Here is a 56,423-nt window from a genome sequence, read left to right as displayed (position 1 = left end):
GATCTCGCTGCCTAGTGTTTTCAACCCATACAGCGACATATGTCCCCACCGTGATCTGCCTGGCGCGGCCAAGCTGCGGCGCCAGAACCTGCAAGCGATGCTGCAGTCACTGCTGGACGTCGGCGCCGATACGGTCTGGATGGGTCGAGATCTAGGCTACCGCGGTGGTCGACGAACCGGTTTGGCCCTCACTGACGAGTCGCATCTGCCATGGGTTGCACGCGTGTATCGCGGCGCCAACGCAGTCCGTACGACCAGGGGAGACGAGGTTTCAGAACGTACTGCGACAGAAATTTGGGGCGCACTGCCACAGCTGGACATTCCACCGCTCCTTTGGAACGTATTTCCCTTCCATCCGCACGAAGAGGGTGATGCGATGAGTAACCGGAAATTCAAAGCCAGTGAACTTGCACAGGTAGAAGGCATCAACGCACTGTTATTCAAGGAATTGAATATTCGGCGTGCCGTTTCGATCGGGCAAGATGCGGCTCAATATGCCAAACGCTTCGGTCTAAAAGTGTCCATTGTTCGCCACCCGAGCTACGGGGGAACGAAAGAGTTCAGACAAGGCATCGCCGCTGTGTACGGGCTGCGATCCGTCAGACCGGGCGCAGCAAGTACACAGGTGGCTCTTTTCTAAAGAGCAGCTACGACCGCATCTCCATTCTTCACCGAGGACCAACTCTTGACATCAAGACAAGCCAATGTGGAGATGCACGTCAAGGTGCCGACCTCGATTTTTGCTTCGGTGGCCACGAAGTTCAGCAGCTGCGACAACCCCTTAAGATTTCCAAGAGCCCGCTGGCAGTAAAAATGCGTGCGGTAGATCGCTGTCAGATGAACTTGTCCATCGAGCAATTTGAATGTGAGATGACTTAGACAAGGAATGCCGCGGTCCCTGGTGTCCTTGAAGGGATCTGTAATGGGCACCTCGGCCGCACCATCATCAAAGTCGGCATCGGCATAGCACTCGTGCATGCCCACCTCGTAGTTCGATTTCACCGCCTTGCCACCATTTGCGGCTTTGTGCAGCTTCGCGACGACATCCTGCAAGGGGTTCAGAATGTGGCCTCCAGGGCTCACTCGATACATCAGGCGTAACGCATAAGTCCCCCACGTGTGAGGTTTCTTGCCCCTTTTCATGAGGTCCTGGAATTTGCCGTAGAACGCAGGGGCGCCATGCCGCGAGTACACACCCTGTGGAAAGATCGTTCCTGCAACAGTGTTGATCGACAAATCTGGGTCCTTGGGATTTGCCTCCAGGTTGTTTCTAAGCTCCTGGTCAACCCTTGCCAGGATGACTTGGTCAGCAGCCGTGACTATCGTCGGCTTGTTTATCTCCAGTACCAGGTTCTTCACCTGCCGGCCATTGGCCTGCAGGTGCTTAACCGCTGCGACCCATGTCGGGACAAAACGCTCTTTGTCATCGATTAAATAAGCCATCACGTCACCTCGAACATTGATAGTCCGTGCTGTTGCACGTATGTCATCGGAACCCAGGCATTGCCATTAACGCCCCAGGTATCTCCCCAGCTATTGCGGATTAACACGCACGGCCCAAGTGACTTTTCGGTGCCAAGTCCAGCGGCTATCACAGCGTGGACCGCGTTTGTGGGCGCAAGCGGTGAAGGGAAAGCAACCACGCCGTTCACGGGACTGAAGAAGGCGGTGCTCAGCTGGAGAACCAAACCCACTGGCGTTCCCGCTTGCAGCAATGCAACCAACTTTGGCACCGACACCAGGGTTTGCGACCCGGGTGCCGTATACAGAGGATAGGTAGCCGGCGGGACCCGCGGCGGCAGTTCTGCCGGCTCGTTGGGCTGGTAAGGGCAATGCTTTTCCTCAGGCTGTCCTGGACTGCTCACTGCCGCCAATCCGGATGCGACTGGCAGCCCACGCATCGGCTGCCAGCCTGCAGTCAGCGCCGCTGCCGCCCTGTAGAGATACTCTGGACTCAATATCTCCACTTTCTTATGTTTATGGCGATGCAGATCCGAAAGAGCAAAGGCCAAGCATGTCGAACGCGCACCTTGATCGCGCACAGGCCCTAACGCCCCAGTCAGATCTGTCGTTATGGTCGTCGTCATCCCCGGAAGCCCTCAAGCAAGCGCTTCCTGCTTTCTGGCGCAAGCCCTTCGTCGATGGTTTCGAACTGCGCAACCAGCTTGACCTCTGTGGTCGCCGGCGTAGCTGTCTGCCAAGGTTTTCTCTCTTGCAGATCCAGCTGGATTTTGGACGGGTGTTCTCCCACCTCGACTTCAAAGAGTACCTGCCGCTCACCACCGACCCATACCTGGTCGTCTTGAATGGGCTCTACGGGCATCGGGCTTAAGGTGTATCCAGCCGCTTGGGCATCCTGCGCCTCCCACAGGAGTCCCGCGCTTCCACGATCGGGCAAAGACATCATGAATCGATCGCCGACACGAGGCTGCAGAACACAATTGCGATCCTCCGGATTGAGGATCCAAACATCTTGGTTGACCGTGATCGACTGGTCTGGACGGAGGAGGGCGCGCTTGATCGCAATGGGTTTGTGCGCTTTAAGCTGTTTTGCCGTGGGCGAATCGATCTTCTTCTGACGCATCAGAGTCCAAACAGTCGCCTCGTAGCTCAGGCCCAATCGCAAAGACAGCTGGTAGACCACATGCGGGTCCCTTAACCTGAGCGCCCAATCCCGCGCCCGTACAACATGAGCAAGAAGCCAGGATGGCGCAACCAGGGCATATGCAAATTGGTCCGCTTCAAGCTCGTGTTTGCCAGCATCTTTGCCGTAATCCAGCCGCTCATCTGCCGTCGTAGCGTGGTTAAGGAAGAAGTGCCCCAATTCGTGGGCACACGTCATGTGAATCATGCCGGCTGAGCGCTGCGTGTTCAGCAGAATCCCGGGCTGATCTTCACGAATAAACGCGCCCAGTAGTTGATTCAGCGGTCGACACATGACATGCAGACCTGCGCGCTCGGCCAATCTGATCGGATCCACACGCGTAAATCCGTCAGTAAGTACCATGTCTCGAATTCCGAAGTCGTCGAGTACCCGCGCTGCGGATTTTGCGACCTTCAAAATTTCGGAACGAGAAAGCATGGCTCACCTCCGCCCTGGTGTTTTCTTGGTAGAGGAGGTGCGCAAGAACTCGGCGAACCTGGCGACCTCCTCAAGGTCCTTGTCACTCAAGCCTTTGAGGGTACGTGCCGCAAAGGCGATTTTGCTGTCTGGCACGACCTCTTCGTTTCCCAGGAAGTACTGCACTGAGCGACCGAATAGCTGAGCGAGCTGCTCCAGCTCCAAGGCATCGACCTTGCGCGTGCCAGACTCCATGTTCGTCACAGCGGGGCGAGACAACTGCAGGGCAGACGCCACATCGTCTTGTGACAACCCCAGGTATTCGCGTGCCTCACGAAGCCGCGCCGCTACCAGTAATCGCTTATCGTCGGCGGAGCTCACGGCTATTCCTTCTTAGCCAAAAAGCGGTCTAGCCGCGCGAGGAAATCCTCGAGGAACTGCTGCTTGCTGTTGTATCCACCCGGGCGTATCACTTTTTCCTCGGGTATTTCCATGCCGGCCAGTATCTTCTCGATACGGAGAACAACATCAATGGCCGATTGAGAGTCAAGCTCATCAATGAGTCCTTCGACTTTCTCGGTCTCTTCGACGGCTATACGAGTTTCTTCCCAGAATTTCTCAAGTGCTTCTCGCACTTGCTCTTTTTGTTTGGCATTCATGGCAACCTCTTTTCCATTAAGTACGAAAATCATACATGACGTGGTAAGATTGTCAAGAGCCCCCAACGCCCCAGGCTAAAGCCCGAAACCGAATGCAGCGTTTTCATCGACTCCCCCTGGACGGTCAGTTGTACCGCCTAATCTGGGCCGGAAGAATTAGTCAACCTCGAACCGAGCAGGCCACCCCACGCATTCACCTTTGGCTGGCCAGGATCGATGAATCTTCACCAGAAAACCTTCGGTGCGTGCTACGCCCCTCCGGCTTGCCAGAAGTCATGTGGCTTGAAGAGTCTGCGGGATCCGTAGCCATGTTCCCGATTGGCTCATTCTGGAGGGACGGTGTACGACAGGAAAGACTGCATGCACTGCCTGAAGATCAGAAGTTTCAGCGTGAAGTACTCTCTGCGCAATCTTGGGGCATCGTTTCATCCAACGACCCAATTGGCAATGGCTTCGCCAAGCATGTAAATCGATCTGACTATCCTCTTTCTGGTGAGAACGACAGAGGAGAGAAGGAGTTTTTCTACGATGGATTCTTGATCCGCTGCACTACAGACAGTGGACTGACCTTGTTGATTCCCTGCTACGAAATCTTTCGGCGCTTCTTTGCTGTGTCCAGCGAGATTTCCAACGCCTTGCTATCCGGTCACTGGTCTACCGAACTCAAGAAGCTTGTACTGGCTGATCGCACTGGAGTCTCACCAGACGGCAAAAGCTACACCATCTGGCCTCGGGGCCAGATGTCTGACATCGCTGGTTTGGCTTTAGCAAGATTCGGGCTGATCGACGTAGCCAAAGCTGCGGCAGCATCTGTCTATCTAGAGTTAGAGAATGCAAGGAATCGAGAACGTCGCAACAGTCACTGGATTGTTGCTCGCCCTCCTTGGGCCGATGACTCAATACGCATCAGCTTCTTGGGTCAAAGACTTTCAAATGACACGGTGCTCGTGCTGCGTATTGCGCAAGCGTCTTTCCCGTCGGTCCCGATGCCGGTCAGCATCGCTCAAGAGCACCTTGTAATTCCCAAGCTGAAGTTGACCGAGGATACGACCAATCCCAAAGCAATTAACCGGATCAGGGAAGATGACGAAGATGAACAAACACACATTGGCGGGCCAGAGGATGCCCGCTATGGCCAACGGGTAACACAGATCCCCATGGATGATCCATGGGATGACGTACCTCGTGTCAAGCGCACCTATGTTCGCGAGACAGAAATTGAAAGAGAAATCTCCAGCGTCGAGAACCAACAACCTCGAAACCGCTTTGTGTCGACAGGAAAACGCGGTTCGCATGGGTCTCTATCACGGGGATCATTTAATCCAGACGAGCACACCGCAATTCAAAGTCGCTTCCACGCTCTCAGCACCTGCTTCCAAGAAATGATCGAGCATGGCGATCTTCAATCTAGACGTGACTACGACCTGGTTGATCCGCGCACAACCGAGCTGGCATCATATTGCCAGTTCCCAATTGAAATCGGTGGCGCCCCCCAGAGTTGGGCACTTGTGCCCGGAACGCAGTCTCGACCACGACTATGCTGGGTCAGCGAACTGGTAAGCGCGGACGGATTCGTCAGCTACTGGCTAGAGATTGAGCCTGTCCGCAGAATTACCCAGAAATACCTACTTCTCAAGCCCAGGACCCCTGGCAACAGCCTCTCGGCCTCCACTCTTCGCAGCATTCTGAAGGCTGCTGTCGTTAGGTCGGGTGTGTGGAGCGCAGACACGCTGCGCACAGTCCACGATGAAGTGATTTGGATTGCGAAGCGCCACTCTTACCAGGGTGCTTCTCTGCGGCGCTTGGGCGCGTTGGCCGCGCTGAAGGAGCTTCGACGCAAGCATGACTAAGTCCACCCGCCACTTGATGAGTTAGGTTGGAATCAAGCGCTGAATGATGGACGTCACAGCCGCAGAACTGAGATGATCGTTTACGGATCTTCCAGGGAAAAGCCATGGGTCATGAACCAGCCGCAACCCTTCGGCCTGAGCCAATAGCGGCCCTATGCTGGAAGTGAGGTCCGGCTCAATATCGCACCAATCATCTCCGAAACGCAGCTGATAGCCTTTTGCGTATTCGCGCACGTCAGAGGTCCGTAACTTCACGATATCTTGCACTGGCCGTGCATAAAGCAAGGCAAGCATTCGGGCAAAGCATCCACGACGAGCTGGCCAGGACGTCTCTTCAGAGGTGACGAGCCTCAGTAGTTCAGCTATCTCTCTGATCTTCGCTCGCTTGGTGCTTGAAGATTTCTTCTTGGAAACCACCTTGACGCTAACGCCCGTAACCATCTCAACATAGCGCAAGAATGGGGAAAGCGATGCGCGCGCACCTGGCGTGTGCCGAAGGTACCTGTCTACATCCGCCTGCACTAGCGAACGGACTGTCGTCTTCTTAGTGAATTTCATCAGCGAGATTGCCGCGTTCAGATAAAACCGTACGCTGCGATCCAAAAGCTTTCTTTCTCTGCCATCCCTCATGTAGGCATGGTATTTCACAACATCGCCGCCCCAGGATTGACGCCTTGCTTCTTCTAGCTTCTGCTCAATCAACCGGATTTCTGAATTGGTTCTCCGTTGATCCCCATCCGCTGTGAGCAATCCCGTCTCGGCCAGGTGCTGGGCCAACATCCCCATGCGGCGCAACTCCTCCGTAGAGAACGTCTTGATGAGCACACCATTGCCAAGTTCATCGCTTCCCGCCGCCAATGCGGAATCCAGCTTTGCCAGATATGTCACATAGCGGCTCGCGCCGGCAGCAAACTTACTTGCATCTCCACGGGAATCCATCCAACTGTAAAACTCTCTGGTCAGTCGACGCACAGCCTCCGTCTGAAGTAGCTCTTCCGCTGCTTGGACCTTCCGAATATTTGAGCGCTTGATACTGCAGGTGAAGCAAGGCGCCTCACCAAGCCCACCCACCTCGACACCACAATCCGGGCAGTGGTGCCGCGCAGCTGGATCGGCCGCACATATTCGACAATATGGTGAACTGTCTATTCCCTGGAAATAGACAGTTCTATGCTTGCCGCAGCAAGCGCATGTAGCTGCGACATGATCACGTCGGCACTTCTCACATACACGTCCAATTTCTGGGGCTCTGGATAGTGCACTAAGGCGTAGGCTGGGTCGTTCGCAAAAGTTGCAGCTCCCTGATGGCTTGAAATACCTTGCGCAACTGCCACAAGCAATCCCATCACTAACTCGCAGCGCTCCTCTGGGGGTGGGCTTATGGCATCGGATGCAAGTTCTATCTGCCAGCCGGCAGACACGACAAATCGGCACAGCTTCTTCCTTGTGTGCGCGAGCAGTTCTCCCACAAACTGTGCACTGCCGTGCCGGGAAGATCCTTGGATAACAGATCGAGCAGTACGATCCACCCTGATGGATTCGATGTGCTTTGTCCATGTGCCGACCACACTGATCGCACTCACTAGCTCGTGCAGCACTTCCCAGGTAGCGACCGCTCATCGAATCACCTCAGCCTTTGCAGGCTTCTTCCTGGGCGGCTGATAGCGCTTGGCAGCTTGGAGCAACCGATGTGCTCGGTGGCTTCGACACTCAACCTTACTATCTGCCTGTCCACTGACTCGCGCAACCGATAAACGCTTGTTGCCTATCAAAGTAGTTTGATCAGCGAGTACTGTCAGTTCGTATATGGCTGCCTCAGCAGCTGCAAGTAGCGCTGTTCGCTCAGAGATTCGCCACCAGCTCCATGGTTCACCTGAACGCGAGAATCGCGCGTCTTTTGTTGCATGAGTTGTCAGTGTCCGATGCATCGCCTGCTGTCTTGCCAGCCCAGTTTCCGTGCAATCATTCAATATGTAGTCGACATGCCTCTGATAAGTCAGTTCACTGGCGCTGGGTCGATCTTTTGTAACGCCATCTGCCAAACGCCGCCAACACCACGCGCATCGCTTCACGATCATGGAGTCATGTCGGTAGGGAACAAACGGCATATCGCAATGCGGGCACGCATCTAGCAGATATTCTCCGTGCTCGACACACATCCATTGATGTGATAGACGCCAGTTGATACAGCAACACGCACTCGCATCAAGACATTGAGGGCAGTAAAGCTGCCCATAGCGCAAGCGAGCACGGTGATAAACCCCAACGGGTGTAATCCATGTCGCGTATCCATGGCGCTGGACATCAAGACGACGGGCGTGCATCCAACTCTCCAGCTGCATTCCTTGCACGACCGACAGTGGAAGTGAGATTGCGTCGGCTACAGCTTGACTTGCATCTGCATTGATTGCCCGATCAATGTCGCGCGTCATGAGGTCGCATTTTCTCCAGATTGAGCGTACAAACTGCGACACCGTTTCGCCGCGACCCCATGCGCAACGGACAAGCAGCGACCCCAGGGCCTCGCCACAGAACGGCTTTGCAGTCGAAGTTTTCGGTTGGATCAAGCGCCCCCCTCAGTGCAGACGACGCTTCCCCAACTTATCACATACGTCTTTCAGAAGCTTGTATGTGATCCGCTCTTCGCCCTCCTTGAGCGCGACTTCTGAACCCTCCGTCACGATATCTCTGACGCCACCGATCGTGTTCTGGCAGTTCTGAAAAATGAGATACGCGATCTCTTCGCCAGCCAGCTTTGAGGGTTTGGGGAAAGGAAGCGTGGACTCAAAGCTCGTCAATAGCTGGAGAAACTCTTGATTGGCAATCCAGCGGGGTAGTGCTATTTTCTGAAAGCGGGTCACGAACTGCATGTCCGTGGCCAAGGCGCGCGTGACATCGACGGTTCCCGCCACCACCAGGCTCAATTGGCGCACATTTACGAACCTCTTGACGCAGCTCATGTATTCCTTTTGCTGCCTTGATGTGCCGTTCAGCATGGTATGAAATTCGTCTATGACTAAAAGCTTGACTCGCCGGTTAATCAATTCTTCATCTGCCATAACCTGCAGGCGCTCACGCTTCGCATCAGCTCGATGAGTCACTGACAGCGAAGTGAGCATTGCGCTAAAAAATCGGCCCTCATCTGGCTCTGGAGGAGCTTCCATCCAAACCACAGGTGAGTGCGGATACCCGGCCGCGTCCAGCGTCGTCGGGTTGCGCCGCATGAACTCCCTAGTTAGAGTTGTTTTGCCATTGTTGCTGTCGGCGATCAAGGCTCGACATGGCGGCCGCGTTGTCAGTGGGTAGTTCGCCAGATCTTGCAACTCTCGAAGAGAGTTTTCGGCCGCGGGATATTCGATGTAATGAAGCTGTCTGACATGATTTAGCCGCTCATCAAGCGGCGCCTGCAGCAGCGCCTTTGCTTCATTGTTCAGATGGTCGTATGAGCTCATTTGCTTCGTACTGGGAAGCCAGTCAGAGTCTTCTTGGAAAGTGCAGCAAACGGGTTACCGGTGTCTCCTTCGGTGGGAGATTGCGGCCTCATTCTTGACTCGATTTCGCTGGCATCTATTGCCTGCGGCTTACCCGATTGGCCTGCCCTTTGGTGTGAACGACGGACCTTTTGCGTTGTCTTTACTGCTTGCTGCTCTCGCTCCTTGCTGCGGTTCCGATATCCTCGCTTTGCTTCTTTGTCTTCCATTGCAAGGCCGGCTTTATGTCTTAGCTTCTCTGCTTCGAGATACTCTTCGTATCCGACCTCATCGTTGTCAGTCTCGTCTGGTGGGTACTTGGGAATTTCGTAGTACTGTTTGGCTTCCGGATCCAGAAACCAAATCTTGTTACGAACCTGTGGGTGATGACGGATTTCAAACTGGCGTTTTTGCGTCGGATGCTCAGGATCAGTCGCATTGATCCAGCGATTCAAGACTTCGTGATAGAAGTCATTTCGCCCCCAACGGATACCGGTGTTCTGTACTACACGCGTATCGCCCGGCATGAAATCTAGTTTGAATCGCTCAGGATCACTCGGCAGCACAGGCAACCCGATACCTGGCTTGTCATCGCTCCCCATGACACCTCGTTCCCATGCTTTGATCGGAGGGATCCCAAGCGCTGAATGCTTGGTCTGGTGATAATGGTTGACGATCCAATCAGCGATCTCAATCTCCAACTCTCTCAGCGTATAGGCTGATTTCTTCTTGGAGTCGTAGCCCTCCCGCTGCTTGATGTTTGAGAATGTAGTCCCGGGCTTACGATGCAGCATATGGTTGACGTTACCCACCATCCGTTCGATATGCCCGCCGTACTCTGGCGTCTTCACCGGCCTCAATTGCAAGTCGATGCGGTACTCACGGCCTGCGTTCTCTAACGTCTTCCCCTTGAATTCGCGTGCGTTATCACAGTGAAGTCGACGCGGAATTCCACACACCGGCCAGTTTCCGGAAAGACCGAGCGACCCAAGATAGTCTTTTTTCGGCAAGATGCCCATGGCAATTGCCATGCCGGCGGCAACAGACGAAGGTCGGCTCATGCTCAAGTAGAAGCCAACAATCACTCGGGTTTCCACGTCGATGACCAGCGTCAACCAGGGCCGTCCCCAATACTGTCGCGTTTCGGAGAACACGACCAGAATATCAAGCGGCGTGTGATCCATCTGAACGACCGACAAAGGACCACTTGTCTTCGGGAATTCACCAGGCACTGGCAAGCTCTTGTCGGCCTCTTTTTTGTACCCTCGGCGCCGCAGGGCTACATTTCCGGGGATGGAGGTAATGCGATTTCGAATGGTGTTGTCGTGAGGCACTGGTAATCCTTCGACTTCACACCGCTCCCTGATGTCACCAATCACATCTACTTGTTTTTTCTTTTGAGAATTCAGGTAGACATCGTTGATGATTTCCTCAATGATTTCTTCGACCCTGGGGCCTAATCGATATCCCCCTTTGGGACCACGTTTACCAGGTATGAACCCAGCTAATCCCGCTCCATCGAAGTTACTGATCAGCTTGTAGACAGTTCCTGTACTCTTGCCCAGTTCTTTGGCAGCCTGCGCCACCAACTGTCGCGTCCTTCCGTGCGGCTCCAGGACTGGCTCAAGCACGCTGTAGATTTTCTGAGCGCGCTCTTGTTCTTCTTTGGTGAACGTCTCCAACTCCGGAGCTGCAGATCTTGCCGGGCCTTCTTCAGCTAGCGCTTCAGCCGGGTTGTATGCTGACAACTGATGCACATACGCACTCTCCACTTGATGTGTATCGAGGTTCTCGACCAATACGCGCTCAGGTGTCGAGACTCGTTTCACCAGGTGCGGTGCTCCACGGAAGCTCAGGATCACACCTGGCTTGATGAGAAGGAACCTCCCCGGCTCGTTAGACGTTTGCTGCATAGAGCACCGGCTCCTCGTGCCAGATTTCAGACGACATAGTCAGCTTTGACATCAGATTGGCTCCAATTGATCGATTGGCAATCAGCCGCCAAAGCACGCCAACAGCCTCCATGCGCCGCTGCATGTCCTGAAACGTGGCGGCCAACAGATCAGCCGGTGTCGCCAACTCAAGCTGCTCGATAACCTCCAGCAGCATCGCGCTGTGCACACCTGTGTCTGGGTAGGTTCGAAAACCTCGCAAAAACTTGACGTTCTCGAGGAACGGAGTACGGATAAACGTTTCCGTGACAACCCGAAACCGCCACCGACGCGACTTGCAAAGTAACTTTGCAGCGGCAAATCCGTAAGACAACTCCCGCTTTTTTTCTTCAAGCTCATCACGGAACTTCACCTCGTAAAGGATTGGTTGCCAGGGAGTTTTCTGATGGGAGTTTCTAAACTTGACGAGGAAATCCGGCGTATACCGCCTGACACCTGACTCCCCTGCCACTCTGTATTTGATGGTCATTGGCTGCGCACCAATCGTCCCAACCCGTGAGTTGAAGTCGAGCAATTCAGCGAAGTCATATTCGAGCGAGCTCTCGCACTCGAGCGAGACTCCAGCCAGAGTTACGACCCTGCCAGTCATGCTTATGTAATTCGACAGGACCTTCCGAACGCCTTCGGCAGATTCAGTCACGTTAATTATTGTTATTTCATGATCAGTCACGATAATTGATGTGATAAGTTCGATTAATAGATAGTCTACAAGCGCTTTTCTAGAGCGCAAGTGATGGCGACTAGTTCAGGAATTGGCTGTGATTGACAGCGGTTCGCCGCCGCGCCCGGGCGAGGTCTCGCTGGCCCACCATGGCGTGCTGTACCTCGATGAACTGCCGGAGTTTCCGCGGGCCGCCCTCGAAGCCTTGCGTGAACCGCTGGAGACCGGCCGCATCACGATTGCGCGCGCGGCGCGGCGCGCCGAATTCCCGGCGCGTTTCCAGCTGGTGGCCGCCATGAACCCCTGCCCCTGCGGCCACCTGGGCTCGACCCAACGGGCCTGCCGCTGCACGCCCGACCAGGTGGCGCGCTACCAGGGGCGGCTGTCCGGCCCGCTACTCGACCGCATCGACCTGCACGTGCCGGTGGGAGCCCTGCCGGCGGCCGAGCTGCTGCAAGCCAAGGCGGGTGAGGCCAGCGCGGCCGTGCGCGAACGCTGCACCGCCGCGCGGGAACGCGCCCTGGCCCGCCAGGGCAAGCCCAACCACCTGCTGAATGGACAGGAGATCGACACGCACACCCGGCCAGAGGAAGCCGCCCTGCGTTTTCTGGATGCGGCCGCAGTGCGCCTGGGCTGGTCGGCGCGTGGCCTGCACCGCACGCTCAAGGTGGCACGCACCATTGCCGACCTGGCCGGTGCGCCGCGCATCACGCTGGAGCAGGTGGCCGAGGCACTGCAGTACCGGCAGGCCCGCCACTAGTACTGCAACCCAGAGGTAGAGGAGCATGAGGAAAGCGATGAATTCGTGCGCAGGGCCAGGCGCAAACCACAGCCATAGCCTTCGCTATGGCGAGGATTTGCAACGCGGCCATGCGCGCGAGGGCGCGCTTTCGTGTTTCGATACTTCTGGGGCGCAGTACCAGGGGACAGGCCCTACTCCAGCAACATCAGCGCCTGACGCCGGCGCAGGGCTTGCGCAAAAACCAGCCCTACGGCAACAAGCACGGCGCTGCCGCCGGCGATCACCGCCGTCGAACCGTACCGGCCGACCAGATTCGCGGCCAGCAGCACGCCGATGGACTGGCCCATGAAGAGGGCTGAGGCAAACAGTGACACGGCCGTACCGCGCGCAGCCGGCGCCATTTGCGTGGCATTCGCCTGCATGGTGTTGTGGAACATGAAAAAGCCGAAACCCGCCAGCAGGCTGGCCGGCACGGAAGGCCACCAGACCGGTGCGTAGGCGATCACCCCGGCGGACAGGCCCAGCAGCGTCACTCCGCCGCGCGCCAGGCCATGCTCGCCCAGGCGAGGGATCAGGAAACGGGCCCCCGCCATATAAAGCATGCCGCCCAGGCCGAACAGCGCCACGATGGCGCCCGAAGCCGAGAGCGAGAGCCCCAATTCATGGTGCAGGTGCGAAGCCCAGATGGCCAGCACGCCGAAGCCGGAGGCGCCTTCGATCAGCGCGACGATGAGCACGATCCGCGACCAGCGCCCCGTGACGATCAGCAGCGCCTGCTGCACGAACCCCGGGCGCACCTCAGGCGCGGGGTTGTGCGTGGCCGGCGCCTCGCCGCGCTGGCGCCGTTCATCGCGCCACAGCAGCAGGCCCACCACGCCGAAGAGCAGCGTCATGAAGGCAAAAGCCCAGCGCCAGCCCAGGGTATCGGTGAACAGGCCGCCCAGCAATTGGCCGCCGGTGATGCCCAGCGTGGTGCCCAGGCCCACGCGCGCCAGCGTCTCCTGGCGCTGCTCGTAGGCCACCGCGTCGCCGATCCAGGCCAGCGAGAGCGGGATGATGGCCGCCGCACCCAGCGCCACCAGCACACGCGCCAGCACCAGCATGTCCAGGCTGGCCGCGAAAAGCGCCAGCACGCTGCCGACGCTGCAACCCAGCGTGGCCCAGGTCACGATGCGGAACTTGCCCAGGCGGTCACCCAGCGGACCATAGAACAACTGGCACAGGCCATAGACCACGGCGAACACCGAGATCACCTGTGCCGCCTCGGCCAGGCTGACGCTGAACACACGCGCGAGTTCGGGCAGCATGGCGTCACACAGACGCTGCACCGCCATGCTTGCAAAGGTGGCGAAGGACAGCAACAGGACGGAGCGGCGCGTGGAGGCGGAAATCGTGGCGGTGCCGGAACTCATGCAGGAATGTGGAAGTGGGAATCGGCGGACAGGACACGCCCGGATCTGCAGGGCGATGCGCAAGAAGCACACTGAATCATAATCGCCGCCATGCACAAGCGCGCCCGCCAGGCTCCCTCGCTGATCGGCTGGCTCTCACTGGCCCAGTTGATCAGCTGGGGCAGCGTGTTTTATCTGTTCGCCCTGCTGCTGGAGCCCGTCGAACGCGAACTGGGCCTGAGCCGTGCCGACGCCTCGCTGGCCTTCAGCCTGGCCTTGCTGGCCGAAGGTCTGCTGGCCTGGCCCGTGGGGCGGCTGATCGATCGCGGGCACGAGCGCCTCGTGATGACCGTCGGCTCCCTGATCGTCGCCCTGGGTCTGGCGCTGCACAGCCAGATCGACAGCCTGGCCGGCTACTACGGGGCCTGGCTGCTGCTGGGCGTGGGCCTGGCCGGCACGCTCTACCCGCCGGCCTTCGCGGTCGTCATCCGTCGTTACCCGCACAACTTCCGCCGCGCCATCATCACCATCACCTTTCTGGGCGGACTCGCCAGCACGGTCTTCATGCCCCTGATCGCCTGGCTGATGGCACATATGGGCTGGCGCCAGGCCTTGTGGCCGCTGGCCGCGCTGCACCTGCTGGTGTGTGCGCCCCTCCACGCCTGGGTGCTGCGCGATGCGCCGCCGCCGCTCAAACCGCATCCGCAGGCTGCGCATGCACCTCTGCGCCAGCATCTGCTGAGCGCGCCCTATCTGCTGGTGGGCCTGTTCATCGTGCTGCTCATGGGCGTCACGGCCGCCCTGCCCGCGCACATGGTCAGCCTGTTGCGCAGCTACGGCCTGTCCGAGACCTGGGTCATCGCCGTGCCGGCGGCCGTGGGCCTGCTGCAGGTCGGCGGCCGGGCCCTGCTGTTTTTCTTCGAGCACCACCTGAACCCGCATCAGGTCAATCGCCTCATCCCCTGCCTGATTCCCCTGGGTCTGCTCATCCTGCTGCTGGCCCCGCTGGCAGGCCCACTGCAGATCGCCGCAGTGCTGCTCTTCGTCGCCGTCTATGGCATGGGCAACGGCATGCTCACCATCGTCAAGGGCACGGCCGTGGCCGAGTACGTGAGCCGCGAGCAGGCCGCCAGCCTCAATGGTGCGCTGGGCCTGCCCATGGCGCTGGGCCGTGCGACCGCCCCCTGGCTGCTGGGCCTGATGTGGACACCAGCAGGCGCCTACACCTCGGGGCTGGTCTTGATGCTGGTCCTGGCCCTGATCGGCATGCTGGCCCTGGTGCTGGCGCAGCGGCTGGCCCGCCGCCCCGGTCTTTAGTTGGCCGCGGGCAGCGCCAGCAGGGCGTTGCCGTCGATCCGCACGCGCGCGCCCACGCCGACCGGCGCATTCAGTTCCAAGCTGCGCTGGCTGCCATCGTCCATGCGCAGGTCCACCTGGTAGACCGTCACCTTCTTCATCTTTTTCTCGACCTGGTTGCCGGCAATGCCGCCCCCGATGGCACCGATGATGGTGGCCAGGTCCTTGCCCTGACCCTGACCCACCTGGTTGCCGACGATGGCGCCCAGCACCCCACCGGCGACCGCGCCCGTGCCGCTGCCCTGGCCCTCGCGCTCGATGGGCGTGACCGCCGTCACGGTGGCGCAGTCGGCGCAGACCGGCTTGGCGGGCGCGGCCTTGGCCTCCACGGGCGCCGCGACAGGCGCCGGCCTGGCCGTCTTGGTTGTTGCGGTCCTCGGTGCAGCTGCCGGCACCGCTGGCGTGGCCTTTTCGGCATGCGGCGGGCGACCCGCTGACTCGGACACCGCTGCCGGCGCAGCAACAGCGGGCGACGCGGCAGCCGCCTCGGGCGGCTTCTGCGCCTGTGTGTAATAGAGGGCGCCGCCCAGGCCGACAACGGCAACGCCCAGTACGCCAACGGCCGCCCAAAGGGTCTTGGTACCGGTCGCCACAACGGCGCCGGGGGAAATATCGCTCATGTCATGTTCCTTGCAGGTGATCGGGTGAGGACAAGGCTGGCAGCGCCCCGCCCGTCCATCTTCAACGTCCCGATGGCACGATGGTAGACAAGGCCGGCACGAAACCGGCGCCGGCAGGTGTAAAACAGCGTAAAGCCGGGCTCAGAGGTTGGGCGCCAGCAGTCGCTGCAGCTGCTGCTCGCTCATGCCGCGGCGACGCGACAGGTCATGCAGCTGGTCTTCGCCGATGCGGCCCACGTTGAAGTAGGTGCTCTGCGGATGTGCCAGGTAGAAGCCGCTCACGCTGGCCGCCGGTGTCATGGCCAGGCTCTCGGTGATGCCCATGCCGATCTCTTCGCACTGCAGCAGCTCGAACATCTCTTTCTTCACGCTGTGATCCGGGCAGGCCGGGTAACCCGGCGCCGGACGGATGCCCTGGTACTTCTCGGCGATCATGTCCTCGTTGCCGAGCTGCTCACCCGCGGCATAGCCCCAGAGGTCGGTGCGCACGCGGTGGTGCAGGCATTCGGCGTACGCCTCGGCCAGGCGGTCGGCCAGGGCCTTGAGCATGATGGCGGAGTAGTCGTCATGGTCGTCCATGAAGTACTTCTCCTTCTTCTCCACGCCGATGCCGGCCGTCACCGCAAACACGCCCACGTAGTCTGCCGCTGTTCCCTTGGGCGCGACGAAGTCGGCCAGGCAGCGGCTCGGCCGCATGACACCGTCCACCACCTGCTTCTCGGTCTGCTGGCGCAGGCCGTACCAGGTGAGGGCCACGTTATAGCGGCTCTCGTCGGTGTAGAGCTCTATGTCATCGTCGTTCACGCTGTTGGCCGGGTACAGGCCCAGCACGGCGTTGGCCGTGAGCCAGCGGCCTTCGATCAGGCGCTGCAGCATGCGCTTGCCGTCGGAGAAGACCCGCTGCGCCTCCGCGCCCACGACCTCGTCCTTGAGGATGGCCGGGAAGGGGCCGGCCAGGTCCCAGGTCTGGAAGAAGGGGCCCCAGTCGATGTACTTGGCCAGCTCGGCCAGGTCGAAGTTCTTGAACACGCGCCGGCCGATGAATTTCGGCTTCGTCGGCGCATAACCGTCCCAGACGATCGGCGTCTTGTTGGCGCGCACCTTGTCCAGCGACCACAGCGGTGTCTGCTTCTTGTTGGCGTGCTGCTGGCGTACCTTGTCGTAATCGGTGTTGAGTTCGGCGATGTACTGCGCGGCCTGGTCGCTCAGCAGGCCCTGGGCCACGCTCACGCTGCGCGAGGCGTCGGGGACGTAGACCACCGGTCCTTCGTAGTGCGGCGCAATCTTCACGGCCGTGTGCACGCGGCTGGTGGTGGCACCGCCGATCAGCAAGGGGATCTTCCTGATGCGGAAGTGTTCGTCCTTCTGCATCTCGGCCGCCACGTACTGCATCTCTTCCAGGCTGGGCGTGATGAGGCCCGACAGGCCCACGATGTCCGCCCCCTCGACCTTGGCCATGGCCAGGATCTCGTGGCAGGGCACCATGACGCCCATGTTGATGACCTCGAAGTTGTTGCACTGCAGGACCACGGTGACGATGTTCTTGCCGATGTCGTGCACGTCGCCCTTGACCGTGGCGATCACGATCTTGCCCTTGGCCCGCACGTCCTGGCCGGCGGCCTGCTGCTGGCGCTTTTCTTCCTCGATATAGGGAATGAGGTGGGCCACGGCCTGCTTCATGACACGCGCGCTCTTGACCACCTGGGGCAGGAACATCTTGCCGGCGCCGAACAGGTCGCCCACGATGTTCATGCCGTCCATCAGCGGGCCCTCGATCACGTGCAGCGGGCGGCCGCCCTTGGCCACGATGGCCTGGTAGGCTTCTTCGGTGTCGGTGGTGATGTGGTCGGTGATGCCATGCACCAGCGCATGCGACAGACGCTGCGCCACGGTGCCGTTGCGCCATTCGTTCTTCTTGCTGTCGTCCTTGGCCGCGCCCTTGGCGGTCTCGGCGATCTCCACCAGGCGCTCACCGGCATCGGGCCGGCGATTCAGCACCACGTCTTCCACGCGCTCACGCAAGGCGGGCTCCAGGTCGTCGTAGACCCCCACCATCCCCGCGTTGACGATGCCCATGTCCATGCCGGCCTTGATGGCGTGGTACAGGAAGACCGTGTGGATGGCCTCGCGCACCGGGTCGTTGCCGCGGAAGCTGAAGGACACGTTGGACACGCCGCCGCTGACCTTGGCACCGGGCAGGTGATGCTTGATCCAGCGCGTGGCCTCGATGAAGTCCACCGCGTAGTTGTTGTGCTCCTCGATGCCGGTGGCGATGGCGAAGATATTGGGGTCGAAGATGATGTCCTCGGGCGGGAAATCGACCTCGTCAACCAGGATGCGGTAGGCGCGTTCGCAGATCTCGATCTTGCGCGCATAGGTGTCGGCCTGGCCTTTTTCATCGAAGGCCATCACCACGGTGGCCGCGCCGTAACGCTTGACGAGGCGCGCCTGGCGCTTGAACTCTTCCACCCCCTCCTTCATGGAGATGGAGTTCACGATGCCCTTGCCCTGGATGCAGCGCAGGCCGGCCTCGATCACGCTCCACTTGGAGCTGTCGATCATGATGGGCACGCGGGCAATATCGGGTTCGCTGGCGATCAGGTTCAGGAAACGCACCATGGCGGCCTGGCTGTCGAGCATGGCCTCGTCCATATTGATGTCGATCACCTGGGCGCCGTTTTCCACCTGCTGGCGCGCTACCGCCAGCGCCTCCTCGAACTGGCCGTTGAGGATCAAACGCGCGAAGGCCTTGGAACCGGTGACATTGGTGCGCTCACCGATGTTGACGAAAAGGCTGTCGGCGCCGATGTGCACCGGCTCCAGGCCGGACAGCTTCATGGGGGGAACGGAAATATCGGACATGCGGCTCACCTGAAAAGATCCATGGCAGGTGAGCGTCGTTGGGACATCCAAGCCTGACAACACGGTCTGTGCTGCTGCAACGCTCCTTGGATGGCACCGATTTTAAGGGGTATTGCACCCCCACGCCATTCGTGTGTACTGAATGAGCCTCAGCCCTGGACCGCCTGCACCGGAATCACCCGACGCGCCTGTGCGCTCCTGTCCTGCACGGCCCGCGCGCGCAGCTGGCCACAACCGCCGTCGACGTCCTGCCCCGCCGACTGGCGCAGCTTGGTCAGGATGCCGAGCTGATGCAAGCGGCGCGCCAACGCGAGCGCCCGCTCGGGATCTGGCCGTTGGTACGGCAGGCCTTCGACCGTGTTGTAGGGAATCAGGTTGAGGATGGCGTGCTTGCCGTGCAGCAGCCGCACCAGGCCTTCGACTTCTTCCTCGCCGTCGTTGATGCCCGCCAGCAGGGTCCATTGGTACTGGATCGGATAGCCGCTGGCACGTGCATAGGCCTCACCGGCCTCGATCAGCTCTTCCGGTGAAATGCGCGGCGCACGCGGCAGCAGCTGGGCGCGCAGGTCGGCGCGCGTGCTGTGCAGCGAAAGCGCCAGCGCGGGCTTCACACGCCCCAGCGGCAAGGCCTCGAAGACGCGGGGGTCGCCGACCGTCGAGAAGACCAGGTTCTTGTGCCCGATATTGCCCGCCGTGCCCAGCAGGTCGATGGCCTCGAGCACGTTGTCCAGGTTATGGGCCGGTTCGCCCATGCCCATGAACACCACGCGCTTGACCGGCTGGCGGGTGCGCGCCAGCACCACCTGGGCCACGATCTCGGCGCTGCCCAGCTGCCGGATCAGCCCGGTCGTGCCGGTCATGCAGAACACGCAGCCCACGGCGCAGCCGACCTGGGTGGAGACGCACAGGGCCGGGGTGCGCCCGGGCGGCAGCAGCACGCTCTCGACCAGCTGGCCATCCGCCAGGGCCACCACCAGGCGGTGCGAGCCGTCCTCCCCCGGATGCTCGGAGACCAGCGTGGTCAGGCCGGTCAGTTCGCGCTCAAGCGCCGGCAAGGCGCTGCGCAGCGTGGTCGGCAGGAAATTCTCGATCGGCCGGCTGCCGTGGTCCTGCGGCAAGGCCTGCGACCACAGGCGCAGCACGCGGTGCTCGTGACGGGGGTTGGCACCGAGCGCCCGCAGGCGTCGGCGCAGTTCTTCGATCTGCATGGCTAAGGGCTTCAGGCCCCGACCGGGCCCGCGGGCTTAGCTTACCCGTTTGTCCGCCGGCTGCCTGGAAGACGTTCGCACGCTCCAGACCATGGTCACGATCAGGATGCCCACCACCACGGCCAGCGAAAGCGCCACGGGGATCTTGTAGACGTCGATCAGCATCATCTTCGTCCCGATGAAGACCAGGATCACGGCCAGCCCGTAGTTCAGCAGGTGGAAGCGGCCGGCCACGGCCTGCAGCAGGAAGAACATGGCACGCAGGCCCAGGATGGCGAACACATTGCTCGTTAGCACGATGAAGGGATCCTGCGTGATCGCGAAGATGGCCGGGATCGAGTCCACCGCAAAGATCACGTCGGTCAGTCCCACCAGCGCCACCACCATCAGCAGCGGGGTGGCGATGCGTTTGCCGTTTTCAACGGTCCAGAACTTCTCTCCGTCGAAGCCCTTGCTCACCGGCATCAGGCGGCGCAGCAGCTTGAGCGCCGGGTTGTCGTCCAGGCTGCCTTCCTTGCCGGCGGCCCACCACATCTTGATGCCGGTAAGCACCAGGAAACCGCCGAAGACGTAGAGGATCCAGTGGAACTGCGTCAGCAGCCAGCTGCCGACCAGGATCATCACCGTGCGCAGCACGATGGCCCCGATGATGCCGATCATCAGCACCCGCTTCTGGTAGGCCGGAGGCACCGCGAAGTAGGTGAAGATCATCAGGAAAACGAAGATGTTGTCGACCGCCAGGCTTTTCTCGATGAGGTAGCCGGTCAGGAATTCGAGCGACTTCTCGTTGGCGACCTCGCGCGAACCCGAGGTTTCAAGTACCGCCCACCAGAGCAGCCCGTTGAAGAGGAAGCTCAGGACGATCCAGACGATCGACCAGTTGAGCGCCTCCTTGACGCCCACCGCATGGGCGCCCTGTTTCCTGAGGACGACGAAATCGACGAAGAGCGCCGCCAGGACGAAGGCGACAAAAACGATCCACAGCCAGAGTGGCGCAATGCTTTGCATGATCAAGACCTCGTTTGCCAGTGTTGAAGAACACCCGCAAGGTCTTGCCGGGCTACCGACCTGCAGTGTCGGTAGCCGGGGGCCCCGGCCGCTGGTTTCCAGCGGCGTATTGACGTGACCCCCGCAGGCTGCTCAGGCATGCACGCCCGGCGGTCTGCTTGACTACTCCCCTTGTTGGGAGCCCTGATTGTGCCGCCCAGCGCATTTCCACAGAAGGTCTGGGGATCAGCCCTTACGGTTTCAGGCGGCTTCCCGGTAGAACGGGCCTGCGCTGCCCAGCACGCGTGCGGGCAGCGGCGCCACCGCAGCATGGATCGCGCCTATGTGCTCGGGCGTGGTGCCGCAGCAGCCGCCGACGATGTTGACCAGGCCCTCGGAAGCAAATTCCTTCAGGAGACGCGAGGTCACGTCGGGGGTCTCGTCAAAGCCGGTCTCGCTCATGGGATTGGGCAGGCCGGCGTTCGGGTAGCAGCTGATGTAGGTGTCGCCGGCCACTTTGGCCAGCTCCTGGATGTAGGGGCGCATGAGTGCGGCGCCGAGTGCGCAGTTCAGGCCCACGGCCAGCGGACGGGCATGACGCACGCTGTGCCAGAAGGCGGTGACGGTCTGGCCGCTGAGGATGCGGCCCGAGGCATCGGTCACCGTGCCGCTGATGATGAGCGGCAGGCGCTGGCCGGAGGCTTCGAAATATTCGTCGATGGCAAACAGCGCGGCTTTGGCGTTGAGCGTGTCGAAGATGGTTTCCACCAGCAGCACGTCGGCCCCTCCTTCGACCAGGGCTTCGACCTGCTCGTAATAGGCCGCACGCAGTTCTTCAAAAGAGGTGTTGCGCGCACCGGGGTCGTTTACATCCGGGCTGATGCTCGCGGTCTTGGGCGTGGGGCCCAGGGCCCCGGCCACGAAGCGCGGATGGTCCGGGGTGCTGTACTTGTCGCAGGCCTCGCGTGCGATGCGCGCGGAGGCCAGGTTCATCTCGCGCGCCAGGTGCGCCATGTCGTAGTCGGCCTGGGCCACGGTGGTGGCGCCGAAGGTGTTGGTCTCGACCAGGTCGGCGCCAGCGGCCAGATAGCCCTCGTGGATGTCGCGAATGACGTCGGGGCGGGTCAGGGACAGCAGCTCGTTGTTGCCCTTGACGTCCTTGTGAAAATCCTTGAAACGCTCGCCGCGGTACTGGGCCTCACCCAGCTTGAAGCGCTGGATCATGGTCCCCATGGCGCCATCCAGGACGACGATACGTCGGGCCAGGATACCGGGCAGGGTTTGGGCGCGGGTGTAGTGCAGCGGTTTCATAGCCCTCTATTGTAGAAAGGCTGGTCTGGCCGGCCCAAGGCCGGCCCAAAACCCGGGACAATAGAGCCCCATGAAACATCTTTTGCCCCGGGAAGCCTGGGAGTTCCTGCAGCAACAGCCGACGTCGCTGTTTCTCGATGTGCGCATGGAGATCGAGTCGCTCTACGTCGGTCGTCCGCCCGGCGTGGTCAACATCCCCTGGTACGAGTACCCGGATCTGACGCCGGATCCGGCCGCTTTCGTGGCGGCCGTCGAGCGCGAAACCGGCGGCGACAAAAGCCGTCCCCTGGTCCTGCTGTGCCGCAGCGGCAAGCGCACGCTCGACGCCGGCATCGCCCTGCAACAAGCGGGCTACACCCAGCTCTACAACGTGTTGCACGGTTTTGAGGGGGATCTGGACGACCACTTCAAACGCTCCACCCTCAACGGCTGGCGGCACGACGGTCTGCCCTGGGAGCAGATGTGAGCGGTCTCTTGCACACGGCCTGACTTGAACACCCCGCTCCTGTCCCCCCGGGACATCCTGCGCCAGGTCTTCGGTTACGAGGCCTTTCGCGGTCCGCAGCAGGCCATCGTCGAGCACGTCGTCGCGGGCGGTGACGCCCTGGTGCTCATGCCCACCGGGGGCGGCAAGTCCCTCTGCTACCAGGTGCCGGCCATTGCGCGCCAGCAGGCGGGCCACGGCACCGCCATCGTCGTCTCGCCCCTGATCGCCCTCATGCACGATCAGGTGGGCGCCCTGCACGAGGCGGGGGTCGAAGCGGCCTTCCTGAACTCCAGCCTCTCGGGCGAAGAAGCCGCGCAGGTCGAGAAACGTCTGCTGCGCGGCGAGTTGACCCTGCTCTACGCGGCGCCCGAGCGTGTCACCACCCCGCGCTTCCTGGCCCAGCTCGACGCCATGGCCGAACGCGGCCAGGTGGCGCTGTTCGCCATCGACGAGGCGCACTGCGTGAGCCAGTGGGGCCACGACTTCCGGCCCGAATACCGGGCGCTGACGGTGCTGCACGAACGCTATCCCGGCGTGCCGCGCATCGCGCTGACCGCCACGGCCGATGCGCTGACGCGCGCCGACATCCTGGAACGCCTGCAACTCGAACAAGCGCAACAGTTCGTCAGCAGCTTCGACCGCCCCAACATCCGCTACACCATCGTCGAGAAGAAGGATGCGCTGACGCAGTTGCTGCGTTTCATCGGACGCGAGCACGCGGGGGATGCCGGCATCGTCTACTGCCAGTCGCGCAAGCGCGTAGAGGACGTGGCCCAGTCCCTGGTCGAAGCCGGCATCGCAGCGCTGCCCTACCACGCCGGCCTGGATCAGGCGGTGCGGCAGCAGAACCAGAACCGCTTCCTGCGCGAGGAAGGGCTGGTCATGGTGGCGACCATCGCCTTCGGCATGGGCATCGACAAACCCGACGTGCGCTTCGTCGCCCACCTGGACATGCCCAAGAACATCGAGGGCTATTACCAGGAAACCGGTCGCGCCGGGCGCGACGGCGCCGCCGCCGACGCCTGGATGGCCTATGGCCTGCAGGACGTGGTGAACCAGCGCCGCATGATCGACGAAAGCCCGGCCGGCGAGGACTTCAAGCAGGTCATGCGCGGCAAGCTCGACGCCCTGCTGGCCCTGGCCGAGGCGACGGACTGCCGCCGGGTGCGGCTGCTGGGCTACTTCGGCGAGACAAGCGAGCCCTGCGGCAACTGCGACAACTGCCTGCACCCACCGGCCGTGCACGACGGCAGCGAGCTGGCGCGCAAATTCCTGAGCTGCATCTACCGCGTGCAGCAGGCCAGCGGCATCAGCTTCGGCGCAGGCCACATGATGGACATCCTGCGCGGCAAACAGACGGAAAAGGTGGCCCAGTACGGCCACGAGCAGCTGAGCACCTTCGGCATCGCCAAGGAAGCTGGCGAGAGCGAGCTGCGGGCCGTGCTGCGCCAGCTGATCGCGATCGGCGCGGTGGCGGTAGACGGGGGCATGTTCAATACCCTGCGGCTGACCGATGGGTCCCGGGCCGTGCTCAAGGGGGACGTGAAGGTGCAGCTGCGCGAGTCGGTGGCCACGCCGTCAGCGAAACGCAGCCGCCGCAGCGGCGCCCTGGCACCGGCAGCGCAGGCGCTCGGGGTGGACGACCAGGTGCGTTACATCAACCTGAAGTCCTGGCGGGCCGAGGTGGCGCGCGAACACAACCTGCCGGCTTATGTGATCTTTCACGACGCCACATTGGCGGAGATTGCCCGGCGCCGCCCGCAGACCCTGGAAGACCTGCAGGGCATCAGTGGCATCGGCGCCAAGAAGCTGGAAGCCTACGGCGCCGATGTGTTGCGGGTGGTGGCAGACGGAGCTTGAAGGGCGGCCTGCCGGCGCCCTGGTTTTCCGCTCAGTGGCGGCGGAAGTTGCTTTCGTAGGACATGGCCGCCGCCGACATGGTGTTCTGCAGGCGCTCGATGGCACGGCTGTGGCGCTGCACCTTGGAACTGTCGCACAGCTGCTGGCGGTGGTGCTGCATGAGCTTGTCGAACTTGGTGCGGCAGGGCTCCAGCACGCCGGCCAGATGCAGGGCGATGTAGGCCACATGGTCCGCCTGGGTCTGGCGGAACTCGTCGGTCCACTGCTTGAAAAGCTGCCACTTGTAAGTGCCTTTTTCCGGCACTTTGATGATGTCTTTGCGCATGGTCATAACAGTCCTCTGCTTGCGGGCCCCAACGACTTCGTGATCTCGCCGGGACCGTCCCGGCGGCTTATTCCGGCGCCCGCCATTGACCTATGACGCCTGAGCCCTGTAAACGGTTGACATGGACCCGCTGGACCCCGCCGGCCGGCTGTATCCAGGCGCAACAAACCCCCGAAATTTTGGGGGTTATTGCATGAAACCGACGCTGCGGCTCTCCCGGACTTCGGGCTTGATGCGGTGCTCCGCCTCGAGTTGTTCCAGGAATTCCAGCGCATCGAAACCGCCCCCCAGGATGCCGGCTTGACGCTGCACCGCAGCAAAATCCCCCAGGCAGAGCTGGTCCAGCAAGTCCAGCCGGTGCTGCAGTTCGGGGCTGAGCCGCTCGGCCTGACCGCCCAGGGCTTCGGTCACGAACATGGTGTGGCGCTGCTCGCGCGTCAGGGGCTTGAAGCGGATCTTGAAGGTGAAACGTCGCAGCGCGGCCTGGTCGATGCGGTCGAACAGGTTGGTCGTGCAGATGAAGACCCCCTTGTGGCGCTCCATGCCCTGCAGCATCTCGTTGACCTCGGTCACTTCATAGGTACGCTGGGCGCCTCGGCGGTCCTGCAAAAAGCTGTCGGCCTCGTCCAGCAGCAACACGGCGTTCTCGGCCTCGGCCTCGGCGAACATCGCCGCCATGTTCTGCTCGGTCTCGCCGATGAACTTGCTGACCAGGTCGCTGGCCTGGCGGATCATCAGGGGCCGCCCCATCCTGTCGGCCAGATGGCCGGCCAGCGCAGTCTTGCCGCTGCCCGGCGGGCCGTAGAAACACAGGCTGCCGTGGCCGCGCGTCTGCAAGGCCTGCACCATGCGCGGCAGTTCGAAACGACTCTCCACGTTCAGCAGGGCCAGGTCGTAGTGCGTGTCCGGCGGGCGCGCCGCTGCGTTTTCGCGCCGCTCCCCCAAGGCCAGGTCGGCGTTGCGCAGTTGGCGCTCGATCAGCGCTTCGAGCCCCCCCTGGGCGTTCGCTGCCTCCTGCTCCGGAACGACCAGGCCGGCAAAGCGCACGGCCGTATGGATCTGGGCCGGGGTCAGCCCCTTGCGGGCCACCAGGCGGGCCACGAAGGCGTCGGACACGACCACCCCCTCCAGGGCCCGATGCACCAGCTGCTCGCGCGCGCCGGGGGGCGGCGACTTCAGCTCGAGGTGGTAGGCGAAACGCCGGCGGAAAGCCGGGTCGATCTGCTCGATGCGGTTGGTCACCCAGACCGTGGGCACGGCATTGGATTCCAGGATCTGGTTGACCCAGGCCTTGCCGCTCACGCTGCTGGAGGCGGGGGCGCCGGTCTTCTCGGCGCGCACCAGCAACTGCGCGGCCTCGCTGGAAATCGGCGGGAAGACGTCTTCCACCTCGTCGAACAGCAGGGCCGACTGCGCGCTGCCCTTGAGGAAGACCTGGGCGATCTGCAGCGAGCGGTAGCGCTCCCGCCCGCTGAGCGAATTGCCGTCGCGGTCGGCGTATTCCACCTCGAAGAGCTCCAGCCCCGCGGCCTGCGCGGCCACCTTGGCCAGCTCGGTCTTGCCGGTACCCGGGGGCCCGTAGAGCAGCACGTTGACGCCCACCTCGCGCCGCGCCACGGCGTTGCACAGCAGGGTCGTGAGCATCCGGGCCTCCTCGCCGACGAAGGCGAAGTCCTCCAGCGCCAGGCTGCTCTTGCTGGCCGGACGGGTGAAGACCGCCATCAGTTCTGCCTGGTCGCGGTAGGCCCGCATGAGCACCGGCGGCAGCTTCTCGCTGACCTTCATCAGGTCGGCCAGGTCCGTGATGTTGTGCTCGGAGATCAGGTTGTCCACCAGGCCGATGCGCTCCAGCCGCGAGCCGGTGCGCAGCGCCTCGCCCACCTCCTCGGCCTTGACGCCCGCCACCTCGGCGATGACGGCATAGGCCTCGGCGGCATTGTTGACCTTGAACTCCACCAGCAGACTGCGCAACTCCCGCTGGTAGCGCGTCAGCGTGCCGTAGAGCAGCAAGGCACGCTCGGCCTGGTTGAGCTGCAGCAGATTTGCCAGGGCATCGATGTTCTTCTGCACCAGCGTGGACTGCTTCTTCAGGGTCTGGCGCAACCAGTCGCCGGTGGTCGCCAGCACGGCCAGCAGGTCGCGCGGTTGCTGCTTGGCGTAATCGTCGAGGTAGAAGAACAGCGTGCCTTCCTCGTAGGGACCGCGCCAGTCGCCATAGCGCGCCAGGAAGGCGCTCATGTCCAGCGCCTCGTGGCCGGCCCAGTGCTCGTTGCCGGCGCAACGGCGGGCCAGGTAGTCGCGCAGGCGCTGGAGCACCGGCGAGGGCCAGACCAGGTGCCGACCGGCCAGTTCGATCACGCCATGCAGATCGCGCCGGGCACTGAAGGCGCCACCCATGCGGCTCACCAGGGTCAGCACGAAATGCGAGCACATCAGGTCCAGCACCGGCGCCTCACGCAGGCCGGGCGAGGCCAGCGTAGGCCCGTTCGTCTTGTCGATCAACAACCGCTTGACCATGCAACGCCCTCCGTCAGGACCGGCTCCCTGGACGTGGTCACGATAGCGCAGACCACGGCCGCTGGGAAGCCCCGCCCGACCATGACCGCACGGCCGGATGGCGCTTGACTTTCGCAGCGCTGCGGTCCACCCTTGCCGGTTGCCGGTCCCGGGGTACAGCGGGCGCGCCATGTAAAATGCGCGCAGTCGATTACCCGTCTATTGAGGAAACACCATGTCCCACGAGCCGTCCAAGTCCGCCGATCCGATCGAAAGCATCGTTCACTCCATCCCGGTCGTGATCCCGGTCCTTGGCGCCCTGATGATCTTCCTGCTGGCCTTCATCGCCGTCTTCATGGCCTGAAGCACCCCGCCCGGCGCGCGGCGCTTCAGCCGCCCGTGCGCTGCGGCATGATGTGGATTCCCTGCCGGGGGATCTGCACCAGCAGCTTCCCCCCCAAGCCCGATCCCAGTCGCCGCAGTTGAGCGGTGGACAGGTTGAGCGTCAGCTTTTCCGAAGGCAGGCCTTCGGGCACCAGCGTACACAGGCTGGTTTCGCCCAGGGCCAACACCTCCACCAGTGTGCACACCAGCCGGTTGTGCGTATCGTCAACCGGTGCAGCTGCATCCGGCAAGAGCACGTCCACGTGCTCGCCGGCCAGCACCCAGGTCACGGCCACGCCATCGTCCAGGCGGTGTTTGTCGATCACCTGCAGGTCCAGCCCTGCACCGTCCTGCCCCTCCCAACGCAACACGCCCCGGTGATCCGGCAGACGCCGGAAGCGGCCGCGGAAGTGGTTCTGGATGCCCACCAGATCGGCCACGCGCGCGTTGCGGGGGCTGGAAAAAACGCGCTCCGGTGGCCCGCTTTGCAGCGTGGCCCCGGCATCCACGATCACGACGCGATCGGCCAGTCGGCGTGCTTCCGACAGGTCGTGCGTCACCAGCACCATCGGCGTGGAGACCTGCTGGCGCAAGGCGGCAAGCTCGCGGTAAAGCGTCTGGCGCGTGGGCGCGTCCACGGCAGAGAAGGGCTCGTCGAGCAGCAACACGCCGCCCGGCTCGACCCGGCCATCCTGCGGCCGCAGGATGCGGCGCAGGGCCCGGGCCAACGCCACACGTTGCTGTTGCCCGCCCGAGAGCTGGGCCGGCCGCCGCTGCTCCAGCCCGGCCAGCCCCAGCCGCTCGAACAGCGCGCGCAGCGAGGCATCCTGCCGGATGTCCAGGCTGGACGGGCAGGCCACGGCCACGTTTTCCAGCGCGGTGAGATGCGGAAACAGGGCGTAGTGCTGGAAAACCAGTCCCACACGGCGCTGCTGCGGTGTCAGGCAGAGGCCACGCGCACTGTCGAACCAGGGCTGATCGCCAACCTGGACCGTGCCCTGCAGCTGCGGCGCGCGCAACAGACCGGCCACCGCGCGCAGCAAGGAGGTCTTGCCGCTGCCCGAGGGGCCGACCAGCGCAATCAGTTCCCCCGCGGCGCACTCGAACTCTGCCGCCAGCGGCATGGGCGCCTGGTTCTGCAGACAGACCTGGAGCCTGCCCATCAACGCTCCTGCAAACTGCGCGCCGCGGCCTGCCGACGATCGGCGGCAAACACCAGCGCCAGCGCCAGCAGCGAGAACAGCACCAGCGCCAGCGCCATGCCGTGCGCGCCGCCGAGGTCGAAGGCCTGGACCCGGTCGTAGATGGCCACGCTCAGGGTGCGCGTCTCGCCCGGAATGCTGCCGCCCACCATCAGCACCACACCGAATTCGCCCAGGGTGTGCGCCACCGTCAAGGCCACACCGGCCAGCAGGCCGGGCCAGGCCAGCGGCAGCTCGATGCGCCAGAAGGTCTGCCACACACTCAGGCCCGAGACCCAGGCCGCCTCGCGCAGGCTGTGCGGCAGGGCGGCAAAGGAACGCTGGATGGGCTGCACCATGAAAGGCAGGTTCACCAGCAGGCTGGCCAGCAGCAGGCCCTCGAAACTGAAAACCAGGCGCAGGCTCAGCGCCGAGGCCAGCCAGGCGCCGAGCGCCGAGCCCTGGCCAAAGACCAGCAGGAGGTAGAAACCGATCACCGTGGGCGGCAGTAGCAGCGGCAGCATGAGCAGCGCCTCCACCAGCGGCTTGCCGCGCCAGGCACTCAGGGCCAGCCAGCGCGCCAGCCACAGGCCCGGCGGTAGCAGCAGCAGCGCGGTGGCCGCGGCGAGCAGCAAGGAGACGCGGGCGGCCTGGTAATCCATGCGCCCATTATGTCCGGGGGCTCTGCGCCATCAGACCGCGAAGCCGTAGCGCCGGAACACCGCCTGGGCCGCCGGCGTCTGCAGGTAGGCGTAGAGCCGCTGGGCGATGTCGGGCGCGTCTTTCAGCAGCACCATGCGCTGACGCATGGGCTGGTGCAGGCTTTCCGGAAGCAGGATGTGACGGGTCTGGCGCGCCACTTCCGGCGCCAGGGCCAGGGCCTGGGCTGTGATGCCGGCTTGGGCAGCGCCGGTCGTGACGAACTGAGTGGCCTGGGCGATGTTCTCGCCCAGCACCAGTCTGGTTTTTGCCAGATTCCACAAGCCCAGCTTTTCCAGCGCTTGCTGGGCGGCTCGCCCATAGGGTGCATGCTCCGGATTGGCGATGGCGAACTTGCCGACCCGCGACCATTCCGCCTGCAAGCCCATGAGTTCCGAGTCCAATTGCAACGTCGAGGCCGCCGGGACGATCAGTGCGATCCGTCCCAGACCATAGACAACACCGTAATCTGCCATTCCGCCCGGCAGGGTTCGCGTCAGACCGGCCTCGGCCAGTTGCAGGACCCAGCTCTCGTCGGCCGACATGAAGAGATGGACCGGCAGCCCCTGCCGGATCTGGCGTGCGAAGTTGCCGGACGAGCCATAGCTGGCCTCGACCTTGAGGCCCGTTTCGCTCTGGAAGATCTCCAGCAGCTGAGCCAGTACAAACTTCAGGTCGCTGGCGGCGGCCACGCGCAGCACGGGCGGCCTGGCCCAGTTCGGCCGCGCCGCCAGGCCCAGCGCCAGCAACACGAGGCCGTGCCGCCGCCGCAAGCCCGGGCTGGTTTTGGAGGCCAGTTTTTGACGAGGCATAAAGTTATGCATGTTTTGCATGGATTTCGGCCGTAACCCGGATGTAACCGGGGATCCACTTTATACAATGGCCCGCACAGCGCCGCCAGCCGCCCTTCTGGGGCCCTGGTGCCAGGCATTTTCCGGAAGCTGCGGGCCAAGCCGCACGGGCCGGTTTCGAACAGATCACCATAACCAGGAGCCTAATCCATGAATTCCCCCGTGATGCAGGGCCTACACCTCAATGCCCCGAGCCATGTGAAACACGCCAGGCTGCTGGCCTGGGTCGCCGACATGGCCGCCCTGTGCAAACCCGACGCCATCTACTGGTGCGACGGCAGCGACGAAGAGTATCAGCGCCTGTGCGAACAGCTGGTCCAGGCCGGCACCTTCACCCGGCTCAATGATGCCAAGCGACCCAACAGCTTCCTGTGCCGCTCCGACGCCAGCGACGTGGCGCGCGTGGAAGACCGCACCTTCATCTGCTCGGCGCGCAAGGACGATGCCGGCCCGACCAACAACTGGGTCGAGCCGACCGAGATGCGCGCGCTGCTGCAATACGGCAAGGCCGATGGCACGCCTGCCCTGTTCAATGGCTGCATGAAGGGCCGCACCATGTACGTGGTGCCCTTCTCCATGGGCCCGCTGGGCAGCGACATCGCCCACATCGGTGTCGAACTCTCCGACAGCGCCTATGTCGCCGTCAACATGAAACTGATGACGCGCATGGGCAAGCCCGTCTTCGAGGTGCTGGGCACCGACGGCGATTTCGTGCCGGCCATGCACACCGTGGGTGCGCCGCTGCAGCCGGGCCAGCAGGACAGCAAGTGGCCCTGCAACCAGACCAAGTACATCGTGCACTACCCCGAGACGCGCGAGATCTGGTCCTACGGCTCCGGCTACGGCGGCAATGCGCTGCTGGGCAAGAAGTGCTTCGCGCTGCGCATCGCCTCCAACATGGGCCGCGACGAAGGCTGGCTGGCCGAGCACATGCTGATCCTCGGTGTGACCAGCCCCAAGGGCAAGAAGTACCACGTGGCCGCCGCCTTCCCCAGCGCCTGCGGCAAGACCAACTTCTCGATGCTGGTGCCGCCCAAGGGCTTCGAGGGCTGGAAGGTCACCACCATCGGCGACGACATTGCCTGGATCAAGCCGGGCAAGGACGGCCGCATGTACGCCATCAACCCGGAAGCCGGCTACTTCGGCGTGGCACCGGGCACCAACTACAAGACCAACCCGAACTGCATGGAGTCGCTCAAGAGCGATGTGATCTACACCAACGTCGCGCTGACCGACGACGGCGATGTCTGGTGGGAAGGCATGGACGGCGCCGCGCCGGTGCACGCCATCGACTGGCAAGGCAAGGACTGGACACCCCAGATCGCCAAGGAAACCGGTGCCAAGGCAGCCCACCCGAATTCGCGCTTCACCGTGGCCGCCACCAACAACCCGGCCCTGGACCCCGAGTGGGACAACCCCAAGGGCGTGACCATCGACGCCTTCATCTTCGGCGGCCGCCGCTCCAACACCGTCCCGCTGGTGACCGAAGCCCGCAACTGGGTGGAAGGTGTCTACATGGCCGCCACCATGGGCTCGGAGACCACGGCCGCCATCATCGGCCAGCAGGGCGTCGTACGCCGCGACCCGTTTGCCATGCTGCCCTTCACGGGATACCACATGGGCGACTACTTCCAGCACTGGCTCAACCTGGGCGAGAAGGTGGCCGCGCAGGGCGGCCGACTGCCGTCCATCTTCACGACCAACTGGTTCCGCAAGGGCGAGGATGGCAAGTTCGTCTGGCCCGGCTACGGCGAAAACATGCGCGTGCTCAAGTGGATGATCGACCGCATCGAGGACGAGGTCCAGGGCAAGGAGCATTTCTACGGCCTGACCCCGAGCTACGACGAAGTCAACTGGAGGGGCCTGGACTTCACGCCCGAGCAGTTCCACGCCGTGACCAGCATCGACAAGGAACTCTGGCTCAGCGAGCTCAAGCTGCACGACACGCTGTTCGAGCAGATCGATGCACGCCTGCCCAAGGCCCTGCGTGATACACGCCAGCGCATCGAAAAGCTGCTGACCGCCAGCTGATCCGGCCGCCACCTGCAAGAAAAAAGCCACCGCATGCGGTGGCTTTTTTACGGGCTGCGTCCGCCAGAGGCTGGCCGGCCTTCAGTTCTGCTCTGGAGCCACTACCTTGACGCCGCGGCTGGCGCGGATGCTGCCGGAGGGCTCGCGCAGCCTGAGCGCGACCGCCTCGGGCACCAGGCCTGGCGGCAGCTGGATCTTGCCTTCGGTCTTGATGTAGCGGCCGACCCGCATCTGGGCGTTGCCGCCGGCTCGCTGCCCCGACGGGGGGTATTCCCATACCGTTGGACGCCCCTCCAGGGTTCCCGCGACCAGGAACTCCAGCGTGCCCTCATACAGGCGCCCCTCGTTGGAAATGGTGAACTCATAACGCAGCTGGCCCGGGACGGCGTTGTCACGTACGACCTGCAGTGCCTGGATGTCCAGACCTTCAAGTTTGCGCAACTCCATCACATCCGGCGTCGTCGCGGCCTGGCTGCCGCTTTCTGGCTGCGCCGCCTTCTGCTCGTCCCCGGGCTGGGATGCAGACACCGCGACCGGGGTTGACGCGGCCGTCCGTTGCCGGTGGCGCTCGAAAAGGATCCCCGCATAGAACAGCGCCGCACAGAGCAGCACCAGACCGGCCACCCTGAACCCGCTCAGCACCATGGCTTTCCAGCGTGGCAGGGGTTCGTTGATCACGATACTCGGCGGCATTTGCGCAAACAAGGTCCGGCCGATAGAAAAGGGCATGCCCATGTGTTTAAGAATCTCTAGATGGCTGATGAAGCATTCGCTTCCCATTTTGGCTAGGCCGCCCGATTATCACCGGGAGCTTGCCCCTGCACATGAGAAAAAAGCCACCGCATGCGGTGGCTTTTTCTTGCGGCCCGTAGCCGCGCGCTGCGACCGTGCCGGCCCAGGCTTACTCGTTCCAGATGCGATGGGTCAGGCGTGCCACGCGGCCGGCAGCGGCGTAGTTCACCACCGGACCCACCGTTTCGCTGGTCACGGCAACTTCAGCGTCGTCCTGGGCGCGGCTGGCTGCCGCCTGGATATCAGCCATCACGCGGGGGTCCTTGCGGGCCAGATCCCACAGACGCTCGTCGGCACGGCGACGTGCCAGACCTTGCGACCAGCCGTCCAGGCCGGCCATGACACGAGCCGCCACACCACGCGCCGCCGGGGCCAGCACGGCCAGGGCCGCAAAGCCGATCACCCACATCAGCACCCAGGCGGCCAGCAGGTGACCGTCGGCCCAGGTTTCCATGAGCTGGTCAGCCACCACCACCAGGGTCGCGACCATGGCGGCCAAAAGCACGCCAGCCAAGCCGCGTGTCGCGTCCAGGCCCTTGCGCAGGACGCTGGCGCTGTGCATCACACGCTCCATGCGCTCCACGCCCGGGTGACGGGTGGGGTACTCAAGGTGGACGAAACTGTTGTTCATGATGGACCTCCTGTTTGAAATCTTTGCTGCAATGCCGCAATCTTAGGGTTTCTACTACTGTCGTTCAACTTTATATTAATGATGAGCGCCATTCACAATGGTGATATATCATCTCCTCATGGCCGAACTCAACTTCCGCACGCTGGATCTGAACCTGCTGCGTGTGTTCAACGAGGTGATGACCGAGCGCAGTTTGACCAAGGCCGCCAGCAAGCTGGCACTCACTCAACCAGCTGTCAGCAATGCGCTGCGTCGCCTGCGTACCGTGCTGGGCGACGAACTCCTGCGCCGCAGCGGCCACGGCCTGGAGCCCACGCCGCGCGCCCTGGCCTTGTGGCCGACGGTGCAGCAGGCCCTGCAGGCTTTGCAGGAGACACTGGCGCCAAGCCGTTTCGTGCCTGGTCAGGCCAACACCACCTTCGTGCTGGCCATGGCCGACGCCACGGCCGCCGAGCTGATCCCCGGCCTGATCGCCGTCATCGACCGCGAAGCCCCCGGCGTGACCATCCGTGTGGTGCCGCTGACCACGCGCGACCCGCGCCGTCTGCTCGACGAGGAGGCGGCCGATCTAGCCATCGGCTACTTTCCGGCCGTGCTGGCCTCACTGACCGCCCAGGCCCAGGCTGGCGAGACGGTGGCCTACGAGCATCAGCGCCTCTACCTCAGCAACTATGTCTGCGTGATGCGGCGCGACCACCCCCTGGCCCGCGAAGAGCTGACGCTGGACCGTTATTGCGCAGCGCGCCACCTGCTGGTCAGCTTCTCGGGCCGGCCCTACGGCTTCATCGACGAGGCGCTGGCCGGACTGGGCCGGCAACGCCACATCGTGCTCACCGTCAACCAGTTCTTCACCGCCGGGCGCGTGGTGGCCACGTCCGACCTGCTGACCGTGCTGCCGCGGCATTTCGTGAGCGTGACCGGCATCGCCGACCAGCTGGTGCTGCGCGAGCTGCCCTTCAAGGTGCCGGCCGTGCACGTCGACGAGGTCTGGCACCGGCGCCTGCAGCACAGCGGCGCGCACACTTGGCTGCGCGAAGTGCTGGCGCATCTGCCCCAGCAGCGTCGGCCGGTCGAATAAGTATTACCCCTTCTTTTTGACCAGGGTCAATCGGCCGTACGATCTCATCGATAAACTCGGGTACACCGAAAAGAAAGGAAATCCTCCATGAAAATTCTTCTGGCCGTTGATGGCAGCGAGTACACCAAGAAGATGCTGGCCTACCTGACCACGCATGACAGCCTGTTCAGCGCAGACAACAGCTACACCATTTTCACGGCCCAGCCCCAGCTGCCCCCCCGTGCGCGCGCAGCGGTCGGCAAGGAAATCGTCGACAAGTACCACACCGAAGAAGCCGAGAAGATCGTGGGCCCGGTGTCCAAGTTCCTCGCCCGCCATGGCATCGAGGCCAAGAGCCAGTGGAAGGTCGGCCATGCCGGCGAAACCATCGCCAAGGCGGCCGAGTCCGGCAAGTTCGATCTGGTCGTCATGGGCTCGCACGGCCACAGCGCCCTGGGCAATCTGGTGCTGGGTTCCGTCGCCACACAGGTGCTGGCGCACTGCTCGGTGCCCGTGCTGCTGGTGCGCTGAGCCGCACCCGCCCGCCGTCACCGGCCAAACACGGCAGGTGACGGCAACTCCGCCAGGGACCGGAACGCCGGCCGGGCGAAGTAATACCCCTGGAAGAGTTCCACCCCGAGGTCCTGCAAGGCCAGGTACTCCTCGCGCGTCTCGATGCCCTCGGCAATCACCTGGATCGAAAGCTCACGGCACACCGCCATCATGCCCCTGACGATGGCCTGTCGCCGCCGGTCGTGATCGATCCCGCGGATCAGCGCCATGTCCAGCTTGATCAGATCGGTCTGGATCTCCGCCAGCAGGTTCAGGCCCGCATGCCCCGCACCGAAATCGTCCAGTGCCGTCAGGAAGCCTCGCTCCTTGTAGTGGCGCACGATGTTGCGCACATGGCCCAGGTCGGTGATGTACTCGTTCTCCGTGAACTCGAAAATGATCTGCCGGATCGGGAAGTTGTACGTTTCAGCGGCTTCGATCGTCGTTCGGATGCACAACTCCGGCCGGTACACCGCATTGGGCATGAAGTTGATGCTGATCAGCGAGGGCACCCGCAGTTCGGCCGCCAGCTGGATGGCCTTGACGCGGCAGGCCTGATCGAAGGCGTAACGGTTGTCTTCGTTGACCTGCTGGAAGACCTGGGCGGCCGGCTCTCCCTGCAGGCCGCGCACCAGCGCCTCCTGCGCGTAGACACCCTGGGTGCTGGCCTGCACGATGGGCTGGAAGGCCATGGCGAAATCGAAACCCAGGCCAGCCCCGGCAGCACATTCGGCACAGCCGATCTTGCGGAAATTCTTCTGTTCATGCATGACGACACGGCACCAGAATATGACTCACTCAACGTTGCAGGGTACTGGCGCCATCGGCCATCGCGCCCGCCCAGGTCACGCCCATCCATTGCCTCAAATCTTGCCACATGCGCTGGATCTCCACGTTGCGCGGGGTCAGCAAGGCGCTGGGCAGCTCGATCGTCACCACCGGCATGCCCTTGTGCACACCACCGTAGTGCCCCAGCGAGCCGGGGAAGATGCCCACCTGGTCCAGGTAGAGCCGCCCCAGGCGACGCGGCGGCTCGATCGGACCGTCGAAGTCCAGCACGCCATACGGCGCATGAATGCTGACGATCAGGTTGGGCTTGAAGCGCTGCATCTCGTCGTGCAGGTAACGGCTCTCGGGCTCGCTCAGCGGCGTCTTGCCCGGCCAGCGGCGCGGATCCTTGCGGGTGCGTTTTTCCCAATAGAGGGCCGCGTCACGCTCCCAGTTGGGCGTGGGAAAGTTGCGGTTGAGGTCCACGCCGTTGGCATTGACGCGGCGCGCCGGCTTGTCAAACAGCCCGTCGGGATTGAGCGCGGGGATGAAACGCCAGTGGATGGGCTCGTTCGCGTCCTGGGCCAGCCGGATCCAGTGCAGCGCCACCGAAGCCGATGACAGCTCGTCGCCGTGCATGCCGCCGATCACCAGCACGCGCAGGCGCGCCGTGGCCGGTAGCACATCGCGCGCGTAGATCTTCCGGCCCTTGACGCTGCGGCCCTCGCTGGCCTGCAGCCCGGCGGCCTGGCACAGGGCCCAGCTCACATTCGGCAGACGAGCGTAAAACTCGTCGCACGCCCGGTCAGCGGCGCGCACGCCGTCGACCCATAGCAGCGGCACGGTGGCAGCCGCCATCCATTTCCAGAAACGCATGTCGGCATTCTATGGCGCCCCCGATTTCAGGTAAATTGCACGCATGTCAGTTTCTTCACCGGGACCGCGCGCCCGTCCGCCGAGCTTCACCCAAGCCGAGTTCCGCGCCGCCTTGGGCATGTTTGCCACCGGCGTCACCATCGTCACCGCGCGTGCAGCCAACAGCAAGCTCGTCGGCCTGACGGCCAACTCCTTCAACTCGGTCTCGCTGAACCCGCCGCTGGTGCTCTGGAGCCTGGCGCACGCCGCCGCCTCCATGGCCGCGTTCAGCGCCGGTTCGCATTACGCCATCAATGTGCTGGCCGCCGACCAGCAGGCCCTGGCCCAGCGCTTCGCCACCAAGGGCGTGGACCGCTGGGCCGATGTGGTCTGGACCGAAGGCCTGGCGGGCGCTCCCCTGCTGGAGGGCGCTGCCGCCACCTTCGAATGCTTCAACCGCAGCCGCTATGAAGAAGGTGACCACGTGATCTTCGTCGGCGAGGTCGAACGCTGCACCCACCGGGCCGACGCCTCCCCGCTGCTCTTCCACGGCGGACGCTTTTACGCCGAACACCCGTTGTGATGTTGCACACCCCCGGGTTCCGCTCCCTTCGTTCGCCATGCCACCCCCCTTGCGGGGGCAACGCCAATGGCCCGGCAAAGCCGGTTCCACGGCGTTCCGCGATTGGGCGTCCTTGTGCTGACACCTGTGCCGACCAAGTTCGCGGTGGCTCGCTGAGATGAATCCTCCTGTGCGCAAGGAGCACCTCGACGGCGTGGCCGCCGGCATTCTGCTGGCCTGCTGCATGTTCTGGGGCTTTCAGCAGGTGCTGGTGAAGGCCACCCTGCCGGAGCTGTCACCCATCTTCCAGGCCGCGCTGCGCTTCGTCGGCGCCACCGCCTTGCTGATGCTCTGGTGCCGTTGGCGCAGCGTATCGCTGTTCGTGCGCGACGGCACGCTGTGGCCGGGCCTGCTGGCCGGTTTGCTGTTTGCCGGCGAGTTCGCCTGCCTCTACATCGGCCTGCAGCACACCACCGCCTCGCGCCTCACCGTCTTCCTCTACACCTCACCCTTCTGGGTGGCCCTGGTGCTGCCCCTGCTGGTACGCGCCGAGCGCCTGCGCTTCGTGCAGTGGTTCGGCCTGCTGCTGGCCTTCATTGCCCTGGTGTTCGCCATGCGCGAGAGTTTTGTCGCCCCGACGACCGAGGGGCAGTTGCTCGGCGACCTGCTGGCCCTGGCCGCCGGCCTGTCCTGGGGACTGACCACCGTGACCATCCGCGCCAGCGCCCTGGTGCGCAGTTCGCCCGAGAAGCTGCTGTTCTACCAGGTGGCCGTGAGCGCAATCGCGCTGCCCCTGCTCTCGCTGGTCCTGGGGGAAACCTGGACCTGGCGCTTCAGCGGCTTTGCCATCACTTCGCTGCTGCTGCAAACCGTGGTGGGCGCCTTTGCCAGCTACCTGGTGTGGATGTGGATGCTGGGGCGCTACCCGGCGACGAAGATTTCCGCCTTCGCCTTCCTCACACCGCTGTTTGCCCTGCTCTTCGGCGCACTCTGGCTGCGCGAGCCGCTCACGCCCAGCCTGCTGGCCGCCATGGCCCTGGTGGCCGTGGGCATCGTGCTGGTGAACCGCAGGACGACGTGATGCCGCCCTGCAGGTCCGCTCAGATCTTGCCAGCCGCCTTGAGACGCTCGATCGTGGCCTTCTCGGCCAGGAAGGTGCGTTCAGCATAAGCCGTGTACTCGGCCGTGCTCATGTAGATCGAGGGCATGTAGAACTTGTCCAGGGTGTCGATCACGCGCTGGTCGTCGAGCGTCTTCTTGAAGGCGTCGTGCAGGATCTTGACCAGCGCGGGGTCCATGTTCTTCGGGCCGCCAATGCCGAAGGGCGACTCGGTCACCGTGTCCCAGCCGCTTTCCTTGACCGTGGGCACGTCGGGGAAGGCCTTGTTGCGCTTGCTGCCCAGGGTGGCCAGCAGGTTCAGCTTGCCGGCCACGACGTGGGGTGCGAACTCGGTGGTGCCACTCATGAGCGGGATGTGCCCCCCCAGGATGGCCTGCAGGATCTCGGCCGAGCCCTTGTAGGGAATGTCCTGCAGCACGATGCCGGCCTTGGACGCGAACTCCTCAATGGCCAGGTGCGGTGTGGTGCCGGTACCGGTGTGGCCGTAGTTGACCTTGCCGGGGTTGGCCTTGGCGTAGGCCACCATTTCCTTGAGCGTCTTGTAGGGTGCATCGGGACGCGCGGCCAGGCCGAAGGTGTAGCCGGTAAGGCAGACGATGTGCGTGATGTCCTTGACCGGGTCGAAGCTGGTCTTCTGCATGTGCGGAATGCGGTAGATGCCCAGCGGCAGCTGCGTGAGCGTGTAGCCGTCGGGCTTGGCGTTCACCATGGTCGCCGCCCCCAGCGTGCCGCCGGCACCCGGCTTGTTCTCGATGATCACGGTACCCCCCAAAGCACGACCCGCGCTCTCGGCGAAGGCGCGCATCGTTGCATCGCTGCTGCCGCCTGTCGGCCAGGGTGCGATCAGGGTGATGGGGCGGTTGGGAAACTTGTCCTGCGCCAGCGCCCAGGGGCTGACCAGGGCCGGCGCGGCGACGAGGGCCGCACTGCGTGTCATGAGCTGGCGGCGGGTCAGGGCGCGCTTGAGGGGTGCTGTCATGTCTGTCTCCTGTCTGTTGGAATGGCCATCGGATTGTCATCCAGCCGGCGCGGGAAAACTGTCGCCTAGGCGCAGGCCGGGTCCCTCGCCGTTATAGTGCAGCGCATGGCGCGCCGCAACGAGTTTCTGGCCCTGGTCCTGGACCTGATGACGTCCCTGGGCGTCATTTCCTCGCGCGCCATGTTCGGCGGCCATGGTCTGTACTGCAATGGCCTGTTCATCGCCATCGTCACGGGCGACAAGCTCTACTTCAAGGCCGATGCCCAGAGCCAGCCCCGCTTCGAATCCGCCGGCCTGCAGCGCTTCCAGTACACGGCGCGTGGCAAGACGGTGCAGCTGATGTATTACGCCGCGCCGGCCGAGGTCTACGAGGACCCCCAGGCCATGGCCGAATGGGGCCAGCTCGCCCTGGCCGCGGCGGTGCGGGCACGCCGACCGGCACGGAAAAACCTTAACTAGGGCCTGTTCGCACTATTTTCTTGAGTGCGAACAGGCCCTAGACGACGCCGGCGGCGCGCAAGGCGGCGATGCGCGTTGCATCCAGCCCCAGTTCACCCAGCACTTCATGCGTGTGCTCACCCAGCACCGGCGGCGCACGGTGCAGCACCGGCGGCGTGGCGCTCAGGCGCAGGGGGCTGGCCACGCTGCGGATCGTCTGCACGCCTTCGGCGGCCACGGCTTGCGGCGAACGGGGCTGCTCGATGGCCAGGCCGCGGGCCTGGACCTGCGCATCCGCGAACGCCTGGCCGATGTCATTGATCGGGCCGCAGGGCACGGCCTTGTGCTCCAGCGCGGCAATCCACTCGGCCGTGCTGCGCGTGCGCGTGATGGCCTCCAGTTGCGGCACCAGTTCCGCGCGGTGCGAGACCCGCTGCGGATTGGTCGCATAACGCGTGTCCTGCGCAAGCTCCGGCCGACCGGCCACTTCGCAGAAGCGCGTGAACTGCCCATCGTTGCCGATGGCCAACAGCATGGCGCCATCTTTTGTCGGCATGTCCTGGTAGGGCACCAGGCTGGGGTGACTGTTGCCCTGGCGCTGCGGCACGCGTCCGGTGTTGAGGAAACCGCCGGCCTGGTTGGCCAGGATGGCCATGCCCACGTCGAGCAGGGACATGTCGATGTGCTGGCCCTCGCCGGTGCGATGCCGCACCTCCAGCGCCGCGAGGATGGCCGTGGCGGCATACACACCGGTGAAGATATCCGTGAGCGCCACACCCACGCGCTGCGGGCCGCCACCGGGCACCTCGTCCGGGCGCCCGGTGATGCTCATCATGCCGCTCATGGCCTGCACCATCAAGTCATAACCGGCGCGCTCGGCGTAGGGCCCGTCCTGGCCGAAACCGGTGACCGAGCAGTAGATGAGCTTGGGGTTGACCCGCTTCAGGCTGGCGTAGTCCAGCCCATAGTGCGCCAGGCCACCGACCTTGAAGTTCTCCACGAGCACATCGCTCTGCGCGGCCAGCTGGCGAATCAGCGCCTGGCCTTCGGGCCTGGCGATGTCCACCGTCATGGAGCGCTTGTTGCGATTGGCGCAGGTGTAATAGGCCGCGTGTTCGGTGTCCTGGCCCTGCGCATCCTTCAGGAAAGGCGGCCCCCAGTGGCGCGTATCGTCACCGGTGCCAGGACGTTCGATCTTGACCACGTCGGCACCCAGGTCCGCCAGGATCTGGGTGCACCAGGGCCCCGCCAGCACACGGGACAGATCGAGCACCTTGAGATGCGGCAGGGCAGCGGGCTTGTCACTCATAGTGTGGTCCATCCTTGAAGTCGGCCTGCGCAGCGCGCGGTTGCTGCCCTCATTTTGCGCAGAATTTGTGTCAGTTCGCGAAGGCTGCAATGCCCGTCTGCGCGCGGCCCAGGATCAGCGCGTGGATGTCGTGCGTGCCTTCATAGGTGTTGACCACTTCCAGGTTCACCAGATGGCGCGCCACACCGAACTCGTCGGAGATGCCGTTGCCGCCCATCATGTCGCGCGCCAGGCGGGCGATGTCCAGCGCCTTGCCGCAGGAGTTGCGCTTGAGGATGGAGGTGATCTCCACCGCGGCCGTGCCCTCGTCCTTCATGCGGCCCAGGCGCAGGCAGCCCTGCAGGCCCAGCGAGATCTCGGTCTGCATGTCGGCCAGTTTTTTCTGGATCAGCTGGTTGGCCGCCAGCGGGCGGCCGAACTGCTTGCGGTCCAGCACGTACTGGCGCGAGCGGAACCAGCAGTCCTCGGCCGCGCCCAGCGCGCCCCAGGCGATGCCGTAACGCGCCGAATTCAGGCAGGTGAAAGGGCCCTTGAGGCCTTGCACCTCGGGGAATGCGTTCTCTTCTGGCACGAAGACGTTGTCCATCACGATCTCGCCGGTGATGGAAGCGCGCAGGCCCACCTTGCCGTGCACGGCCGGCGCGGAGAGGCCCTTCATGCCCTTCTCCAGGATGAAGCCGCGGATCGGGCCGACGGCGCCGCTCTCGCTGACCTCCTTGGCCCAGACCACGAAGACGTCGGCGATGGGGCTGTTGGAGATCCACATCTTGCCGCCGGTGAGCTTGTAGCCGCCGGCGGTCTTCTGCGCACGCGTGATCATGGAGTTGGGGTCGGAGCCATGGTCGGGCTCGGTCAGGCCGAAACAGCCGATCCACTCGCCGGTGGCCAGCTTGGGCAGGTACTTCTGCTTCTGCGCCTCGCTGCCGAATTCATAGATCGGCACCATGACCAGTGAAGACTGCACACTCATCATGGAGCGGTAGCCGGAATCGACACGCTCGACCTCACGCGCGATCAGCCCGTAAGCCACGTAGTTCAGGCCCGGGCCGCCGTAGGCTTCAGGAATGGTGGGGCCCAGCAGGCCCAGTTCACCCATCTCGCGGAAGATAGTCGGGTCGGTCTTCTCGTGGCGGAAGGCCTCCAGCACGCGCGGCGCCAGCTTGTCCTGGCAATAGGCGGCGGCGGCATCGCGCACCATGCGCTCATCGTCGCTGAGCTGCTGGTCCAGCAGGAAGGGATCGTTCCAGTGAAAGGTGGCGTTGGCCATGGTGGGTGCTCCAGAAATCTGCCGCCATCGTAGCCGCCCCAGCCACCCCGGGCAAACGAAAAATGGTCATCCAGACATGAGTTAAATGAATATATAAACCTGGAAAGCCGCTTGGAACCAGTTGATTGAGGCGGCCAGTTGTGTATATTTCGCACACCATGCGCCGCAAGATCCCTTCGTTGCAAGCCCTGGCCTGCTTCGATGCCGCCGCCCGTCACGAGAGCTACACGCGCGCCGCGCAGGAACTGGCCCTGACCCAGAGCGCCGTGTCGCGCCAGGTTGCGGCGCTGGAGGCCTTTCTCGGGCTGGCGCTTTTTCGCCGCACCCGCCACGGCGTGGCCCTCACGCCAGCCGGCGCCGACTACGCGCGCCAGATCGCGCCGCGCCTGCAGGCGCTGGAGCGCGACACCCTGGACGCCATGTCGCGCCAGGGCACGGCCGGCTCGATCTCTCTGGCCGCAGTGCCCACCTTTGCCACCCGCTGGCTGATGCCGCGCCTGCCCGAGCTGGCACAACAGCACCCGGAACTGGTGGTGCACATCGAAACGCGCACCCGCCCCTTCCTGTTTGCCGACACCGGCTTCGACGCGGCGCTCTACTCCGGCACCCCCGAACAGCTGGCCAACTGGGCCGGCACTCGCGCCCTGGCCTTGGTCGAAGAGGAAGTGGTGCCGGTCTGTGCCCCGACCCTGCTGGCCAGGGGCAAGCCGCTGCAGCCCAGGGAGCTGGCCGGGCTGCCGCTGTTGCAGCAGAGCACCCGGCCCGAGGCCTGGCGCCAATGGTTCGAGGCCATGGCGGTGGACGCGCCGGCGGCCCTGTCGGGCCCGCGCTACGAGCTGTATTCGATGACGGCCGCCGCCGCGGCGCAGGGCCTGGGCCTGGCCCTGGTGCCGCGCCTGTTGATCGGGCCCGAACTGGCGCGCGGTGCGCTGGTCGTGGCCTGCCCGCGCCCGCTCAAAAGCGGACGGACCTACTACCTGGTCCTGCCCGAGCGCGGCGAGCCACGGCCGGCGCTGGCGGCGTTTGTGAGCTGGCTGCAGCGCCAGGCCGGCTGAGGCCGCCTCAGAGGCTGGCGACGCGGTTGCGGCCCTGCTGCTTGGCGAGGTACATGGCCCGGTCGGCCGTGCCAATCATGTCGTCGCGCTCGTCCGCGTCAGGCGTAGCCAGCGCATGTACGCCAATGCTGATGGTCAAAGCGATCGGCTGCTGGTCCAACGCTGAAAAGTGCGTGCGTTCGACCGCCAGTCGCAGTTGCTCGGCCAGCATCTGGGCGCCGCTGGCGTCGGTGTCCGGCAGGATGGCCACAAATTCCTCACCGCCCCAGCGCCCCACCACGTCCTGCGCGCGCAGGCGCTCCGAGAGGCAGCGCGCCAAGTCGCGCAGAACCTTGTCGCCGCTGAGGTGGCCGTAGGTATCGTTGACGTTCTTGAAGTAGTCGATGTCGAGGAGCAAGACGGCCAGCGGCCGTCGCGTGCGCAGAGCCTGGGACATTTGCTGGCTCAGGGTCTGCCGGATGGAGCGCCGGTTGTACAAACCGGTGAGGTCGTCATGCAGGGCGAGCGTGAGGTTGCGCCCGTCGGCCTGGTCGCGGGTCATGACCACCATGCCGAAACTCGCCAGCACCATGGTGACGGACGCGAGCACGAAGGTCGCGGCCTGGATCGCGTTGGAGTCCCGAACCGAGGTCATGTCGATCTGGCCGAACAAAACGGCCAGCAAGCGGCCCAGCAACATCAGTCCGAAGACCGTGAACGCACCGACGACGAAGTACTTGCCGCGTCCGCCCGTGACGGCCCAGCGCCGCAGCAGCAGGCCGATGACCTGCACAAGCTGCACGCCGAGCAGCAACGAGCCCAGGGCCACGCGCGCCTGGATATTGTCCAGCAGCAACGAGAACCCGAGCAAGGCCGCGGCTACCGGCGCCCAATCCGGCCAGCGGCGCGGCGGATCCTGGTAGAAGCGGCGCAGTCCCCCGAGCATCAGGGCAAAGGTGGCCGACAGCAGAGCGTTGGCCAGCACGACGGAGGCCCAGTCACTGACGGTGCCGCGCAGAATGAAGAGGAAGTAGGCCGAGCTGTGCACCCACAACGCGGCACCCCAGTGGAACAGGCCGTCGGAGCGGTCGCGCCGCGCCACCCAGCCCAGGCACAGGGCAAGGGTCACGAACAGGAGGGTGTTGACCAGCAGCAGGGTCGGCGTATGCACCATGGTTGCGCCATTGTGCGGCCAGCCGCCGATCCGCACCAGCGTCGCTGCGCAGGATCAGTGGCTTTTTACCGCTTGACGGGCCGCATACTGCGCGGCGAACTCCACGTACCAGTCCAGGCAGCCGGGGTTGGCCATGGCGTCCTTGTTCACCACCTTCTCGATGGGCTGGCCCAGCAGCAGCTTCTTGATCGGCAGTTCCTGCTTCTTGCCCGACAGCGTGCGCGGAATCTCGGCCACCTGGAAGATCTCGTTGGGCACGAAGCGCGGCGACAGCGCGGTCTTGATGGCCTCGTTGAGCTTGGCCTTCATGGCCGCGTCCAGCGTCTGGCCGGGGCGCAGCACTACAAACAGGGGCATGTAACTCTCGCGCCCCAGGTACTCCAGGTCCACCACCATGGAGTCGATCACCTCGGGCAGTGCCTCCACGGCGCTGTAGAGCTCGCTGGTGCCCATGCGCAAGCCGTAGCGGTTGATGGTGGCGTCGCTGCGGCCGTAGATGATGCAGCTGCCGCGCGGCGTGACCTTGAGCCAGTCGCCGTGGCGCCAGACCGGGCCGGCCGACGCCGGCGCGTCGCCGCCGCCGGGCTTGCGGCCGTGGCCGGCGGGGTACATGTCGAAGTAGCTGGACAGGTAGCGCTTGTTGCCGTCGTCGTTCCAGAAGTACAGCGGCATGCTGGGGATGGGCTGGCTGCAGACCAGTTCGCCCACGGCGTCAAGCACCGGCTCGCCCTGCTCGTTCCAGGCCTCGACCGCACAGCCCAACACTCGGCACTGCATCTCACCCGGCACCTGGGGCAGCTCGCGGTTGCCGGCGATGAAGGCGCCGGCAAAGTCGGTACCGCCCGAGATATTGCTCCACCAGATGTCCGGGGAGCCGATGGCTTGCATCTGCGCATTCGTCCAGCGCTGCACCTCCTCGCTCAGCGGCGAGCCGGTCGAGCCCAGCGCACGCACCTGGCGCAGCGGGCCGCACGGCCGCAGATCGATGCCGGCCTTCATGCAGTTGGCGAAAAAGGCCGCGCCCGCGCCAAAGAAGGTGGCGCGCGTATCGGCCACGAAGCGCCACAGTGTGGTCCAGTCAGGCGCGAGCTTGTTGCCGGCCGCGTCCACCGTGGCGCCGCCCGGGCTGCCATCGAAGAGGCAGACCGTGGTGCCGGTCAGCAGGCCGCTGAGCTGCGAGTTCCACATGATCCATCCGGTGGAGCTGTACCAATGAAAGCGTTCGCCCCAGCTGTTGGGTGCGTAGCTGCAGCCGATATCGCTGTGCAGCGAAAACGCCAGGGCCACGATCAGGATGCCACCGTGTCCATGCACGATGGGCTTGGGCAGGCCGGTGGTCCCGCTGGAGTAGACCACCCACAGCGGATGGTCGAAGGGCACGCTCAGGGGCTTGAAAGCCGCCGTTCGTGCATCGTCACGCGCCACCGTCTGCGCCCAGGGCGTCACGTCCACGCCAGCGCGCACCGTGATGTCCGGCAGACCGAGGCCAGGCAACATGATCAGGTGCTGCACCGTGGGCAGCGCCGCGCAGAGCTCGACCACCACCTCGCGCCGGTCGGTGTCACGCCCGCCGTAGCGCACGCCGTCACAGGCGATCAGCACGCTGGGCTCGATCTGCTTGAAACGGTCGAGCACGGCGGCCGTGCCCATGTCGGGGGCGCACAGGCTCCAGACCGCTCCGATGCTGGCCGTGGCCAGGAAAGCCACCATGGTCTCGGGCACATTGGGCAGATAGGCCACCACGCGGTCGCCCTTCTTCACCCCTTGCGCCTGCAGGTGCAGGGCCAGCGAGGCCACCTGGCGCTGCAGCTCGGGCCAGCTCAGCTCGCGCGCCCGTTCACCCGCCGCCAGGCTCCGCTCGTTGTGGCTGACGATGGCTGGAAAGCCTGCGGCGTGCGCCATCTGCGCGTGGCGCAGCACCTGCTGCACGTAGTTCACCTGGGCCCCCGCAAACCAGCGTGCGCCCGGCATGCGGTTATCGGCCAGGGCCGCCGCGTGCGGCGTAGGCGAATAGACACCGTAGCAGTCCCAGATGCTTTGCCAGAAGGCGTCCAGGTCGGTCACCGACCAGCGCCACAGCGCGTCGTAGCTGTCGAAAACCAGCCCGCGTTGTTCGCGCAGCCAGTTCTGGTAGAGGCGGATTTGCGGAATGTAGGGGGCGTTCATGGTCTCCTGCCTTGTTCTTTTGTTCGGCCCAGGCACTCTAGCATCGCCCTCCATCCGCAGGATTGCGTACCAGCCCCTGTCGACCCGATGCCCAGTCCGTCTTGACATTTCGCACAATCGTGCTAAATTTTGCGCCATGACGCCTGACACCAAGACCGTGAAAAGCGAGATGACCCGCACCGCCATCATCGGCGCGGCGCTGGATCTCGCCTGCGAACAGGGTCTGGAGGCGATCTCGCTGCAGGTCGTGGCCGACCGCATCGGCCTGTCGAAGAGCGGCGTGTTCTCGCGGGTCGGCTCACGCGAAGCACTGCAGAAGGTCGTGATCGAAGAGTACGGCCGGCAGTTTCTGGCTGAGGTCTTTGTGCCCGCCATGCAGGCGCCCAAGGGCCTGCCGCGACTCAAGGCGATCGTGGAGCGCTGGCTGGTGCGCATGCGCGAAGTCGAGGTCCAGAAAGGCTGTCTGTACACGGCTGGCGCCTTCGAGCTCGATGATCGCGACGGCGAACTGCGCGACTTCCTGCTGCAGCAGGTCGCCGGCTGGCGCAGCACGCTGCGCCGCACCGTGCTGCAGGCGGTCGAGGCCGGCCATCTGCGGGCCGACACGGACCCTGAGCAGCTGGTCGGCGAACTTTCCAACATGGCCATCGGGTTGTTGCATGACGCCCGGTTCCTGCGCGACCCGCGCGCGGCCGAACGGGCCCAGGCCACCTGGCAGCGCCTGCTCCGAAGCTACCAAGCCTGAGTGAACGAAGGGCGACCTTGATCCGATGTCGCCTGTTGTTTGCCCAAATTTCGCACGATCGTGCGAAGAAAGGAACCGTCATGTGGATGATCTTGATCGGCCTGGCCGTCTACCTGCTGCTGCGCGGCGTGCTGGCCGCCTTTGGCTCGCTGCGCAGCATCCCGCGCAGCAACCGTGACTGGATATTTTTCTGAGGACCCCACCATGTCGACCAGCCCCCAGACCGCCGGCGCCAGCTATGACGGCAACAGCACCCTCGTCCGCCTGGCCCGCCTGGGCCTGTCCGTCTCGCAACAGCTCTGGCCCGGCCTGGCGGTGCGCGCAGCCCAGCGCCTCTTCGGCACGCCGCTGCCGCCACGCTGGCTGCGCCGGCCCCGCGCCTGGCCGGCGCACTGGTCCATCGAGCACTGGCCTTTCGAACGCGCGGGCCTCACGCTGTACCGGGACCGCACGGTGACCGGCGATGCGCCCGCCGTGCTGCTGGTGCACGGCTGGGGCGGGCATGCCGGCCAGATGCTGCCGCTGGCCGCCGCCCTGGCCGCTCGGGGCCTGCAGGCCCTCCTCTTGGACATGCCGGCGCACGGGCGCAGTGCCGGCAGCACCAGCAACCTGCCGCAGTTTGCGCGCGCCGTCGAGTACGTGGCGGCGCGCCTGCAGGCCAGCGGCCTGACGCTGCAGGCAGTAGTGGCGCATTCCCTGGGCGCCAATGCGGCAGCCCACGCCCTCAGCCGCGGCCTGGCCGTGCAACGGCTGGTGATGCTGGCACCACCCGCTTCGCCGCACGCCTACACGCAACTGTTCGCCCGCATGTTCGGGCTGAGCGAGCCCACCCGCGGCGCCATGCAACGGCGCATCGAGGCGCGCGAAGGCATCCTGATGCCGCAGTTCGAGCCGCCGGCCGTGGGTCCCCGCATCCGCGTGCCCACCTTGGTGGTACACGACCGGGACGACCGCATCAACCGCTTTGCCGATGGTGAGGCCTACGCCCGGGCCATCGCCGGAGCGCAGCTGCAGGCCACGCAAGGGCTGGGACACATGAAGATCCTCAAGGAACCGGCCGTGCTGAACAGCGTGGCCGACTTCGTCGGCCTCAGAGGCTGAGCGTGATGGGACCGCGGCCTCTCAGGCCACGCTGAAGTTGTCGGCCAGGTAGCGTCCGAAATCCTCGGCGCTCATGGGCTTGCCGAAGTGATAACCCTGCAGCAGGGTGACGCCCTGCTGGGCCAGCACGCCTGCGATGTCCTCGGTCTCCACGCCCTCGGCCACAGTCTGCAGTCCGAAGGCCGAGGCGATCTTGACCACGGCCTGGATCAGCTGGCTGCCCTGCTCGGTCTTGGCGCGGCGCACGAAGGAGATGTCGATCTTGATCTTGGAAGCCGGCATGTCGTGCAGTTGCGAGAGCGAGGAAAAGCCGGTGCCGAAGTCGTCGATGGCGATGCCGAAGCCCGCTTCGGTCAGCTCGGCCAGGCGCTTCTCGGTGTGCTCGGCGTCCTCCATCGCCACGCTCTCGGTAATCTCCAGGTCCACCACCGAGACGGGGATGGCCAGCCGGTCCAGGTCTTCCAGCAGGTCGGCGGTGAAGGTGGGCGTGAAAAGCTGGCGGCGCGAGACATTGACCGAGATGCGCATGTCCAGCCCGCGCTGGCGCCAGCGATGCAGGTTGTCGATGGCCTGCTTCCAGACCTGCTGGCCCATCTCGCGGATCAGGCCCAGGTTCTCGGCCATGGGCACGAAGGTAGCCGGCGACACCCAGCCATAGGTTTCGTCCTGCCAGCGCGCCAGCGCCTCGCAGCTCACCACGCGGCGGGTGCGCGCGTCCACGATAGGCTGGAACCAGGTCTGGATCTTGCCCTCCCGGATGGCGGTGGCCAGCCGGTTCTGGATGTACAGCGCCTTGCGATCTTCGTCGCGCTGCGCGATCTCGGAGAAGAAGCGCACCGTGTTGCGCCCCTGCTGCTTGGCCGCGAACATGGCGCGGTCGGCCTGCGACAGCAGGGTCTCGACGGTCTTGGCGTCCGTCGGGAACAGGGCCACGCCCATGCTGAAAGTGGCGTTGAACTCCGCCTCACCCAGTCGGATCGGGGTCTGGCAGACGGCGGCCAGCTTGGAGATGGCCTCCTCGGCGTCGGCCTGGCTGCCCAGGTCGGTGAGCAGCACCACGAACTCGTCGCCACCCCAGCGCGCCAGCGTGTCGCCGGCGCGCAGGCAGTGGCGCATGGCGCCGGACAGCGCCACCAGCAGCTCGTCACCGGTCTTGTGGCCGAACTGGTCATTGACATGCTTGAAATGGTCCAGGTCCAGGAAACCCAGCGCCACCGTCAGGCCGCTGCGCTCGGCACTGCGCACGGCCATCTTGCAGCGGTCCTCCAGCAGCACGCGGTTGGGCAGGCCGGTCAGCGCGTCGTGCAGGGCCATGTGGGTCACGTGCTTTTCGAGCTGGTAACTCTGCGTGATGTCGCGCAGCACACCGCGCACACTGCCGCCGCGGCGCGTGCCGCTGATGAAGCGGTACTCGATCCACAGCTCCTTGGCGTCGGGGCGGCGCAGGCGCAGGCGCCCGCTGAGGCCGCTTTTCTCGCCCTCCCCCAGCTGCTGGAACTGCAGCTGCAGGTTTTCCACGTCTTCCAGGTGGATGTGCTCGAAGATGCGCGCACCGGGCTGCACCTCGATGCCAGCTAGCCGTGCCCAGCCCGGGCTGGCACGCAGGTAACGACCGTCGGCGGCCAGCTCGACCACGCCTTCCTCCAGCATGTCCAGCGTCTGCAGGTGGGCAAAGTGCTCTTCGTCATGCTGCAGCACGCTTTGCATGAGCGTGTGGCTGGCCTCGGCCGCTTCGCCGATCTCGTCGGGATCCGAGCGCGCCTGCGCCAGGGCCTGCTCCACGGGCGCGCTCAGCGCGTGCTCGCGGGCGAACAGGGCGGTGGCGCGCGACAGGCTGGCGATGCGCAGGGCGCCGGCATGGGCCCAGCGGCCCAGCACCAGCCACAGCACCGCGGCCAGCAGGGCCATGAGCGTGAAGCTGCCCAGCAGCACCAGCGCGGGCGACAGGGCCTGCTGCACGTTCTGCCGCAGCACCAGTACCGGCACCCCGGGCTCATCGCCCAGGATCGGCAGGCGGCGCTGCTCCTGCGGACGCTCGCCGTCGCTGATCGGGCCACTGTAGTCGACCGACAACTGGCGGCCGAAGTCCTGCGAGCCGTCGGAGCTGGCCAGCACCAGGCCGTCGTGCACCAGGTACAGGCTGATGTCCGAAGCGCTCAGCTGGCGCATCACGCCGTGGTCCAGCGGCTGCAGCAGCACCAGCTGCCCGGTGCCCTGGGCCCCCAGCCACAGCGGCACGCTCAGCACCCTGAAGACCGTGCGGTGTTCGGCGCTGTAGAACCAGCGCGGTTGCGGCCGGCCGATCGAGAAATGCCGGCGCAGCACCGGGCCCTCCGGGCCATACTGGAACGCGACCCGGCCCTTGCCATCCAGCACCACGCCCGTGGGAAAGCGGTCGAGCTTGCCCTCCAGCGCGGCGAAATAGGCACGCAGGCGCAGCCAGTTGGCGGCCTGGTCGCCCTGCGCAAATACCCGCATGAAATCGATCTGCGACTTCACCTCGTCGGCATTGCGCAGCCAGGTATCCTGCAGGGACGCGTAGCTGCGCTCCAGGTGCCGCAGCGCCTCGTCTGCACTGCGACGCTGGGCCTGCTGGGCCAGCGTCTGATAGCCCAGCAAGGCCAGCAGGCTGCCGCTGAGCGTGACGATCAGGAATACCAGGGCGAAGCGCGCCACCAGCTGGCGCTGCAGGCTGTGCCGCGCGACCTCCTGCCAAGTGGAAGGACTTGCCGGGGGAGCATCAGACGGGCTGCGTGGCATGGTCGCTCAGGGTGCGGTCCCCGCCCAGCGCGCATCGACCAGGCTGCGCACGCTCAGGCCCTTGGCCACGATCTCGGGCTCGGTGGCGCGCAGGAAGCGGTCCACAGTGGTCAACTGCTCGTCGGAAATGCGCCCGTCGGGTGAATAGATGTTCTTGCGCAGGCGCAGCACATCGAGCAGCGTCTGGCGCTCCTCGGGCTCGCCCGAGCCCAGCGCCTCCACCATGTCTTGTGCCTTGTGCGCAGCGATCCAGACCAGCGTGCGCTTGAGTGTGCGGACCATTTTCTCGACCAATTCGGGGCGGGTGGCGATCATGTCCTCGCGCGTGGCGACGATGCCGTTGAGGAACAGGCCGCCCATCTGCTTGCGTGTGGTGTCCAGGTCATGGTAATCGGCCATCGCATAAGCGGCACCCTTTCGCACCAGACGGGTGACAAAGGGCTCGTCGCCCACGATGGCGTCGACCGACCCGGAGCTCAGCGCCGCGTGCTGGCTGTCGTAGGACTGCCCGGCCGACACGTAGTTGACCTGGTCGGGCCGGAGCCCGGCCTGGGCCAGCAGATGTTCGGCGAACAGCTGCGAGGTGGAGCGCCCGCCCGGCACATGGCCCTTGACGCCCACCACCCGGCCCTTGAGGTCGGCCATCGTCCTGACCTTGCCGCGCAGATTGGCGCGCACCAGCAGGGTGTAGGCCGGGACACGGGTCAAGGGAGCAATGCAGACCACCGGTTTGCCACTGAGTCGCTGCAGGGCTGCCGCCGAGAGGCCGGCCGCCGCAAAATCGCTGTTGCGCTCCAGCATGGAACGGATGGCCTGCGGGCCTCCCCCGGTGTGGCGGATGTCCAACTCCAGGCCCTCCGCGAGATCAGCGCCGATCTTGCTGGCCAGCGTGATCGGCAGGTACAGCAGGTTGCCCGGGCCGGGCACGGCAATGGTGGCGCGGCTGGGCGTTGCCGCCGCCGCTTCGAAAAAACCACCCGCCACGGCCAACTGCCCGGCCCGGACCAGAAAATGCCTGCGCTCAAACATGAGGGCACCCCAGATGTATCGATCCAGCGGCCAGATTACCCGAATTCACCACGGGTAGGCGCAGGCACCCGTCAAAAGCCCGGGTTTCGTGCACAGGTGCACAGCCGGGAACGCCTTGCTGCTTACTGGGTACCGAAGATGCGGTCCCCCGCGTCGCCCAGCCCCGGCAGGATGTAGCCATGGTCGCTGAGCTCCCGGTCGATCGCCGCGGTGTAGACCGGTACGTCAGGGTGTTCCTTGTAGAAGGTGTTGATGCCCTCGGGGCAGGTCAGCAGGCACAGGAATTTGATGGACTTCGGCTTGCACTGCTTCAGGCGCGCCACCGCGGCGGCGGCCGAATTGCCGGTGGCCAGCATGGGGTCGACCACCACCACGTCGCGCTCCTCCATGTTCCTGGGCATCTTGAAGTAGTACTCCACCGCCTGCAGGGTCTTGGGGTCGCGGTACAGGCCGACGTGGCCCACGCGCGCGCCAGGCACCACCGAGAGCACGCCGTCCAGGATGCCGTTGCCCGCGCGCAGGATGCTGGCGAAGACCAGCTTCTTGCCATCGATGACGCGACCCGTCATGGTCTCCAGCGGGGTCTCGATCTGCACGTCCTGCAGCGGCATGTCGCGGCAGACCTCGTAGATCATCAGGCTGGCCAGCTCATTGAGCAGGCGGCGAAAGCTGCTGGTGCTGGCCTCCTTCTTGCGCATCAGCGTCAGCTTGTGCTGCACCAGGGGGTGGTCGATGAGGTGGACGTTGGCGCGCGCGGCCGGGTCGATGGCGATCATGGTCCTGTCATTCCTGCAAGAGATTGAAAAACAACGCGGATATTGCCGCATTTTGCGTCGAAGCGGCCGGGCACTGGGCGTTTTGGGGCAAATGGCCTAGCATCGCTAGCACCTCAACCCCAGGAGTCACCACGATGAGTCTGTTTCAATGGACCGAGAAAAGCGCCGACGTGCTGCAGCGGGGCGGCGTGATCGCCCCCGACGAGCGCCTGCCCTGGCCGCAGACCGCCGTGATGGGCGTGCAGCACGTGATCGCCATGTTCGGCGCCACCGTGCTGGCCCCCATCCTCATGGGTTTCGATCCCAACATCGCGATCCTGATGAGCGGCATCGGCACCCTGATCTTCTTTTTCATCACCGGCGGCAAGGTGCCCAGCTACCTCGGTTCGAGCTTCGCCTTCATCGGCGTGGTGATCGCCGCCACGGCCTACGCCGGCAAGGGGCCGAACGCCAACATTGGCCTGGCCCTGGGCGGCATCATCGCCTGCGGCGCGCTTTACACGCTGATCGGCGTCATCGTGCAGGCCGTCGGCACCGGCTGGATCGAACGCTTCATGCCGCCGGTGGTCACGGGCGCGGTGGTCGCCGTGATCGGCCTGAACCTGGCCGGCATCCCGGTCAAGAACATGGCCGCCGGCAACTTCGATGCCTGGATGCAGCTCGTCACCTTCGTCTGCGTCGGCCTGGTGGCCGTGCTCACGCGCGGCATGGTGCAGCGCCTGCTGATCCTGGTGGGCCTGATCGTCGCCAGCATCATTTACGCGGTGCTCACCAACGGCCTGGGCCTGGGCAAGCCCATGGACCTGTCGGGCGTGCTGGGCGCCGCCTGGTTCGGCCTGCCCAACTTTGCCGCTCCCGTGTTCGAAGCCAACGCCATGCTGCTGATCGCCCCGGTGGCCATCATCCTGGTGGCCGAGAACCTGGGCCACATCAAGGCCGTCACCGCCATGACCGGTCGCAACCTGGACCAATACATGGGCCGGGCCTTCATCGGCGACGGCGTGGCCACCATGGTCAGCGGTGCAGCCGGCGGCACGGGTGTCACCACCTACGCCGAGAACATCGGCGTCATGGCCGCCACCAAGATCTACTCCACCGCCATCTTCTTCGTGGCCGCGCTGATCGCCGTGCTGCTGGGCTTCAGCCCCAAGTTCGGTGCCGTGATCCAGGCCATCCCGCTGCCCGTCATGGGCGGTGTGTCCATCGTGGTGTTCGGCCTGATCGCCGTGGCCGGTGCCAAGATCTGGGTCGACAACAAGGTGGACTTCAGCGACAACAAGAACCTGATCGTCGCCGCCGTCACCCTGGTGCTGGGCACGGGCGACTTCACGCTGCGCTTCGGCCAATTCGCGCTGGGCGGCATCGGCACCGCCACCTTCGGCGCCATCCTGCTGTACGCGCTGCTGAACCGCAAGCGCTGAGCCCCAATGTATCCTTGCAATATATGGAATGAAACTCCATAATTGCAAGGATGTTTCGGCGGCACCTCTACCCCCTTCTCCTCGACGAGCTGCAGCACAACCCAGCTGTGGCCCTGCTGGGGCCGCGCCAGGTGGGCAAGACCACGCTGGCGCTGGAGGCGGCCCGCGCCCACCCCAGCCTCTACCTCGATCTGGAATCCGAACGTGACCGCGCCAAACTGGCCCAGCCCGAGCTCTATCTGGCCGAACACCTGGACAAACTGGTCATCCTGGACGAGGTACACCGCACCCCCCAGCTGTTCCCGGTGCTGCGCGGCCTGATCGACCAGGCGCGCCGGCAGAAGCGGCGCAGCGGCCTCTACCTGCTGCTGGGCTCCGCCTCGCTGGACTTGCTCAAACAGTCGGGCGAAAGCCTGGCCGGGCGCATCGCCTACCTGGAACTCGGCCCGCTGCTGCTGGCAGAAGCCGGGGCTGAACAGCAGGACCGGCTCTGGCTACGCGGCGGCTTCCCCGAAAGCCTGCTGGCCCCCAGCGATGCACGCAGCCTGCGCTGGCGCCAGAACTTCATCCGCAGCTATCTGGAACGCGACATCCCCCAGTTCGGACCGCGCATCGCCGCCGACACCCTGCGCCGCTTCTGGACCATGCTGGCGCACGCCCAGGGCACACTGCTCAACGTGGCCCAGCTCGCAAGGAATCTGGGCGTGGACGGCAAGACCGCGCAGTCCTACCTGGATCTGCTGTGTGCGCTGCTGCTGGTACGCCGCCTGCCGCCCTGGCACAACAATGCCGGCAAGCGCCTGGTCAAGTCTTCCAAGGTCTATGTGCGTGACAGCGGCCTGGTGCATGCGCTGCTGGACATCGAGAGCGTCGACGCCCTGCTGTCGCACATGGTCGTCGGCGCCAGCTGGGAGGGCTACGTCATCGAGAACCTGCTGGCCTGCGCCGCCCCGCAGGCCCAAGGCTACTTCTACCGCACCAGTGCCGGTGCCGAGATCGACCTGCTGCTGCACTGGCCCGACGGCAGCCTCTGGGCCATCGAGATCAAGCGCAGCCTGGCACCCAAGCTGGAGCGCGGTTTCCACATCGCCTGCGAGGACCTGAAACCGCAGCGCAAGCTGGTCATCTACCCGGGCACGGAAAACATTCCCCTGGCCGCAGACATCCGCGCCCTGGCGCTGGCCGAGGCCTGCACGGAACTGGCCGGCAAGACCTGATCGCAAGTGTCATCACCCTGGTGCTGGGCACGGGCGACTTCACGCTGAAGTTCGGCCAGTTCGCCCTGGGCGGCATCGGCACCGCCACCTTCGGCGCCATCCTGCTCTACGCTGCTGAATCGCAAGCGCTGAACGTACTGTTTTCGTTTCCAGGCCAGCCCTTGTGGCGGGTCTTTCAGGTCTGCTGCCGGCCAGGAGCGGGCGCAAGACTTTGCCGGCTTTGCGA

The 56,423-nt window shown here is 64.3% G+C and carries 50 protein-coding genes, 1 pseudogene and 1 riboswitch (1 of these 52 running past the window's edge); of the genes and pseudogenes, 18 read left to right on the top strand and 33 right to left on the bottom strand.

Going from position 1 to position 56,423, the window contains the following annotated elements:
- Positions 1-640: the 3' portion of a uracil-DNA glycosylase gene (locus tag AC1RRP_RS12080; protein ID WP_493036476.1), read on the top strand. 35 nt of this gene lie to the left of the window's left edge; only the last 640 of its 675 coding nucleotides appear in the window; its start codon lies beyond the left edge, outside the window; the stop codon is at positions 638-640.
- On the opposite strand, the gene AC1RRP_RS12075 is transcribed toward AC1RRP_RS12080, so the two are convergent.
- Genes AC1RRP_RS12075 through AC1RRP_RS12055 form a run of 5 tightly spaced genes read right to left on the bottom strand, consistent with a single transcriptional unit; the run spans position 637 to position 3,720 of the window.
- Positions 637-1,443, bottom strand: coding sequence for a thymidylate synthase family protein (locus AC1RRP_RS12075; protein ID WP_493036474.1), 807 nt, complete (start codon positions 1,441-1,443; stop codon positions 637-639). The two genes, AC1RRP_RS12080 and AC1RRP_RS12075, sit on opposite strands and share 4 nt — an antisense overlap.
- Positions 1,443-2,087: a C1 family peptidase gene (locus tag AC1RRP_RS12070; RefSeq protein ID WP_493036472.1), complete on the bottom strand. Its 645-nt coding sequence runs from the start codon at positions 2,085-2,087 to the stop codon at positions 1,443-1,445. The genes AC1RRP_RS12075 and AC1RRP_RS12070 overlap by 1 nt, the downstream gene beginning before the upstream one ends.
- Positions 2,084-3,082, bottom strand: coding sequence for an ImmA/IrrE family metallo-endopeptidase (locus AC1RRP_RS12065; RefSeq protein WP_493036470.1), 999 nt, complete (start codon positions 3,080-3,082; stop codon positions 2,084-2,086). The genes AC1RRP_RS12070 and AC1RRP_RS12065 overlap by 4 nt, the downstream gene beginning before the upstream one ends.
- Before the next feature lie 3 nt (positions 3,083-3,085).
- Positions 3,086-3,442: a helix-turn-helix domain-containing protein gene (locus AC1RRP_RS12060; protein WP_493036468.1), complete on the bottom strand. Its 357-nt coding sequence runs from the start codon at positions 3,440-3,442 to the stop codon at positions 3,086-3,088.
- A 2-nt stretch (positions 3,443-3,444) separates the two neighbouring features.
- Positions 3,445-3,720, bottom strand: a complete 276-nt coding sequence (locus AC1RRP_RS12055; protein WP_493036466.1) for a hypothetical protein — start codon at positions 3,718-3,720, stop codon at positions 3,445-3,447.
- 308 nt (positions 3,721-4,028) lie between these two features.
- On the opposite strand from AC1RRP_RS12055, the gene AC1RRP_RS12050 reads away from it, so the two are divergent.
- Positions 4,029-5,570 (top strand): hypothetical protein, encoded by a 1,542-nt coding sequence (locus AC1RRP_RS12050; RefSeq protein WP_493036464.1) that lies wholly within the window; start codon positions 4,029-4,031, stop codon positions 5,568-5,570.
- A gap of 21 nt (positions 5,571-5,591) precedes the next feature.
- On the opposite strand, the gene AC1RRP_RS12045 is transcribed toward AC1RRP_RS12050, so the two are convergent.
- The 5 genes from AC1RRP_RS12045 to AC1RRP_RS12025 all read right to left on the bottom strand — a co-directional run bounded on the left by AC1RRP_RS12045 (position 5,592) and on the right by AC1RRP_RS12025 (position 11,632).
- A complete protein-coding gene (locus tag AC1RRP_RS12045) occupies positions 5,592-6,509 on the bottom strand; it encodes a hypothetical protein (RefSeq protein ID WP_493036462.1) in 918 nt (305 codons plus the stop codon).
- 677 nt (positions 6,510-7,186) lie between these two features.
- Positions 7,187-8,137 carry a TniQ family protein gene (locus AC1RRP_RS12040; protein ID WP_493036460.1) on the bottom strand — a complete coding sequence of 317 codons (951 nt, stop codon included), beginning with the start codon at positions 8,135-8,137 and terminating at the stop codon, positions 7,187-7,189.
- 9 nt (positions 8,138-8,146) lie between these two features.
- Complete coding sequence (locus AC1RRP_RS12035) at positions 8,147-9,022, bottom strand: TniB family NTP-binding protein (protein ID WP_493036458.1); 876 nt, start codon at positions 9,020-9,022, stop codon at positions 8,147-8,149.
- Positions 9,019-10,953 carry a TnsB C-terminal domain-containing protein gene (locus AC1RRP_RS12030; RefSeq protein WP_493036456.1) on the bottom strand — a complete coding sequence of 645 codons (1,935 nt, stop codon included), beginning with the start codon at positions 10,951-10,953 and terminating at the stop codon, positions 9,019-9,021. The genes AC1RRP_RS12035 and AC1RRP_RS12030 overlap by 4 nt, the downstream gene beginning before the upstream one ends.
- Positions 10,937-11,632, bottom strand: a complete 696-nt coding sequence (locus tag AC1RRP_RS12025) for a TnsA endonuclease N-terminal domain-containing protein (protein ID WP_493036454.1) — start codon at positions 11,630-11,632, stop codon at positions 10,937-10,939. The genes AC1RRP_RS12030 and AC1RRP_RS12025 overlap by 17 nt, the downstream gene beginning before the upstream one ends.
- A gap of 112 nt (positions 11,633-11,744) precedes the next feature.
- On the opposite strand from AC1RRP_RS12025, the pseudogene AC1RRP_RS12020 reads away from it, so the two are divergent.
- Positions 11,745-12,413: pseudogene (locus AC1RRP_RS12020) on the top strand (ATP-binding protein); the annotation flags it as partial.
- A gap of 173 nt (positions 12,414-12,586) precedes the next feature.
- On the opposite strand, the gene AC1RRP_RS12015 reads toward AC1RRP_RS12020, so the two are convergent.
- On the bottom strand, positions 12,587-13,807 hold the full coding sequence (locus tag AC1RRP_RS12015; protein WP_493036452.1) for an MFS transporter: 1,221 nt from the start codon (positions 13,805-13,807) through the stop codon (positions 12,587-12,589).
- 90 nt (positions 13,808-13,897) lie between these two features.
- Between AC1RRP_RS12015 and AC1RRP_RS12010 the strand changes: the two genes are divergently transcribed.
- Positions 13,898-15,103: an MFS transporter gene (locus tag AC1RRP_RS12010; protein ID WP_493036450.1), complete on the top strand. Its 1,206-nt coding sequence runs from the start codon at positions 13,898-13,900 to the stop codon at positions 15,101-15,103.
- Here the strand turns inward: AC1RRP_RS12010 and AC1RRP_RS12005 are convergent.
- From AC1RRP_RS12005 to AC1RRP_RS11985, 5 genes are all read right to left on the bottom strand, one after another.
- Positions 15,100-15,762: an outer membrane lipoprotein gene (locus AC1RRP_RS12005; protein ID WP_493036448.1), complete on the bottom strand. Its 663-nt coding sequence runs from the start codon at positions 15,760-15,762 to the stop codon at positions 15,100-15,102. The genes AC1RRP_RS12010 and AC1RRP_RS12005 overlap by 4 nt on opposite strands.
- Before the next feature lie 141 nt (positions 15,763-15,903).
- The gene (gene metH, locus AC1RRP_RS12000) at positions 15,904-18,600 is read right to left on the bottom strand and encodes a methionine synthase (protein WP_493036631.1); all 2,697 of its coding nucleotides are present in this window, start codon (positions 18,598-18,600) and stop codon (positions 15,904-15,906) included.
- A 47-nt stretch (positions 18,601-18,647) separates the two neighbouring features.
- A riboswitch (S-adenosyl-L-homocysteine riboswitch) is annotated at positions 18,648-18,718 on the bottom strand.
- 55 nt (positions 18,719-18,773) lie between these two features.
- A complete protein-coding gene (locus AC1RRP_RS11995) occupies positions 18,774-19,832 on the bottom strand; it encodes an RNA methyltransferase (protein WP_493036446.1) in 1,059 nt (352 codons plus the stop codon).
- Positions 19,833-19,868: 36 nt separating this feature from the next.
- Positions 19,869-20,840 (bottom strand): TerC family protein, encoded by a 972-nt coding sequence (locus tag AC1RRP_RS11990; protein ID WP_493036444.1) that lies wholly within the window; start codon positions 20,838-20,840, stop codon positions 19,869-19,871.
- 240 nt (positions 20,841-21,080) lie between these two features.
- Complete coding sequence (locus AC1RRP_RS11985) at positions 21,081-22,130, bottom strand: homocysteine S-methyltransferase family protein (protein ID WP_493036442.1); 1,050 nt, start codon at positions 22,128-22,130, stop codon at positions 21,081-21,083.
- Between the two features lie 70 nt (positions 22,131-22,200).
- Here AC1RRP_RS11985 and AC1RRP_RS11980 point away from each other — a divergent pair, with 70 nt between their 5' ends.
- Both AC1RRP_RS11980 and recQ read left to right on the top strand, forming a co-directional pair.
- The gene (locus AC1RRP_RS11980) at positions 22,201-22,596 is read left to right on the top strand and encodes a rhodanese-like domain-containing protein (RefSeq protein ID WP_493036440.1); all 396 of its coding nucleotides are present in this window, start codon (positions 22,201-22,203) and stop codon (positions 22,594-22,596) included.
- 39 nt (positions 22,597-22,635) lie between these two features.
- Positions 22,636-24,477 (top strand): DNA helicase RecQ, encoded by a 1,842-nt coding sequence (gene recQ, locus AC1RRP_RS11975; protein WP_493036629.1) that lies wholly within the window; start codon positions 22,636-22,638, stop codon positions 24,475-24,477.
- Positions 24,478-24,508: 31 nt separating this feature from the next.
- Here the strand turns inward: recQ and AC1RRP_RS11970 are convergent, their stop codons facing one another.
- Both AC1RRP_RS11970 and AC1RRP_RS11965 read right to left on the bottom strand, forming a co-directional pair.
- The gene (locus AC1RRP_RS11970; protein ID WP_493036439.1) at positions 24,509-24,808 is read right to left on the bottom strand and encodes a hypothetical protein; all 300 of its coding nucleotides are present in this window, start codon (positions 24,806-24,808) and stop codon (positions 24,509-24,511) included.
- A 180-nt stretch (positions 24,809-24,988) separates the two neighbouring features.
- Positions 24,989-27,319 (bottom strand): ATP-binding protein, encoded by a 2,331-nt coding sequence (locus AC1RRP_RS11965; RefSeq protein WP_493036437.1) that lies wholly within the window; start codon positions 27,317-27,319, stop codon positions 24,989-24,991.
- Positions 27,320-27,533: 214 nt separating this feature from the next.
- On the opposite strand from AC1RRP_RS11965, the gene AC1RRP_RS11960 reads away from it, so the two are divergent.
- Positions 27,534-27,662: a hypothetical protein gene (locus AC1RRP_RS11960; protein ID WP_493036435.1), complete on the top strand. Its 129-nt coding sequence runs from the start codon at positions 27,534-27,536 to the stop codon at positions 27,660-27,662.
- A 25-nt stretch (positions 27,663-27,687) separates the two neighbouring features.
- Here the strand turns inward: AC1RRP_RS11960 and AC1RRP_RS11955 are convergent, their stop codons facing one another.
- From AC1RRP_RS11955 to modA, 3 genes are read right to left on the bottom strand one after another with little or no spacing between them, the layout of a single operon-like run.
- Entirely contained in the window at positions 27,688-28,845 is a 1,158-nt protein-coding gene (locus AC1RRP_RS11955; RefSeq protein ID WP_493036433.1) for an ABC transporter ATP-binding protein, read from the bottom strand.
- Positions 28,845-29,525 (bottom strand): molybdate ABC transporter permease subunit, encoded by a 681-nt coding sequence (modB, locus tag AC1RRP_RS11950; RefSeq protein WP_493036431.1) that lies wholly within the window; start codon positions 29,523-29,525, stop codon positions 28,845-28,847. Before modB ends, AC1RRP_RS11955 begins: the two co-directional genes overlap by 1 nt.
- A gap of 30 nt (positions 29,526-29,555) precedes the next feature.
- Positions 29,556-30,374 carry a molybdate ABC transporter substrate-binding protein gene (gene modA / locus AC1RRP_RS11945; RefSeq protein WP_493036429.1) on the bottom strand — a complete coding sequence of 273 codons (819 nt, stop codon included), beginning with the start codon at positions 30,372-30,374 and terminating at the stop codon, positions 29,556-29,558.
- A gap of 189 nt (positions 30,375-30,563) precedes the next feature.
- Between modA and AC1RRP_RS11940 the strand changes: the two genes are divergently transcribed.
- Positions 30,564-32,444, top strand: coding sequence for a phosphoenolpyruvate carboxykinase (GTP) (locus AC1RRP_RS11940; protein ID WP_493036427.1), 1,881 nt, complete (start codon positions 30,564-30,566; stop codon positions 32,442-32,444).
- 81 nt (positions 32,445-32,525) lie between these two features.
- Here AC1RRP_RS11940 and AC1RRP_RS11935 read toward each other — a convergent pair whose 3' ends face one another.
- Together AC1RRP_RS11935 and AC1RRP_RS11930 are read right to left on the bottom strand one after the other, a co-directional pair.
- Positions 32,526-33,179: a hypothetical protein gene (locus AC1RRP_RS11935; RefSeq protein WP_493036425.1), complete on the bottom strand. Its 654-nt coding sequence runs from the start codon at positions 33,177-33,179 to the stop codon at positions 32,526-32,528.
- A 166-nt stretch (positions 33,180-33,345) separates the two neighbouring features.
- The gene (locus AC1RRP_RS11930; RefSeq protein WP_493036423.1) at positions 33,346-33,867 is read right to left on the bottom strand and encodes a hypothetical protein; all 522 of its coding nucleotides are present in this window, start codon (positions 33,865-33,867) and stop codon (positions 33,346-33,348) included.
- 118 nt (positions 33,868-33,985) lie between these two features.
- Here AC1RRP_RS11930 and AC1RRP_RS11925 point away from each other — a divergent pair, with 118 nt between their 5' ends.
- Together AC1RRP_RS11925 and AC1RRP_RS11920 are read left to right on the top strand one after the other, a co-directional pair.
- A complete protein-coding gene (locus tag AC1RRP_RS11925; RefSeq protein WP_493036421.1) occupies positions 33,986-34,945 on the top strand; it encodes a LysR family transcriptional regulator in 960 nt (319 codons plus the stop codon).
- A gap of 87 nt (positions 34,946-35,032) precedes the next feature.
- Positions 35,033-35,455, top strand: a complete 423-nt coding sequence (locus AC1RRP_RS11920; RefSeq protein WP_057674247.1) for a universal stress protein — start codon at positions 35,033-35,035, stop codon at positions 35,453-35,455.
- A 17-nt stretch (positions 35,456-35,472) separates the two neighbouring features.
- Here the strand turns inward: AC1RRP_RS11920 and AC1RRP_RS11915 are convergent, their stop codons facing one another.
- A complete protein-coding gene (locus tag AC1RRP_RS11915; RefSeq protein WP_493036418.1) occupies positions 35,473-36,246 on the bottom strand; it encodes an EAL domain-containing protein in 774 nt (257 codons plus the stop codon).
- Between the two features lie 28 nt (positions 36,247-36,274).
- A complete protein-coding gene (locus AC1RRP_RS11910) occupies positions 36,275-37,120 on the bottom strand; it encodes a M14 family murein peptide amidase A (RefSeq protein WP_493036416.1) in 846 nt (281 codons plus the stop codon).
- Between the two features lie 43 nt (positions 37,121-37,163).
- Between AC1RRP_RS11910 and AC1RRP_RS11905 the strand changes: the two genes are divergently transcribed.
- Positions 37,164-37,682 (top strand): flavin reductase family protein, encoded by a 519-nt coding sequence (locus AC1RRP_RS11905; protein ID WP_493036414.1) that lies wholly within the window; start codon positions 37,164-37,166, stop codon positions 37,680-37,682.
- A 157-nt stretch (positions 37,683-37,839) separates the two neighbouring features.
- A complete protein-coding gene (locus AC1RRP_RS11900) occupies positions 37,840-38,742 on the top strand; it encodes a DMT family transporter (protein WP_493036413.1) in 903 nt (300 codons plus the stop codon).
- Positions 38,743-38,761: 19 nt separating this feature from the next.
- Here AC1RRP_RS11900 and AC1RRP_RS11895 read toward each other — a convergent pair whose 3' ends face one another.
- On the bottom strand, positions 38,762-39,760 hold the full coding sequence (locus AC1RRP_RS11895; protein ID WP_493036411.1) for a tripartite tricarboxylate transporter substrate binding protein: 999 nt from the start codon (positions 39,758-39,760) through the stop codon (positions 38,762-38,764).
- 105 nt (positions 39,761-39,865) lie between these two features.
- Between AC1RRP_RS11895 and AC1RRP_RS11890 the strand changes: the two genes are divergently transcribed.
- Positions 39,866-40,219, top strand: a complete 354-nt coding sequence (locus AC1RRP_RS11890; RefSeq protein WP_493036409.1) for a TfoX/Sxy family protein — start codon at positions 39,866-39,868, stop codon at positions 40,217-40,219.
- 37 nt (positions 40,220-40,256) lie between these two features.
- Here AC1RRP_RS11890 and AC1RRP_RS11885 read toward each other — a convergent pair whose 3' ends face one another.
- The gene (locus AC1RRP_RS11885; RefSeq protein ID WP_493036407.1) at positions 40,257-41,507 is read right to left on the bottom strand and encodes a CaiB/BaiF CoA transferase family protein; all 1,251 of its coding nucleotides are present in this window, start codon (positions 41,505-41,507) and stop codon (positions 40,257-40,259) included.
- 70 nt (positions 41,508-41,577) lie between these two features.
- Complete coding sequence (locus AC1RRP_RS11880) at positions 41,578-42,774, bottom strand: acyl-CoA dehydrogenase (RefSeq protein ID WP_493036405.1); 1,197 nt, start codon at positions 42,772-42,774, stop codon at positions 41,578-41,580.
- Between the two features lie 158 nt (positions 42,775-42,932).
- Here AC1RRP_RS11880 and AC1RRP_RS11875 point away from each other — a divergent pair, with 158 nt between their 5' ends.
- The gene (locus tag AC1RRP_RS11875; RefSeq protein ID WP_493036403.1) at positions 42,933-43,829 is read left to right on the top strand and encodes a LysR substrate-binding domain-containing protein; all 897 of its coding nucleotides are present in this window, start codon (positions 42,933-42,935) and stop codon (positions 43,827-43,829) included.
- 7 nt (positions 43,830-43,836) lie between these two features.
- Here AC1RRP_RS11875 and AC1RRP_RS11870 read toward each other — a convergent pair whose 3' ends face one another.
- Entirely contained in the window at positions 43,837-44,982 is a 1,146-nt protein-coding gene (locus AC1RRP_RS11870) for a GGDEF domain-containing protein (RefSeq protein WP_493036401.1), read from the bottom strand.
- 54 nt (positions 44,983-45,036) lie between these two features.
- A complete protein-coding gene (locus tag AC1RRP_RS11865) occupies positions 45,037-47,148 on the bottom strand; it encodes an acetoacetate--CoA ligase (protein WP_493036399.1) in 2,112 nt (703 codons plus the stop codon).
- Between the two features lie 136 nt (positions 47,149-47,284).
- Here AC1RRP_RS11865 and AC1RRP_RS11860 point away from each other — a divergent pair, with 136 nt between their 5' ends.
- Together AC1RRP_RS11860 and AC1RRP_RS11855 are read left to right on the top strand one after the other, a co-directional pair.
- Positions 47,285-47,893 carry a TetR/AcrR family transcriptional regulator gene (locus tag AC1RRP_RS11860; protein WP_493036397.1) on the top strand — a complete coding sequence of 203 codons (609 nt, stop codon included), beginning with the start codon at positions 47,285-47,287 and terminating at the stop codon, positions 47,891-47,893.
- Between the two features lie 204 nt (positions 47,894-48,097).
- Positions 48,098-48,994 (top strand): alpha/beta fold hydrolase, encoded by an 897-nt coding sequence (locus AC1RRP_RS11855; protein ID WP_493036395.1) that lies wholly within the window; start codon positions 48,098-48,100, stop codon positions 48,992-48,994.
- Positions 48,995-49,015: 21 nt separating this feature from the next.
- Here AC1RRP_RS11855 and AC1RRP_RS11850 read toward each other — a convergent pair whose 3' ends face one another.
- From AC1RRP_RS11850 to upp, 3 genes are all read right to left on the bottom strand, one after another.
- Positions 49,016-51,754, bottom strand: a complete 2,739-nt coding sequence (locus AC1RRP_RS11850; protein WP_493036393.1) for a putative bifunctional diguanylate cyclase/phosphodiesterase — start codon at positions 51,752-51,754, stop codon at positions 49,016-49,018.
- Positions 51,755-51,760: 6 nt separating this feature from the next.
- On the bottom strand, positions 51,761-52,783 hold the full coding sequence (locus AC1RRP_RS11845) for an ABC transporter substrate-binding protein (RefSeq protein ID WP_493036391.1): 1,023 nt from the start codon (positions 52,781-52,783) through the stop codon (positions 51,761-51,763).
- A 122-nt stretch (positions 52,784-52,905) separates the two neighbouring features.
- Positions 52,906-53,559 (bottom strand): uracil phosphoribosyltransferase, encoded by a 654-nt coding sequence (gene upp / locus AC1RRP_RS11840; protein ID WP_493036389.1) that lies wholly within the window; start codon positions 53,557-53,559, stop codon positions 52,906-52,908.
- Positions 53,560-53,693: 134 nt separating this feature from the next.
- Between upp and AC1RRP_RS11835 the strand changes: the two genes are divergently transcribed.
- Positions 53,694-54,980 carry a solute carrier family 23 protein gene (locus tag AC1RRP_RS11835; RefSeq protein ID WP_493036387.1) on the top strand — a complete coding sequence of 429 codons (1,287 nt, stop codon included), beginning with the start codon at positions 53,694-53,696 and terminating at the stop codon, positions 54,978-54,980.
- A 50-nt stretch (positions 54,981-55,030) separates the two neighbouring features.
- Positions 55,031-56,197, top strand: coding sequence for an ATP-binding protein (locus AC1RRP_RS11830; protein WP_493036385.1), 1,167 nt, complete (start codon positions 55,031-55,033; stop codon positions 56,195-56,197).
- Positions 56,198-56,423 lie beyond the last annotated feature (226 nt).

Source organism: Hylemonella sp. GW821-FHT12C09 (genome assembly GCF_058807395.1).
Note: the sequence above shows the minus strand (reverse complement) of the source record. Positions and strands in the feature narration are given on the sequence as shown.

Coding starts and splice junctions, on each gene's coding strand:
- AC1RRP_RS12075 (WP_493036474.1), bottom strand. CDS start 1,443: ATGGCTTATTTAATCGATGACAAAGAGCGTTTTGTCCCGACATGGGTC.
- AC1RRP_RS12070 (WP_493036472.1), bottom strand. CDS start 2,087: ATGACGACGACCATAACGACAGATCTGACTGGGGCGTTAGGGCCTGTG.
- AC1RRP_RS12065 (WP_493036470.1), bottom strand. CDS start 3,082: ATGCTTTCTCGTTCCGAAATTTTGAAGGTCGCAAAATCCGCAGCGCGG.
- AC1RRP_RS12055 (WP_493036466.1), bottom strand. CDS start 3,720: ATGAATGCCAAACAAAAAGAGCAAGTGCGAGAAGCACTTGAGAAATTC.
- AC1RRP_RS12050 (WP_493036464.1), top strand. CDS start 4,029: ATGTTCCCGATTGGCTCATTCTGGAGGGACGGTGTACGACAGGAAAGA.
- AC1RRP_RS12045 (WP_493036462.1), bottom strand. CDS start 6,509: ATGGATTCCCGTGGAGATGCAAGTAAGTTTGCTGCCGGCGCGAGCCGC.
- AC1RRP_RS12035 (WP_493036458.1), bottom strand. CDS start 9,022: ATGAGCTCATACGACCATCTGAACAATGAAGCAAAGGCGCTGCTGCAG.
- AC1RRP_RS12030 (WP_493036456.1), bottom strand. CDS start 10,953: ATGCAGCAAACGTCTAACGAGCCGGGGAGGTTCCTTCTCATCAAGCCA.
- AC1RRP_RS12015 (WP_493036452.1), bottom strand. CDS start 13,807: ATGAGTTCCGGCACCGCCACGATTTCCGCCTCCACGCGCCGCTCCGTC.
- AC1RRP_RS12010 (WP_493036450.1), top strand. CDS start 13,898: ATGCACAAGCGCGCCCGCCAGGCTCCCTCGCTGATCGGCTGGCTCTCA.
- AC1RRP_RS12005 (WP_493036448.1), bottom strand. CDS start 15,762: ATGAGCGATATTTCCCCCGGCGCCGTTGTGGCGACCGGTACCAAGACC.
- metH (WP_493036631.1), bottom strand. CDS start 18,600: ATGAAGCTGTCCGGCCTGGAGCCGGTGCACATCGGCGCCGACAGCCTT.
- AC1RRP_RS11995 (WP_493036446.1), bottom strand. CDS start 19,832: ATGCAGATCGAAGAACTGCGCCGACGCCTGCGGGCGCTCGGTGCCAAC.
- AC1RRP_RS11990 (WP_493036444.1), bottom strand. CDS start 20,840: ATGCAAAGCATTGCGCCACTCTGGCTGTGGATCGTTTTTGTCGCCTTC.
- AC1RRP_RS11985 (WP_493036442.1), bottom strand. CDS start 22,130: ATGAAACCGCTGCACTACACCCGCGCCCAAACCCTGCCCGGTATCCTG.
- AC1RRP_RS11980 (WP_493036440.1), top strand. CDS start 22,201: ATGAAACATCTTTTGCCCCGGGAAGCCTGGGAGTTCCTGCAGCAACAG.
- AC1RRP_RS11970 (WP_493036439.1), bottom strand. CDS start 24,808: ATGACCATGCGCAAAGACATCATCAAAGTGCCGGAAAAAGGCACTTAC.
- AC1RRP_RS11965 (WP_493036437.1), bottom strand. CDS start 27,319: ATGGTCAAGCGGTTGTTGATCGACAAGACGAACGGGCCTACGCTGGCC.
- AC1RRP_RS11960 (WP_493036435.1), top strand. CDS start 27,534: ATGTCCCACGAGCCGTCCAAGTCCGCCGATCCGATCGAAAGCATCGTT.
- AC1RRP_RS11955 (WP_493036433.1), bottom strand. CDS start 28,845: ATGGGCAGGCTCCAGGTCTGTCTGCAGAACCAGGCGCCCATGCCGCTG.
- modB (WP_493036431.1), bottom strand. CDS start 29,525: ATGGATTACCAGGCCGCCCGCGTCTCCTTGCTGCTCGCCGCGGCCACC.
- modA (WP_493036429.1), bottom strand. CDS start 30,374: ATGCCTCGTCAAAAACTGGCCTCCAAAACCAGCCCGGGCTTGCGGCGG.
- AC1RRP_RS11940 (WP_493036427.1), top strand. CDS start 30,564: ATGAATTCCCCCGTGATGCAGGGCCTACACCTCAATGCCCCGAGCCAT.
- AC1RRP_RS11935 (WP_493036425.1), bottom strand. CDS start 33,179: ATGGGCATGCCCTTTTCTATCGGCCGGACCTTGTTTGCGCAAATGCCG.
- AC1RRP_RS11930 (WP_493036423.1), bottom strand. CDS start 33,867: ATGAACAACAGTTTCGTCCACCTTGAGTACCCCACCCGTCACCCGGGC.
- AC1RRP_RS11925 (WP_493036421.1), top strand. CDS start 33,986: ATGGCCGAACTCAACTTCCGCACGCTGGATCTGAACCTGCTGCGTGTG.
- AC1RRP_RS11920 (WP_057674247.1), top strand. CDS start 35,033: ATGAAAATTCTTCTGGCCGTTGATGGCAGCGAGTACACCAAGAAGATG.
- AC1RRP_RS11915 (WP_493036418.1), bottom strand. CDS start 36,246: ATGCATGAACAGAAGAATTTCCGCAAGATCGGCTGTGCCGAATGTGCT.
- AC1RRP_RS11910 (WP_493036416.1), bottom strand. CDS start 37,120: ATGCGTTTCTGGAAATGGATGGCGGCTGCCACCGTGCCGCTGCTATGG.
- AC1RRP_RS11905 (WP_493036414.1), top strand. CDS start 37,164: ATGTCAGTTTCTTCACCGGGACCGCGCGCCCGTCCGCCGAGCTTCACC.
- AC1RRP_RS11900 (WP_493036413.1), top strand. CDS start 37,840: ATGAATCCTCCTGTGCGCAAGGAGCACCTCGACGGCGTGGCCGCCGGC.
- AC1RRP_RS11895 (WP_493036411.1), bottom strand. CDS start 39,760: ATGACAGCACCCCTCAAGCGCGCCCTGACCCGCCGCCAGCTCATGACA.
- AC1RRP_RS11890 (WP_493036409.1), top strand. CDS start 39,866: ATGGCGCGCCGCAACGAGTTTCTGGCCCTGGTCCTGGACCTGATGACG.
- AC1RRP_RS11885 (WP_493036407.1), bottom strand. CDS start 41,507: ATGAGTGACAAGCCCGCTGCCCTGCCGCATCTCAAGGTGCTCGATCTG.
- AC1RRP_RS11880 (WP_493036405.1), bottom strand. CDS start 42,774: ATGGCCAACGCCACCTTTCACTGGAACGATCCCTTCCTGCTGGACCAG.
- AC1RRP_RS11875 (WP_493036403.1), top strand. CDS start 42,933: ATGCGCCGCAAGATCCCTTCGTTGCAAGCCCTGGCCTGCTTCGATGCC.
- AC1RRP_RS11870 (WP_493036401.1), bottom strand. CDS start 44,982: ATGGTGCATACGCCGACCCTGCTGCTGGTCAACACCCTCCTGTTCGTG.
- AC1RRP_RS11865 (WP_493036399.1), bottom strand. CDS start 47,148: ATGAACGCCCCCTACATTCCGCAAATCCGCCTCTACCAGAACTGGCTG.
- AC1RRP_RS11860 (WP_493036397.1), top strand. CDS start 47,285: ATGACGCCTGACACCAAGACCGTGAAAAGCGAGATGACCCGCACCGCC.
- AC1RRP_RS11855 (WP_493036395.1), top strand. CDS start 48,098: ATGTCGACCAGCCCCCAGACCGCCGGCGCCAGCTATGACGGCAACAGC.
- AC1RRP_RS11850 (WP_493036393.1), bottom strand. CDS start 51,754: ATGCCACGCAGCCCGTCTGATGCTCCCCCGGCAAGTCCTTCCACTTGG.
- AC1RRP_RS11845 (WP_493036391.1), bottom strand. CDS start 52,783: ATGTTTGAGCGCAGGCATTTTCTGGTCCGGGCCGGGCAGTTGGCCGTG.
- upp (WP_493036389.1), bottom strand. CDS start 53,559: ATGATCGCCATCGACCCGGCCGCGCGCGCCAACGTCCACCTCATCGAC.
- AC1RRP_RS11835 (WP_493036387.1), top strand. CDS start 53,694: ATGAGTCTGTTTCAATGGACCGAGAAAAGCGCCGACGTGCTGCAGCGG.
- AC1RRP_RS11830 (WP_493036385.1), top strand. CDS start 55,031: ATGTTTCGGCGGCACCTCTACCCCCTTCTCCTCGACGAGCTGCAGCAC.